The 57671-nt window shown below is 38.5% G+C and carries 48 protein-coding genes (1 of these 48 running past the window's edge); 33 read left to right on the top strand and 15 right to left on the bottom strand.

Features of this window, described 5'->3' with window-relative positions:
• Nucleotides 1-153 precede the first annotated feature (153 nt).
• On the top strand, nucleotides 154-1479 hold the full coding sequence (locus CN326_RS08635; protein ID WP_098308309.1) for a 6-phospho-beta-glucosidase: 1326 nt from the start codon (nucleotides 154-156) through the stop codon (nucleotides 1477-1479).
• Nucleotides 1480-1533: 54 nt separating this feature from the next.
• Nucleotides 1534-2238, top strand: coding sequence for a chitin disaccharide deacetylase (chbG, locus tag CN326_RS08640; RefSeq protein ID WP_098308311.1), 705 nt, complete (start codon nucleotides 1534-1536; stop codon nucleotides 2236-2238).
• A gap of 41 nt (nucleotides 2239-2279) precedes the next feature.
• Here chbG and CN326_RS08645 read toward each other — a convergent pair whose 3' ends face one another.
• The gene (locus tag CN326_RS08645; protein WP_255258108.1) at nucleotides 2280-3470 is read right to left on the bottom strand and encodes a chromate transporter; all 1191 of its coding nucleotides are present in this window, start codon (nucleotides 3468-3470) and stop codon (nucleotides 2280-2282) included.
• Between the two features lie 544 nt (nucleotides 3471-4014).
• Here CN326_RS08645 and CN326_RS25395 point away from each other — a divergent pair.
• The gene (locus CN326_RS25395) at nucleotides 4015-4074 is read left to right on the top strand and encodes a CHRD domain-containing protein (protein WP_309247659.1); all 60 of its coding nucleotides are present in this window, start codon (nucleotides 4015-4017) and stop codon (nucleotides 4072-4074) included.
• Nucleotides 4075-4246: 172 nt separating this feature from the next.
• Here the strand turns inward: CN326_RS25395 and CN326_RS08655 are convergent, their stop codons facing one another.
• Nucleotides 4247-5011, bottom strand: coding sequence for a polysaccharide deacetylase family protein (locus tag CN326_RS08655; protein WP_098308313.1), 765 nt, complete (start codon nucleotides 5009-5011; stop codon nucleotides 4247-4249).
• A 152-nt stretch (nucleotides 5012-5163) separates the two neighbouring features.
• Nucleotides 5164-6240 carry a glycosyltransferase family 4 protein gene (locus tag CN326_RS08660; RefSeq protein WP_098308315.1) on the bottom strand — a complete coding sequence of 359 codons (1077 nt, stop codon included), beginning with the start codon at nucleotides 6238-6240 and terminating at the stop codon, nucleotides 5164-5166.
• A gap of 478 nt (nucleotides 6241-6718) precedes the next feature.
• Between CN326_RS08660 and galE the strand changes: the two genes are divergently transcribed.
• The 3 genes from galE to wecB all read left to right on the top strand — a co-directional run bounded on the left by galE (nucleotide 6719) and on the right by wecB (nucleotide 10538).
• Nucleotides 6719-7705 carry a UDP-glucose 4-epimerase GalE gene (gene galE / locus CN326_RS08665; RefSeq protein ID WP_098308317.1) on the top strand — a complete coding sequence of 329 codons (987 nt, stop codon included), beginning with the start codon at nucleotides 6719-6721 and terminating at the stop codon, nucleotides 7703-7705.
• Between the two features lie 295 nt (nucleotides 7706-8000).
• Nucleotides 8001-9326 (top strand): UDP-glucose dehydrogenase family protein, encoded by a 1326-nt coding sequence (locus tag CN326_RS08670; protein WP_098308319.1) that lies wholly within the window; start codon nucleotides 8001-8003, stop codon nucleotides 9324-9326.
• A gap of 96 nt (nucleotides 9327-9422) precedes the next feature.
• On the top strand, nucleotides 9423-10538 hold the full coding sequence (gene wecB / locus CN326_RS08675; RefSeq protein ID WP_098308321.1) for a non-hydrolyzing UDP-N-acetylglucosamine 2-epimerase: 1116 nt from the start codon (nucleotides 9423-9425) through the stop codon (nucleotides 10536-10538).
• 283 nt (nucleotides 10539-10821) lie between these two features.
• On the opposite strand, the gene CN326_RS08680 is transcribed toward wecB, so the two are convergent.
• Both CN326_RS08680 and CN326_RS08685 read right to left on the bottom strand, forming a co-directional pair.
• The gene (locus CN326_RS08680; protein WP_098308323.1) at nucleotides 10822-11976 is read right to left on the bottom strand and encodes an LCP family protein; all 1155 of its coding nucleotides are present in this window, start codon (nucleotides 11974-11976) and stop codon (nucleotides 10822-10824) included.
• A 23-nt stretch (nucleotides 11977-11999) separates the two neighbouring features.
• Entirely contained in the window at nucleotides 12000-12641 is a 642-nt protein-coding gene (locus CN326_RS08685; RefSeq protein WP_098308325.1) for a YigZ family protein, read from the bottom strand.
• A gap of 382 nt (nucleotides 12642-13023) precedes the next feature.
• On the opposite strand from CN326_RS08685, the gene CN326_RS08690 reads away from it, so the two are divergent.
• The 16 genes from CN326_RS08690 (at nucleotide 13024) to CN326_RS08765 (ending at nucleotide 31627) form a co-directional block, all read left to right on the top strand.
• Nucleotides 13024-13866 (top strand): DegV family protein, encoded by an 843-nt coding sequence (locus CN326_RS08690; RefSeq protein WP_098308327.1) that lies wholly within the window; start codon nucleotides 13024-13026, stop codon nucleotides 13864-13866.
• 114 nt (nucleotides 13867-13980) lie between these two features.
• Complete coding sequence (locus CN326_RS08695; RefSeq protein WP_098308329.1) at nucleotides 13981-14295, top strand: winged helix-turn-helix transcriptional regulator; 315 nt, start codon at nucleotides 13981-13983, stop codon at nucleotides 14293-14295.
• Nucleotides 14296-14552: 257 nt separating this feature from the next.
• Nucleotides 14553-14639, top strand: a complete 87-nt coding sequence (locus tag CN326_RS08700) for a hypothetical protein (RefSeq protein WP_255258109.1) — start codon at nucleotides 14553-14555, stop codon at nucleotides 14637-14639.
• 338 nt (nucleotides 14640-14977) lie between these two features.
• The gene (locus CN326_RS08705; protein WP_098308333.1) at nucleotides 14978-16201 is read left to right on the top strand and encodes a C40 family peptidase; all 1224 of its coding nucleotides are present in this window, start codon (nucleotides 14978-14980) and stop codon (nucleotides 16199-16201) included.
• A 129-nt stretch (nucleotides 16202-16330) separates the two neighbouring features.
• Complete coding sequence (locus CN326_RS08710; RefSeq protein WP_098308335.1) at nucleotides 16331-17677, top strand: ATP-dependent helicase ComFA; 1347 nt, start codon at nucleotides 16331-16333, stop codon at nucleotides 17675-17677.
• Nucleotides 17677-18384: a ComFC family protein gene (locus tag CN326_RS08715; RefSeq protein ID WP_098308337.1), complete on the top strand. Its 708-nt coding sequence runs from the start codon at nucleotides 17677-17679 to the stop codon at nucleotides 18382-18384. The genes CN326_RS08710 and CN326_RS08715 overlap by 1 nt, the downstream gene beginning before the upstream one ends.
• 512 nt (nucleotides 18385-18896) lie before the next feature.
• Nucleotides 18897-20426: an esterase/lipase family protein gene (locus CN326_RS08720; RefSeq protein WP_483295639.1), complete on the top strand. Its 1530-nt coding sequence runs from the start codon at nucleotides 18897-18899 to the stop codon at nucleotides 20424-20426.
• Between the two features lie 122 nt (nucleotides 20427-20548).
• Entirely contained in the window at nucleotides 20549-20746 is a 198-nt protein-coding gene (cspD, locus tag CN326_RS08725) for a cold-shock protein CspD (protein ID WP_098308341.1), read from the top strand.
• Between the two features lie 391 nt (nucleotides 20747-21137).
• A complete protein-coding gene (gene hpf / locus CN326_RS08730) occupies nucleotides 21138-21680 on the top strand; it encodes a ribosome hibernation-promoting factor, HPF/YfiA family (RefSeq protein WP_098308343.1) in 543 nt (180 codons plus the stop codon).
• Nucleotides 21681-22058: 378 nt separating this feature from the next.
• On the top strand, nucleotides 22059-24575 hold the full coding sequence (secA, locus tag CN326_RS08735) for a preprotein translocase subunit SecA (RefSeq protein WP_098308345.1): 2517 nt from the start codon (nucleotides 22059-22061) through the stop codon (nucleotides 24573-24575).
• A gap of 208 nt (nucleotides 24576-24783) precedes the next feature.
• Nucleotides 24784-25885, top strand: a protein-coding gene (prfB, locus tag CN326_RS08740; RefSeq protein WP_098308348.1) for a peptide chain release factor 2 whose coding sequence is annotated in 2 segments (ribosomal slippage) — nucleotides 24784-24855 and nucleotides 24857-25885 — 1101 coding nt in all. Because the reading frame shifts where the segments join, the coding sequence is not laid out codon by codon here.
• A 427-nt stretch (nucleotides 25886-26312) separates the two neighbouring features.
• Entirely contained in the window at nucleotides 26313-26642 is a 330-nt protein-coding gene (cccB, locus tag CN326_RS08745; RefSeq protein ID WP_098308350.1) for a cytochrome c551, read from the top strand.
• 407 nt (nucleotides 26643-27049) lie between these two features.
• The gene (gene ftsE, locus CN326_RS08750) at nucleotides 27050-27736 is read left to right on the top strand and encodes a cell division ATP-binding protein FtsE (RefSeq protein WP_098308352.1); all 687 of its coding nucleotides are present in this window, start codon (nucleotides 27050-27052) and stop codon (nucleotides 27734-27736) included.
• A complete protein-coding gene (gene ftsX / locus CN326_RS08755) occupies nucleotides 27726-28619 on the top strand; it encodes a permease-like cell division protein FtsX (protein WP_098308354.1) in 894 nt (297 codons plus the stop codon). The genes ftsE and ftsX overlap by 11 nt, the downstream gene beginning before the upstream one ends.
• Before the next feature lie 122 nt (nucleotides 28620-28741).
• Entirely contained in the window at nucleotides 28742-30175 is a 1434-nt protein-coding gene (locus CN326_RS08760; RefSeq protein ID WP_098308356.1) for a S41 family peptidase, read from the top strand.
• A 249-nt stretch (nucleotides 30176-30424) separates the two neighbouring features.
• Nucleotides 30425-31627 (top strand): PDZ domain-containing protein, encoded by a 1203-nt coding sequence (locus CN326_RS08765; protein ID WP_098308358.1) that lies wholly within the window; start codon nucleotides 30425-30427, stop codon nucleotides 31625-31627.
• A 190-nt stretch (nucleotides 31628-31817) separates the two neighbouring features.
• Here the strand turns inward: CN326_RS08765 and CN326_RS08770 are convergent, their stop codons facing one another.
• The gene (locus CN326_RS08770) at nucleotides 31818-32711 is read right to left on the bottom strand and encodes a LysR family transcriptional regulator (protein WP_098308360.1); all 894 of its coding nucleotides are present in this window, start codon (nucleotides 32709-32711) and stop codon (nucleotides 31818-31820) included.
• Between the two features lie 121 nt (nucleotides 32712-32832).
• On the opposite strand from CN326_RS08770, the gene CN326_RS08775 reads away from it, so the two are divergent.
• The 3 genes from CN326_RS08775 (at nucleotide 32833) to gndA (ending at nucleotide 38885) form a co-directional block, all read left to right on the top strand.
• Nucleotides 32833-33579 carry an SDR family NAD(P)-dependent oxidoreductase gene (locus CN326_RS08775; RefSeq protein ID WP_098308362.1) on the top strand — a complete coding sequence of 249 codons (747 nt, stop codon included), beginning with the start codon at nucleotides 32833-32835 and terminating at the stop codon, nucleotides 33577-33579.
• A 388-nt stretch (nucleotides 33580-33967) separates the two neighbouring features.
• Entirely contained in the window at nucleotides 33968-37147 is a 3180-nt protein-coding gene (locus CN326_RS08780; RefSeq protein ID WP_098308364.1) for a bifunctional cytochrome P450/NADPH--P450 reductase, read from the top strand.
• A gap of 328 nt (nucleotides 37148-37475) precedes the next feature.
• Nucleotides 37476-38885 (top strand): NADP-dependent phosphogluconate dehydrogenase, encoded by a 1410-nt coding sequence (gndA, locus tag CN326_RS08785; protein ID WP_098308366.1) that lies wholly within the window; start codon nucleotides 37476-37478, stop codon nucleotides 38883-38885.
• Nucleotides 38886-39103: 218 nt separating this feature from the next.
• On the opposite strand, the gene CN326_RS08790 is transcribed toward gndA, so the two are convergent.
• Entirely contained in the window at nucleotides 39104-39715 is a 612-nt protein-coding gene (locus CN326_RS08790) for a cyclase family protein (protein ID WP_098308368.1), read from the bottom strand.
• 28 nt (nucleotides 39716-39743) lie between these two features.
• Nucleotides 39744-41219, bottom strand: a complete 1476-nt coding sequence (gene zwf / locus CN326_RS08795; protein WP_098308495.1) for a glucose-6-phosphate dehydrogenase — start codon at nucleotides 41217-41219, stop codon at nucleotides 39744-39746.
• 401 nt (nucleotides 41220-41620) lie between these two features.
• Here zwf and CN326_RS08800 point away from each other — a divergent pair, with 401 nt between their 5' ends.
• The 3 genes from CN326_RS08800 (at nucleotide 41621) to CN326_RS08810 (ending at nucleotide 42739) form a co-directional block, all read left to right on the top strand.
• Nucleotides 41621-41953, top strand: a complete 333-nt coding sequence (locus CN326_RS08800) for a DUF1904 family protein (RefSeq protein WP_098308497.1) — start codon at nucleotides 41621-41623, stop codon at nucleotides 41951-41953.
• A gap of 95 nt (nucleotides 41954-42048) precedes the next feature.
• Complete coding sequence (locus CN326_RS08805; RefSeq protein ID WP_098308370.1) at nucleotides 42049-42363, top strand: heavy metal-binding domain-containing protein; 315 nt, start codon at nucleotides 42049-42051, stop codon at nucleotides 42361-42363.
• A gap of 97 nt (nucleotides 42364-42460) precedes the next feature.
• Nucleotides 42461-42739, top strand: coding sequence for a nitroreductase family protein (locus CN326_RS08810; protein ID WP_098308372.1), 279 nt, complete (start codon nucleotides 42461-42463; stop codon nucleotides 42737-42739).
• 58 nt (nucleotides 42740-42797) lie between these two features.
• Here the strand turns inward: CN326_RS08810 and abc-f are convergent, their stop codons facing one another.
• The 4 genes from abc-f to CN326_RS08830 form a co-directional block, all read right to left on the bottom strand.
• Entirely contained in the window at nucleotides 42798-44435 is a 1638-nt protein-coding gene (gene abc-f / locus CN326_RS08815) for a ribosomal protection-like ABC-F family protein (RefSeq protein ID WP_098308374.1), read from the bottom strand.
• Between the two features lie 285 nt (nucleotides 44436-44720).
• On the bottom strand, nucleotides 44721-45257 hold the full coding sequence (locus CN326_RS08820; RefSeq protein WP_098308376.1) for a flavodoxin family protein: 537 nt from the start codon (nucleotides 45255-45257) through the stop codon (nucleotides 44721-44723).
• Nucleotides 45258-45262: 5 nt separating this feature from the next.
• Entirely contained in the window at nucleotides 45263-45631 is a 369-nt protein-coding gene (locus CN326_RS08825) for a MerR family transcriptional regulator (RefSeq protein WP_098308499.1), read from the bottom strand.
• A gap of 50 nt (nucleotides 45632-45681) precedes the next feature.
• Entirely contained in the window at nucleotides 45682-46575 is an 894-nt protein-coding gene (locus tag CN326_RS08830; RefSeq protein ID WP_098308501.1) for a LysR family transcriptional regulator, read from the bottom strand.
• 444 nt (nucleotides 46576-47019) lie between these two features.
• On the opposite strand from CN326_RS08830, the gene CN326_RS08835 reads away from it, so the two are divergent.
• Entirely contained in the window at nucleotides 47020-48042 is a 1023-nt protein-coding gene (locus CN326_RS08835; RefSeq protein WP_098308378.1) for a YeiH family protein, read from the top strand.
• A 310-nt stretch (nucleotides 48043-48352) separates the two neighbouring features.
• On the opposite strand, the gene CN326_RS08840 is transcribed toward CN326_RS08835, so the two are convergent.
• Entirely contained in the window at nucleotides 48353-48793 is a 441-nt protein-coding gene (locus tag CN326_RS08840; protein WP_098308380.1) for a MerR family transcriptional regulator, read from the bottom strand.
• A gap of 328 nt (nucleotides 48794-49121) precedes the next feature.
• Here CN326_RS08840 and CN326_RS08845 point away from each other — a divergent pair, with 328 nt between their 5' ends.
• A complete protein-coding gene (locus CN326_RS08845) occupies nucleotides 49122-50324 on the top strand; it encodes an MFS transporter (RefSeq protein ID WP_098308382.1) in 1203 nt (400 codons plus the stop codon).
• A 489-nt stretch (nucleotides 50325-50813) separates the two neighbouring features.
• On the opposite strand, the gene CN326_RS08855 is transcribed toward CN326_RS08845, so the two are convergent.
• Both CN326_RS08855 and bcaP read right to left on the bottom strand, forming a co-directional pair.
• On the bottom strand, nucleotides 50814-51215 hold the full coding sequence (locus CN326_RS08855; RefSeq protein ID WP_098308387.1) for an exosporium protein D: 402 nt from the start codon (nucleotides 51213-51215) through the stop codon (nucleotides 50814-50816).
• Between the two features lie 472 nt (nucleotides 51216-51687).
• A complete protein-coding gene (bcaP, locus tag CN326_RS08860; RefSeq protein ID WP_098308389.1) occupies nucleotides 51688-53097 on the bottom strand; it encodes a branched-chain amino acid transporter BcaP in 1410 nt (469 codons plus the stop codon).
• Between the two features lie 259 nt (nucleotides 53098-53356).
• Between bcaP and CN326_RS08865 the strand changes: the two genes are divergently transcribed.
• From CN326_RS08865 to uvrA, 3 genes are all read left to right on the top strand, one after another.
• Nucleotides 53357-53545: a DUF4362 domain-containing protein gene (locus tag CN326_RS08865; protein WP_098308391.1), complete on the top strand. Its 189-nt coding sequence runs from the start codon at nucleotides 53357-53359 to the stop codon at nucleotides 53543-53545.
• A 240-nt stretch (nucleotides 53546-53785) separates the two neighbouring features.
• Nucleotides 53786-55768, top strand: coding sequence for an excinuclease ABC subunit UvrB (uvrB, locus tag CN326_RS08870; protein ID WP_098308393.1), 1983 nt, complete (start codon nucleotides 53786-53788; stop codon nucleotides 55766-55768).
• 5 nt (nucleotides 55769-55773) lie between these two features.
• Nucleotides 55774-57671, top strand: the 5' portion of a protein-coding gene (gene uvrA / locus CN326_RS08875; protein ID WP_098308395.1) for an excinuclease ABC subunit UvrA. The gene runs 973 nt beyond the window's last position; 1898 of the gene's 2871 nt are visible here — the first part of the coding sequence; the start codon lies at nucleotides 55774-55776; the stop codon falls past the right edge of the window.

The raw sequence follows: 57671 nt of genomic DNA on the forward strand, positions 1-57671 counted from the left end.
CTCGAAAGGTATGATAGAATTCTCCGACGACGCCAAAAGAAGCAATTGAATGAAGCGCATCATTTTCAAACCGAGCTCATACAATCAGAAGCAGGAGGAGAAAAAAACAGAGATTACAGTACTGTTAATTCATGCGAAAGGGGAACATGCAGCATGCGTGGAATAAAAATTACAACAATTGGCGGCGGCTCTAGTTATACGCCAGAATTAATTGAAGGTTTTATTAAGCGCTATCATGAAATTCCTGTTCGTGAAATTTGGTTAGTTGATATAGAAGAAGGAAAAGAAAAGTTAGAGATCGTTGGTAACTTAGCAAAGCGTATGGTAAAAAAGGCAGGAGTACCAATTGATATTCATCTTACGCTTGATCGCCGCGAAGCGTTAAAAGGGGCAGATTTTGTTACAACGCAGTTTCGCGTGGGATTATTAGCAGCGCGCAGTAAAGATGAAGCAATTCCATTAAAATATGATGTGATCGGTCAAGAGACAAATGGTCCTGGTGGTTTATTTAAGGCTTTGAGAACGATTCCTGTTATTTTAGATATTTGTAAAGACATAGAGGAGATTTGTCCAAATGCATGGTTAGTCAACTTTACAAATCCAGCAGGTATGGTAACAGAAGCTATCCTTCGCTATACAAACATTCAAAAAGTTGTTGGGTTATGTAACGTTCCGATTGGGATTCGTATGGGATTAGCGAAGATTCTCGATGTAGATCCAAGCCGTGTACACGTTGATTTTGCAGGTTTAAACCATATGGTGTACGGATTGGATGTGTATTTAGATGGTGTGAGCGTCATGGATCGTTTGCTGGAATTAGTGACAGACCCAGAAAAACAAATTACAGTGCAGAATATTGTAGCGCTTGATTGGGAGCCTGATTTCATTCGTGCACTTCGTGCGATTCCGTGTCCATATCATCGCTACTACTACAAAACACGCGAAATGTTAGAAGAAGAAAAACAAGCATCCATGGAAAAGGGTACACGTGCAGAAGTCGTAAAAAAATTGGAAGCTGATTTATTTGAGCTTTATAAAGATCCCAATCTAGACATTAAACCACCGCAATTAGAAAAACGCGGCGGAGCATATTATAGTGATGCAGCGTGTAGCTTAATTACCTCTATTTATAACAATAAAGGTGACATCCAGCCTGTAAATACAAGAAATAATGGTACAATTGCAAGTCTGCCAGCTGATTCTGCTGTTGAAGTGAACTGTGTCATTACAAAGGATGGTCCAAAGCCAATTGCAGTTGGGGACTTACCGGTAGCGGTTCGCGGTTTAGTACAGCAAATTAAATCGTTTGAACGTGTAACAATTGAAGCTGCTGTAACAGGTGATTATCATAAGGCGCTGCTTGCGATGACGATTAACCCACTTGTACCATCCGATAAAGTGGCAAGGCAAATTTTAGATGAAATGCTAGAAGCTCATAAAGAGTATCTTCCGCAATTCTTCAAAAAGGTGGAGAACTAAAGGCAGCGCTATATAAGCCTGCTTTTTTTTTGTTACGTAATGGGAGGGGATAGAATGATTCGATTAATCGTAAACGCAGATGACTTTGGCTTAACGCGAGGTGTAAACTACGGTGTTATTGACGCGCATGTTAATGGACTTGTCAATTCTACAACGATGATGATGAATATGCCGGGAGTAGAACATGCAGTGCAATTAGCGAAGGAATATAAGACGTTAGGAGTTGGCGTGCACCTCGTATTAACCGCAGGAAAACCATTGCTTTCTGATGTGCCTTCTCTTATAAAACAAGATGGTTCGTTTCATTCGCAACATACGATTCGGAAAGGAAATATAGATCCGCATGACGTCGAGCGAGAGTGGACCGCCCAAATTGACAAGTTTCTATCCTATGGTTTAACACCGACGCATTTTGATAGCCATCATCACGTACATGCACTGCCGATTTTACATGGTGTATTAAAAAGATTAACAGAGAAGTATAAAATCCCAGTACGCCGCCTTAAACAAGGCCGTGCAGTAAGTCCATTTTCTGATGTATTTCTCCGTAATTTTTACGGAGTTGGTGTAACGGATGATTATTTTACAAATTTACAAGAGCGTGTACGGGACGGGGCAACAGTTGAAATTATGGTGCATCCAGGCTATGTCGATGCGGAGTTGATGAAATGTTCATCTTATGTCATGAAGCGTGTTGAAGAATTACGGATTTTAACAGAGAGTAAGCTTCCAAGTGGAGTGGAGCTTGTAAAGTTTTAATATATAAGAAAGACGGCTATTTCTCGGAATAGCCGTCTTTCTTATAATACTGACAAAATGATTCCACTTATCGCGCCAACTATCACAATTACCCACGGCGGCAGCTTCCAAAAGGCAAGCATTGCAAATAAGAGTAATGCGACAACGAAATCAGCAGGCTTCTCAACCGAGCTCGTCCAAATCGGTTGATAGAAGGCGGCAAGTAAAATACCGACAACAGCTGCATTTATACCAAGCAGAGCACCCTGTACGTACGGTTTACGGCGCAGTGCATCCCAAAAAGGTAACACGCCTACTACGAGTAAGAAAGCTGGAAGGAAAATTGCAATCGTCGCAATTGTTGCTCCGAGGGCTCCGTTCATAATCGCACCGATATAAGCGGCAAATGTAAATAATGGTCCAGGGACAGCTTGCGTCATTCCATAGCCAGCGAGAAACTGCTCTTTCGTTATACTGCCGTTTGACACAAACTCATTTTCTAAAAGCGGAAGAACGACATGACCACCGCCAAAGACGAGAGAGCCTGATCGGTAGAAGCTATCAAACATGGCAATCCAGTGCGAGAGAGGGCGTAATATTGGTAATAGTATCAATAAGAGAAAGAACAGAGATAAGCATAGCACTGCGACTTTGCGTGAAATCGGAATGGATATTTTTGTTTCAGTTGCTATTGTATGCTCTCTGTATAAGAGCCACCCAATTACACCGGCGAATAAAATAACGATGATTTGTATCCAAGCTGCTTGGAATAATAGAACAGCAGCTGTAGCGATGACTGCGATCGTTGCGCGGCCACGGTCTGGTGTTAACTTCTGTGCCATTCCCCATAATGCGTGAGCGACAATTGCTACGGCCACAAGTTTTAAGCCGTGAATCCATCCGGCATGGGCAATGTCTATTTGCTGTAATACGGAAGCAAACAATATGAGCACAAGAACGGAAGGTAACGTAAATCCAAGCCAAGAAACAATCGCCCCAAGTATGCCGCCTCGAGATAAGCCAATGCCCATGCCGACTTGGCTACTAGCAGGGCCGGGAAGAAATTGACAAAGCGCTACTAAATCAGCGTAGCTTTTTTCATCTATCCACTTTCGTTTTTGAACGTATTCGTGATGAAAATAGCCAAGATGTGCAACAGGCCCCCCAAAGGAAGTGAGCCCAAGTTTCGTGGAAACGAGAAAGATTTCTATTAATATTTGTAAGTAGTTTGTGATGGTTTGTTTTGTTTTCAAAATGAAGTAAATTCTCCTTCTTTTTTGATGAACGTTTTCTTCTATCATATCGAATATATGTAAATAAGAACATCGATAGAATGTAATAAATATGTAAATTTGCATACACTGCGAGTATCGTTTTATGGAAGTTTCACTCTATTGGAAATTTGGGTGAGGTAGTCAAAGAAACAAGCATATTTAGAACGGAATGAGTATCGTATCAGCTTTATATAAGGAGGTGGTTAGAAGAGTGACAAAAGTTTTTTTGCTAGATTAAAAGGACGTAATGAAGTCCCTCCTGTAGAAACTGATGCTTGTAGTAAGGTGAAATTCATGTTTAATGAAGACTTTACAAAGCTATATTATAAATTAACTAGAAGATGACTGTCGCTCACATTCATTTAGGGAAGGAAGGACAAAATGGACCAGTGAATCCTGGGATTAGTATTGATAAAGGCGTTGTAAAGGGTGTATTGACAAAAGATAATCTTGTTGGGCCACTCCAAGGAAAGACTTTAGCAGATCTTATGAAAGAAATACAGGGAGAAATGCGTATGTCAATGTGCATACAGAGCAATATCCTCAAGATGAAATTCGCGGACAAATTCAAGAGGTATGCTAACAAGGAAAAGGAGCTGACCTAACTTAGTCAACTCCTTTTTGTATTGTTTTATAAAGTGAAACTTCAATAAGTGGGGGGCTTCATTCCCCTCGGCTATTGATCACTATTTTAAAGTTTACACAAAAATAGGAATTGGGGAAAGAGTGGACAGATTTAGCGGAGGCTAAAGTTGTTACAATCTCGTATCCTTCCAAAAATTAACTTCTAAATGAGAAGAAGGGTTGTAAGGAAGAAGTGTATACCCTTGTGAACGAAGATAGTCAATTATGTTTGGTAAAACTTGCACGGTGACACTTGAGTCATGCATTAAAATGACTTCAACTGGTTTATTACTTTGATTCATTATCCGTTCCAATACAGCAGAAGGATTATGATCACTTTTCCAATCATATGTATCGACTGTCCAATCCCACATTTTATAGTGAGCTACAACAAGAGCATCACGATAGTTTTTCTTTAAATGGGGCATGCTGCCATAAGGAACGCGAACGAGATGCGTATCGAGTCCGGTGATAGTTTGAACGATTGCCCGAGCTTGTTCCATTTCAGAAACTAAAATAGAGGGATCACCGTTATAAAGGTATTTTGCATTATGAGACATACTATGTAATCCTAGGTAATGACCTTCTTGAATCAATCGCTTTGTTGTTTGAGGATAACGAGAGACACGTCCGCCAATAACGAAGAAGGTTGCTTTTTCATTTTTTTGCTTTAAGATATTTAAAATTTGTGATGTATATTTGTTTGGTCCATCATCGAATGTTAAATAAGCCACTTTTCCTTGCGGGGTAGCTGTATGCTGATGAGGCAGTTGTGTTTCAAGATGAGCGATAGAGCGATTCTCATGTGAAGATACAACTGCAGCCTGCTTAGATGATAGAAAACATGAGATGATAGTATAAAACAAACAAATCAGTAGAAGCGTTCGCTTAATCATGATGCTCACCCTAATTTGAAAATTGTACCGTTATTTTGCTCCAATAGTGGTATTCTCAAACGAACTATATTTTGGAAAACAAAAAACCGGATGATTTCTTTAAAGAACTCATCCGGTTTGTATATTTTTATATTGAATTGGTTATACTATTGTTATTCTTCACGTTTTTTTACTTTTTTATAGACTGAAATAATTGGTTTATAGCGATCGTGTTCGTGTACAAGACCAATAATCTCTGCGACAATTTCAGTAACTAAAATAAGAACGAATAGAAGAAAAATGGATAACCATAATGTTGCGCTTGAAAAAATAATCGCGTTGACACTAAAGAAAATCCCGAAGGCATAAATGATAAGCACCGTTGTTCGATGAGAGAATCCTAGTGCAAGTAAGCGGTGATGTAAATGTGATTTATCTGGTGCCGAAATTGGTTTTTTATTTACAATACGGCGAATGATCGCAAATGTTGTATCAAATATTGGTACTCCTAAAATAATGACTGGAACGATAAAGCTAAACAGTGTTACGCTTTTGTACAGTCCAAGTAGTGATAGTACAGCAATACAATATCCTAAGAACAGTGCCCCTGTATCCCCCATAAAGATTTTCGCAGGATGGAAGTTATAGAATAGAAATCCAATTGTACTTGCCAGTGCAATTAACGCAAGCGGCAAAATGATAGCACTCCCAGCGCCAGTAACGCTAGTAGCAGCCATATAAGCTAACGTTGCAAGAACAATGGACGAAATTCCGGCCGATAATCCGTCAAGGCCGTCAATTAAATTAATGGCATTTGTAATACCGACAATCCAAAATACTGTAATCGGATAAGATAACCATCCAAGTTCAGTTTCTCCTAAAATTGGAATATAAAGCACCGATATTTGTAAATTTTTCACGATTAGCAATGCGACTGCAAGTTGTCCGCCGAATTTTACTTTTGCAGATAGTTCATACACATCATCTAATATACCAATGATGATGATTATGACAGCACCTACACTAATCGATAGGATACGCTGTTCATACAAGCCGCTAACGAAGCAACCTACAGCAACTCCGATGAAAATTGCCAGTCCGCCAAGACGAGGCATAATCTGCTGATGTACTTTACGAGCATTTGGCTTGTCTGTTGCCCCGATCTTAAAAGCTAACTTAATCACGAAAGGGGTAGCAATTAGTACGGTAATGAAAGATGCCAATACTGCATAAATAGTTCGTGAGTCCATTAATACCCCACCCTTTATATTTTAACGTATGCAAATCTTTCTTTTGCTTAAAAGTTCGATAAGTGTTTTTGGCTCATAACATATGGTATCATAAAAAGAATAGAATTCAATCTTTTTTTCCCTTGACTTTGATGAATAATGGCCAAAATATGTGACATTTTTTAGTGAATTATAGATGCAAATTAATCTTAATATGGATGTTTCACAGGAAAATATGTATGATTCCTACTTCAGGAGTATATGGTAAATTGCGGGTGTGAATCATAATATAATCGTGTTGTTTAAATATACATATATAATGAGATGGGATTTTTAATTATTTTTCGTCATAGTGTGTCATGCATAAATGTTGAGGAAAATGTATAATAAAGGAAAACTTCTATTTGTGGAGAATGAAAGCCTCTCAACTGATGGCAGTTTCACTTTATAATATGGAGCAAAGGTATCTGATGATAAATTTTTTTCAGGGGGAGAACGCATGATTTTAGTAGTTGGCGGTGCAGGATATATTGGAAGTCATACAGTAAAACAATTGTTAGACAAAAATTTTGAAGTGGTCGTATTAGATAACTTATCGACTGGTCATCGTGAGAGCGTTGATAAAAGAGCACTTCTAGAAATAGGAGATTTAAGCAATGCAGCGGATTTAGATCGTGTATTTGGCAGATATTCTATTGATGCTGTTATGCATTTTGCAGCAAATAGCCTTGTTGGTGAATCTGTTTCGAATCCATTGAAATATTATAAAAACAATGTGACAGCAACGATTACTTTGCTTGAGAAAATGATGGAGCATGGTGTAACATCATTTATTTTCTCTTCAACAGCAGCAACGTATGGAATTCCGGATACAGATATCATTACAGAAAAGAATACAACAAACCCAATCAATCCATATGGACGTTCTAAATTAATGATTGAACATATTTTACAAGATTTTCATGCGGCTTATGGCATGAAATATGTTGCACTGCGTTATTTTAACGCAGCAGGTGCTCACGTATCAGGAACAATTGGAGAAGATCATACACCAGAGACACATTTAATTCCGCTTGTGTTGCAGCACTTATTAGGAAAACGTGAAACAATTTCTGTATTTGGCACAGATTATGAAACAAATGATGGTACTTGTATTCGTGATTATATCCATGTAACAGACTTAGCAGAGGCGCACATCTTAGCACTGCAAAGCTTACAAAATGAACAAAAAACAAATGAAGTGTATAACTTAGGAAATGGCAAAGGTTTTTCTGTAAAAGAAGTGATTGAAACGTGTGAGCGTGTAACTGAGAAGAAGGCGAATGTCGTTTACACGGAACGCCGCGCTGGAGATCCAGCACAACTGATCGCTTCTTCAGCAAAGATCTATGACGAATTAGGCTGGAAGGCAAAATATTCACTTGAAGAAATGATTCACACGGCTTGGGAATGGCATACAGCTCATCCGAACGGATATAGTAAGTAAAAACAAGTCAGCTGCCGATAAAGCAGCTGACTTGTTTCTTTACAAGATATTTTGGTAGTAGGACTCCCACCTCAAGATTGTGAGAAATGAAAGAAGATAGGTGGGGGCTAGCTGCTGGCATGTGCCTGATTAATTCAACTAATAATCAGTGGGAGATGAAGAAAACTTACACTGATTAAAGTTTCACTTTCGAGAATTTCAGCGCTTTTCTTTACAAAAGCTTAAAAAATGAGGCTAAAGATGTCTCATATAATAAAAGTAAAGTGAAACGAACCATAAGTAGGAGGTGTTGTTTATGAAAATTACAGTAGTAGGTACTGGATATGTCGGGTTAGTGACAGGGGTTGGATTAGCGACACTTGGGCACTCTGTGATTTGTTTTGATATTGATGAACAAAAAATACGGTTGTTAGAGAAAAATGAATTGCCGATATATGAACCGGGCCTACATGAATTATTGGAAGAGGCTGTTTTGAAACGGAGATTATCGTTTACTTCAAAGCGAGAAGAAGCTTACGAGGCAGCTGATTTTATTTTTGTGGGGGTTGGTACACCGTCCTACTCAGACGGATCTGCAAACTTAACACATATTGTAAATGTGTGCCGTGACATTGGCATGTACGCAAAGCGTGATGTGACTGTAGTGACGAAAAGTACGGTTCCAGTTGGGACAAATGATGCTATGAGAGAATGGATTCGAGAGTCAGTGCGAACAGATATAAGTATACATCTTGTATCAAACCCGGAGTTTTTGCGAGAAGGTTCTGGTGTGCATGATTTCTTTCATGGTGATCGAATTATAATTGGAGCAGAAACAACAGAGATTGCAAAGAGAGTTGGTGAGCTGTATAAATCGCTCCCAATTGAAATATTTACAACAGATGTGCGCAGTGCAGAGATGATTAAGTATGCATCGAATGCTTTTTTAGCGACGAAAATTAGCTTTATCAATGAAATTTCAAATATATGCGAAAAAGTACAGGCTGATGTGACGGAAGTGGCAGCTGGTATGGGAATCGATAAAAGAATTGGCCCGCATTTTCTGCAGGCGGGTATTGGATACGGCGGCTCGTGTTTTCCGAAAGATACAAACGCACTTGTGCAAATTGCTGGGAATGTGGCGCATGATTTCAGGTTATTAAAAGCAGTCATCGAAGTAAATAATAAGCAACAAGCTTCACTCGTGGAGAAGGCAGAAAAGGTGATGAATTTACGAGGGAAACGAGTTGCTGTTCTCGGTCTTTCGTTTAAGCCCAATACAGATGATATAAGGGAAGCGCCGTCCCTTATGATTATTGAACAGTTACTGGCTTTAGGAGCTAATATTATCGTGTACGATCCAAAGGCAATTTTACATGCGAAGCGTATATTGGCAAATCAAGTACAATATACAACAGATATAGATGCAGCCATTATGAAAGCAGATGCAGCCTTTATTGTAACGGAGTGGGAAAGTATTCGAACGTATCCCATTGTGAAGTATGTACAGCTTATGAATGAACCGATTATATTTGATGGAAGAAATTGTTATGCCTTAGAAAAGATAGAGAAGTATGCTGTTGATTACTATTCCATTGGTAGAAGAGCAGTTCGAAAGCGTGATGTTTCACACCTTTTTTAGTAAATATTTCCTTCTATTGTTTAGAATTCTCATATATAATAACAAGTGTTATCTCGTATGATAAATTGAAACACTGAAAGAAAAGAGGAACTCAATATGACAGAACGCATGAAAGTAATGACGATTTTTGGAACGCGTCCCGAAGCTATTAAAATGGCCCCTCTTGTGTTAGAGCTACAAAAACATTCAGAACAAATCGAGTCGATTGTGACAGTAACAGCGCAACACCGTCAAATGCTAGATCAAGTGTTAGATATTTTCGGTATTACACCGAATTATGATTTGAATATTATGAAAGACCGCCAAACGTTAATTGATATTACAACGCGCGGTTTAGAAGGTCTAGATAAGATCATGAAAGAAGCAAAGCCAGATATCGTTCTTGTACATGGTGATACAACGACGACATTTATTGCAAGCCTTGCTGCATTTTATAATCAAATTCCAATCGGTCATGTAGAAGCTGGTCTTCGTACGTGGGATAAATATTCTCCATACCCAGAAGAAATGAACCGTCAATTAACAGGCGTCATGGCAGATCTTCATTTCGCACCGACGGCAAAATCTGCAACAAACCTGCAGCAAGAAAACAAAAAAGAGGCAAATATTTTTATTACAGGAAATACAGCAATTGATGCGTTAAAAACAACAGTAAAAGAATCATATACGCATCCTGTTTTAGAGAAGGTTGGAGATGACCGTCTTATCCTTATGACAGCACATCGCCGTGAAAATTTAGGTGAACCGATGCGCAATATGTTCCGTGCAATTAAGCGTCTTGTCGAAACACATGAAGATGTGCAAGTTGTATATCCAGTACATATGAATCCTGTTGTTCGTGAAATTGCAGGAGAAATTTTAGGAGATCATAATCGCATTCATTTAATTGAGCCGCTTGATGTAATTGATTTCCATAACTTTGCATCACGTTCATACTTAATGCTAACGGATTCTGGCGGTGTACAAGAAGAAGCGCCATCACTTGGTGTGCCAGTTCTTGTTCTTCGTGATACAACAGAGCGTCCAGAAGGTATTGAAGCTGGTACATTAAAGCTTGCTGGTACAGATGAAGAAACAATCTTTACTTTAGCAAATGAGCTATTATCAGATAAAGAAGCACACAGTGCAATGGCAAAAGCATCGAATCCATATGGTGACGGGCATGCGTCAGAGCGTATTGTAAAAGCAATTGTGGAGTATTTTAATAAATAATAAAGTGAAACTTCCAGCAGTGAATAATTTTTTCACTGCTGGAAAGCTCTCACCAATCGGGCTCTTATAGGCAGTTTGATTTTGCAGCAATGAATAGCATCTTACTGCCTGTTAGAGCGGGATAAAGCGAAACTTCCATTAGTAAACGATTTTTTTACTGCTGGAAAGCTCTCACCAATCGGGCTCATACGGGCAGTTTGATTTTGCAACAATGAATAACATTCTACTGCCCGTTAGAGCGGGATAAAAAAACAGCTATCTCCATTTACGGAGATAGCTGTTTTTAATGTGCAGACATTTGCCATTCTGTATTTGATTCATGAGTGTCTGAATTTGTCTTTTGTTCATGCGATTTAGACGATGGTGTAGATTGTTCCTGTTTTCCAGGTTGATGTTGTATATTCGAGCCATGAGACGGTTTAGCCGGTTCTTGTGTTTCAGGCTGCTCTTGTGTATCCGACGCAGGAGCTGAATCTTCAAGTTCTAAGTTTTGCATAAAGGTATGGTGAATTTCTTGGATATTTGATTCGTCTGGAACGAAATAGTAAATTCCATCTATTTTTGCATCTTTGCCTTCCATTTTTACTGTTTGAATGGTAGATGTATCAAAGCCAGAGAATTCTTTATAGAGTGCAAGACCATCTGATACAGGTATATCTGTTTTTATATACTTTCCGACTACTTTTGCAATGTCATTGATTTTAAATACAGTAGAAGGTGAGTTTAATTCCTGTAACACCGCCTCAAGTACTTGACGTTGACGTGCAGCACGGCCAAAGTCCCCATTCGGATCTTGCTTTCTCATCCGAACATAAGCCAAGGCTTCTTCGCCATTTAAATGCTGTGGTCCTTTTTTAAACTCAATCTTTTTGTAATAGTCAACATCAGAGCGTTCCCAGAAATCGAATGGAACATCGACTGTAACACCGCCAACTGCATCGACTATGCCTTTAAATCCTTTAAAATCTAATTTAATATAATGATCGACAGGTACTTTTAAAAGGTTTTCCACTGTATCCATGGCCATTTTTTCTCCGCCATAGGCATGAGCTGCATTTATCTTATCTTTTTTGTCACGCCCAGCGATTGTTACGCGTGAATCACGCGGGATACTCATTAAAGATACTTGCTTGGTTTTTGGATTAATAGTTGCAAACATTAAGGAATCCGTTCGTCCGTTTTGGCCGCCTGTGGCATAATCTTCAATTCCCATGATTAAAAGACTAAATGGTTTTTTCGTAATTTCTACATCCTCTGTGCGGAGTTTAGATTTATCATGCTTCGAGCCGCTGTAAATTCCCATTAAAGAAGAGTAAGAATTATACGCATAAAATGCTCCGCCTCCGATAAGGAGAGCAAAAATAAGGAATATAAGCGATTTGCGTCTTCTTTTCTTTTTCGTCCTTCTATTCTGGAGATGATGATAACGATCTTCCATAAATAATCTCCTTTAAGTATAAATTAGTGTTGTACTATATCTTGTTCTAGATATAGCATCTCATCTTCATTAATTGTACATTTCCCATTTGTGATTTCAATCATCCATTCTGTGAATGATTGTTTTTGGCTTTCCTCCACATATGTGTCAAACGTGACATGATCTAAGTAGTGTATATCTTTAATCGCATATATAGAGTTGCGTAGTTCATTTTCAATTTTTCCGAGTAATGTATAATCAATTTCAGTTTTCATGACGCGCATTAGCTTTCGTTCAACGACGCCGACATGATTTAGACCTTCACTTGTACATTTCCCGTATGCACGAATTAAACCGCCTGCTCCTAGTTTAATGCCACCGAAATAACGCGTTACAACAACGACAGTATCTTTTAAGTGACGCTTCTTTAACACTTCTAGGATTGGGACACCAGCTGTACCACTAGGTTCTCCGTCATCGTTTGCTTTTTGAATTTGGTCATGTTCGCCAATTAAGTAGGCTGAGCAGTTATGGGTTGCATTCCAATGTTGTTTTTTAATCTTTTGGATAAATTCTTGCGCTTCTTCTTCTGTTGTTGCGCGGCTTACATGACAAATAAAGCGAGATTTTTGAATCACTATTTCATGTTCGCCGCACCCTTTTACGGTGAAATATTGTAGTAGCACTAATTTTTACGCCCCTATCTGTATAAATTACAGCTTTTATCAGTGGGCAGTTCTATCCCAAGCTGATGGTTAGCTTTATGAAATTGGGTTCTTGTGAAACAGGGTTCTACCTTCAGTTTCTTTCGTTTCTCAGAAGGTGAAGAACGTATTACTCGTTAGATAGATAAATTATCAATACTTTTTATTCTAAAAGGGCTAGTGTGGAGTTTCAAATCTTTTTTTGCAGAAATTTAGCCATTTCTATTATAATTTGAATTTTTTTGTTGTAAATTGTTGAAATAGCACTTATAATCTTAACCTCTCGTTTTTTCAGCAGTTAATGCACCTTTTCCCATTTTCATGTACAATTAATAATAAATTTGTTTATAAGGTAGGTACGAAAATGAAAACAGCTATTGTAACTGATAGTACGGCATATTTACCAAAACATGTTCGTGAAGAATTAAATATACATATAATCCCGTTGAATGTCATTTTTGGGAATGATTCTTATCAAGAAGAGGTTGAAATTACAGCTGCAGATTTTTATGTGAAAGTTCGTGAACAAGAAGAGTTGCCGAAGACATCTCAACCAGCTATCGGAAAGTTTATTGAGTTATTTGAAGAGCTAGGGAAAGAATATGATGCAGTGATTAGCGTTCATCTTTCTAGCGGTATTAGTGGTACATATCAGACGGCGACGACAGCTGGTCAAATGGTAGACGGAGTAAAGGTATATACATACGACTCAGAAATTAGCTGTGAAGTTCAAGGTTTTTATGCACGTGAAGGCGCAAAAATGGCGAGTGAAGGGAAAACGCCGGAAGAGATTATCGCTCGTTATGATGAAATGAAGAAAACAGTGGATGCGTATTTCGTTGTAGATGATTTGCATCATTTGCAGCGCGGCGGTCGTTTAAATAGTGCTCAGGCATTTATTGGAAGCTTATTGCAAGTGAAGCCGGTACTATATTTCCGTGATAAAGTTATTATTCCGTTTGAAAAAATTCGTACGCGTAAAAAAGCATTAAAACGTATTGTTGAAATTTTTGATGAACAAGCAAGTAAAGGTATGCCAATGGAAGCAGTTATCATTCATGCTAATCGGGAAGAAGAAGCAAAAGAATGGAAGCAAGAATTGGAAGAAAAATACCCGCATGTGGAAATTCGAATCGGTTATTTCGGAGCGGTAATTGGTACACACTTAGGAGAAGGTGCTCTTGGCTTAGGATGGTACATGAAATAAAAAAAGCTCTCTTTCATGTAGAGAGCTTTTTTGGTAAAAATATAACAAACAAAATAAGTTTAATTACTTACTTTTTATAAGAAACTATTTTATAATAGAGAAGAGGTGAAACATATGGAACATAATCCTTGTTTATGTCCGAAGTTCGAGTCTGCTTTTACACTTCTGAGTAAAAAGTGGACAGGATTAATTATTAAATCACTGTTAGAAGAACCGAAACGATTTCGAGAAATTGCTGATATCATTCCAAATATGAGCGATCGTATGCTATCAGAGCGCTTAAAGGAATTAGAAAGTGAAGGAATTGTTGTGCGTGCCGTTTATCCGGAAGTGCCAGTTCGTATTGAATATGGTTTGACAGATAAAGGAAAAGCATTAGAGAGTGTAATGGATGAAGTACAAAAATGGGCAGAGAAATGGGTTCATTAATTGGGATTTTACTACCAAAAAGTAGTGGGATAAAAAAGTGCAGGGAGATATTCCTGCACTTTTTTGCTTTACAAATAAAGGAAAATGCAGCAAAAAATATTTCCTTTCGATTAAAAATATTACATTGATATAACAAAAGGGTTACATGTGTATTTTGAGTGTAATATAACCCTTCTTGTGGAGCTGGAAATTTAATTGTTAATTTGGAAGATATGTAAAAAGAAGGTAGTATATGGTCTTACTATGGCCAACATGGTGTGAAGAAGACGAGTTGGTTATATGATGGTGGAAAATGGTATTATTTCAATTCAGATGGTAAAAGGAAATTATCAAATCAATGGTAAATAGAATAAGTTCAATGAAAATGGTGTTTGGTTAGAGGAAGTAAAAGCTTAATAGATTAGTAAACTCTCTTGCGTGATAGCAAGAGAGTTTTTTGTTATACATCACATAACCATAAAGTAAATAAAATCGTGCGACAAAAGAGAAAAAAGTATCGTCCTCATTCTTCATTTCTCTACAAAAAGGCACAATATTAGAACATAAATGTCAAGAAATTACAAACGTAATATTACATTTCTTTTACAAAAGCGTAACATTGCTAAAAAACATTGGTAATTATGGTATAAATTTTATTAGACAAATTCGGAAAACCAAGAAAAAGAAAGCGGTGTAAAACAAAATGAAAAAATTTAAAATCGCATCTTGCGCATTAGCAGCAGGATTTATGATGTTTTCAGTAGTAACACCAAATGCATTTGCTGAAAAAAATGACGACGTAAAAACACAAATTCAACAACAAAATGACACTTTACATAAACAACAACAAGAACGTGATGATCTTCAAAAACAAATGGACGAATTAAAGAATACAATTCAAGGATTGGACAAATCTGTTCAAGAGAACGAAGCTAAACTTGCTGAAACAACGAAGCAAGTAGAAGAAACACAAAAATTAATTGAACAAAAAGATAAAGAGATTGCAGATTTACAAACGAAAATTGCACAGCGTGAAGAACTGTTGAAGAAGCGTTTAGTTGCTCTTCAAGAGAAACCAAACACGAATGTTGTAACGGAAGTAGTTGTAAATTCTAAAAGTCTTGCAGATTTAATTGATCGTTTAACTTCTGTTTCACAAATTCTTGAGTCTGACCAAGACATTATGAAAATGCAACAACAAGATCAAGATAAAGTGAAAAAAGATGTGGAACTTATAAAATCAAAACAACAAGAATTAAAAGATGCACAAGCAAAAATTGAAACTGCGAAACAAGAACTTGATGCTGAAAAAGCGAAAAAACAAGCAGCGATAGATGATTTAAGTGCAAAAATGCAAACAGTTGTAAACGGAATGTCTAGCACAGAGTCGCAATTGAAAGATTTAGAAAAACAAGCTCTATACTTACAAAGCTTAGCTGAACAACAAGAAAAACAAGCACAACAAGCACAACAAGCACAACAAACGCAACAACCAGCAAATAATGGCGGCGGACAAGCTAAAAATGCTTCTAATTCGAAACCAGCTCCTGCAGCACCGCCACAAGAAGTAAGCGGCGGCGGGGATTCAAGTGTAATTGCAAAGGCACAAAAATACCTTGGTATGCCATATGTTTGGGGTAGTGCATCTCCATCTAACGGTGGATTTGACTGCAGTGGTTTCATTTCTTACATTTACGGCGTAGGTCGTCAAGATGTAGCTGGATACTGGAATTCTGTTCAGCATATTAGCAGTCCACAACCTGGTGATTTAGTATTCTTCCAAGGTACGTATAAAGCAGGTCCATCTCATATCGGTATTTATGTTGGCAACGGACAAATGATTCACGCTGGTGATGACGGAATTGCATATTCTAACATTAACAGTAGTTACAACCAAAAACATTTCTTAGGTTACGGTAGATTCTAGAATTTTAATTATATAAAATACGTGTATAAAGTCGATAGCTTACTATTTTAAGAGTAGGTTATCGACTTTTTTTATTTTTTACAAACTCTTTCAATCTTTTTATAGTGAAAATAGAAAGGGGGAGGGAGGATGCTAGAAGGCCGACAGTTATTACTAGAGGAAGTATCCGTATCAAAGGAAGAACTTTATAAGCTGGAACGAGATGGCTATATTTGTTATGAGCAAGGCGTTATAAAGAAAAGCTCTCGTTATATGTGTCACCGCTGCGGAAATGAAAAACGGCGATTATTTTTTTCGTTTTTATGCTATTGCTGCAATAAAATGTGTACATATTGCCGGAAGTGCATCTTGATGAGAAGAGTGAGTGAATGTACGCAGCTCGTTCGTTGGATTGGTCCTATACAAAATCAAATCATAGTGAATTGTCTTGAGTGGAACGGTCAGTTATCAGAAGGACAACAAAAGGCTGCAGATAGAATTGTAAGGGCAGTGCAAAGAAAAGAATCCTTTTTCGTCTGGGCCGTATGCGGTGCAGGGAAAACAGAGATGTTATTTCATGGTATACAAGAAGCCCTAAGTAAAGGAGAACGTGTTTGTATTGCGACGCCGCGGACGGATGTTGTCCTCGAACTTTATCCCCGTTTGCGGGAAGTATTCCCATCTGTTTCAATTTGTGCATTATATGGTGGAAGTGACGACTTATATACAAATGCGCAGCTTGTTGTTTCGACAACTCATCAACTCCTACGCTATTATAGAGCATTTGATGTCATGATCGTGGATGAGATTGATGCCTTCCCTTATTCAATGGATGAAACGCTGCAATACGCAGTTAACTCTGCTAGTAAGGAAAATGCAGCGTTTATTTATTTAACAGCCACTCCATCTAAAGACTGGCAGCGAAAGCTTCGTAATGGAAAACAAAAAGGAGTGATTATTCCTGCACGCTACCATCGTTATCCCCTACCTGTCCCTATTTTTCGCTGGTGCGGGAATTGGCGAAAATCCATCCAAAAGAAAACCTTACCTTCAATTATTTTGCGGTGGCTTCATGTATATCTCGAAAAGCAATATTCTATTTTTTTATTTGTTCCTCATGTTTGTTATGTAGAAGAAATTGTTTCTATTTTAAAATGTATTGATAATCGTATAGAAGGCGTGCATGCGGAAGATCTGAAGCGAAAAGAAAAGGTGGCTTCATTCCGAAAGGGAGAGATTCCGTTATTAGTGACGACGACGATTTTAGAAAGAGGCGTTACCGTTTCGAATTTGCAAGTGGCGGTGTTAGGGGCAGAAGAGCATGTTTTTTCAGAAAGTGCGCTCGTTCAAATTGCAGGACGAGCGGGGCGTAGTAGTCATGCTCCTTATGGCGATGTCATCTATTTTCATTATGGAAAGACAGAGGCGATGGTTACGGCAAAAAAACAAATTCAATCAATGAACAAAAGAGCAAAGCAAGAAGGGCTGGTAGACTAATGCATTGCCTTCTTTGTGATGATGTTATCTCTGTTTTGCCGAGCTGGTTTTCTTTTTTTGTTGAACAAGAAAAGGGATACGTATGCGCATACTGTGAACAAAAATTTTCTTATATTATAGGAGATATTTGTGCAGATTGCGGAAGACCCTTTCAGTATCTATCAGATGAATATAAGCAAGGTGAATATTGTAAGGACTGCTTACGCTGGAAGCAAGATCCGTATTTTCAGCATGTATATGTAAAAAATCGATCTGTCTATATATATAATGATTGGATGAAAGAAGTATTAGCCCGTTTTAAGTTTCGTGGCGACGCCGCCCTTGTTCAAGTGTTTGCTTCTTCTTTTTCCAACGTTTTTCAGCAGTATTTTCCCCATTGTGATTGTATTGTTCCTATTCCCCTTAGTCTGTCTCGTAAATATGAACGAGGATTTAATCAAGCAGAATTGTTAGCGGCATGCTTATCTATTCCAATTGTGAAAACATCACTCATGCGAAGCGATGCAGAGAAGCAAAGTAAGAAAACAAGAACAGAGCGTTTGCAGCGTCCGCGGCCCTTTTATTTTGCAGAGGAAGAATCCTTTCACGGAAAAGATATTCTTTTAATTGATGACGTATACACAACTGGGATTACGGTGCGTCAAGCGGCGCAATGCTTCTATGAACGAGGAGCACGGAATGTTTCATCATTGACGCTTTGCCGCTGAATTCTTGTTTGGTGTCCTCTTTGCTAATACAGTGCAGCTCAAATATTCTGGAATTTTGTTCACTTTTGGATACACACAGAATCCTTTTGGCCACTCTAACTACAATAAAGTGAAACTTCCATCAGTGGGGGCTTCCTCCCCCACTGATGGAAAGCCCTCACCAATCGGGCTTTTACGGGATAAATCTTAAGTACATTTTCTCAACGTGGATTGTAAATTTTTTAGAAGGTTTTTAAGAAATTAAGAAAGAATACGTTCATCACCATTAAGTGCAATGGAGGTAGAAAAATAAAAAGTAAATGAGTCAGAAAATTCAAACTAAAGTTAAGGAGACATTTTCTATTACACGCTTATCATTCCATCAACTATAAATTATAGGATGAATTGAAGAACAACGTATTTGCATGAAGATGGGAACTGCAAATTAAATAAGGGGGACTGCTGTGTTGCATAAGTGCAAACGTTTTTTCGCAGTATTGACTATTTTTATTTTTGCTTTTTGTTCTTTTCATATTTCATCCGTTTCCGCTAGTTCTACGCAAATGTCTGGTGGGATTTTTCCGCCATCAGAATCGTTTACTCCTGGAAGTTGGTTTTTAGGGGCAACTCCTGAGAATGATGCGAATAAACCACCTATCGTTTTCGTTCAAGGTAAGAATGGAAATGCTAAGGACTGGTACGGTGAAACCGTTTATCACGGTATGAACGATATGTATAATTATGCTTATAATGCAGGGTATCAAACTGTCTTCGTTCAGCTGTATGATGCGGCCGGAAAGGGCTCAGCAAGTGAGTGGGATAATGGGCGTTTGCTCGCTTCTATGCTGGAGCAAATCTATAATCATTTTGGTAAGAAGGTCAATATTATCGCACACAGCAAAGGCGGACCTGACACGCAAGCAGCGCTCGTTCACTACGGCGCAAGTCGCTTTGTTGGAAACGTAGTGACGCTCGCTTCTCCTCACTATGGCTCTAACTTAGCAGATTTGGCGTACAGTTGGTGGGCAGGTTGGCTCGCTTCCTTGTTAGGACAACGGGATGACGGCACGTACTCTTTGCAGACAGGGGAAATGGCGCAGTTTCGTAATATAACGGATAACAATCCAAACGCTAAGTTGAACCGTTATTATACAGCTGCGGGTACAAGCTGGGGACCTGCCTTCTCTGCGCTGTCTATGGGAGGATTTTACCTTTCCTGGTATGGTTCTAATGATGGGTTAGTCAATGAATGGAGCACGAAACTTCCTTATGGAACACATCTGTTTACAGATGCTAGCCTGGATCATGACAGCATTCGAAAAGGATCAGCTGTATTTTCACGGATTGAGCCTTATTTGCGCAATACTTCTTCGTTTGCCTCTATTGCAAACGAAAATATATTTGAAGAATCACAAAAAAATCTAGCTGTGAATGCTAATCAAACGGTGTTAGGAGGACCGTTCACACCAAACAGTTGGGTGGAACAAACCTTTGCGGTGGATACTGTAACAGATGGAAATATTTCTGTGTTGACTGCATCTCCAGACGTACAGATGCAGCTTATCGCTCCATCTGGCAAGGTGTACACCAATCAAAACAGCAAAGCAGTGACGGGAGAAGAATATGCGTATTTTAGCGGAGCGACAATCCGAACATTCCAGGTTGATCAAATGGAAGTAGGTGAGTGGCGCTTAAAAATGATGTCACAAGCACAAAAAGATGCATATCTTATGCTAGCTAATTATAAACAGGTTGCACCGTTTACGTTAGAAATGCCGGGTAAAGTCAAGAAAAATAAAGCGGAATTTAAGTTAAAGCAATCTACAAAACGTTCCCTACAGCAGGGGGATCTTTCTTTTGATATACGCGTTGTAGATCGGGATGGGAATTTAATATCGCACTCCAATAAGCTGCAAAAGACAGATACAGTCACATTCACCGGAAATTTGCCAGATGTCGCAAAATCAGGTGTGTATAACGTAACGATTGATATTAAAGGAAAGAATAAAGAGGGAAAAGCATATAATCGGACGGTTGTGCGTTCTGTGTATATTGAGAAATAAGACATGTCGAAAGGTACAATAAAAAGGCGACAAGTCTTCTTTGACTTTGCACTTTTCCATTCGTTATATTCAAAGTATGGGGCAGATACCCTTATTTTACGATTGAAGGGAATGGAAAGAACATGCAAGGAAAAGTAAAATGGTTTAATGCGGAAAAAGGTTTTGGGTTTATTGAGCGCGATGGCGGTGACGATGTTTTTGTTCATTTTTCTGCCATTCAGCATGACGGATATAAAACGTTAGAAGAAGGACAAAAAGTTGAATTTGATATTGTAGAAGGTGCGCGTGGTCCGCAGGCAGCAAATGTTGTGAAGTTATAGTTGAAACATGGTGAGGCTTCAAAGACCAGCGTTTCACATAGGGGAGCCTCCGTTACATAGGTAACGGAGGCTTTATCATAATCAGTTATCCACTACCTATCTTCTTCGGATTCCTCACAATCTTGAGGTAGGGGTCTTACTGCCCGTTAATGCGGGATAAACAAAGAGTTGTCAAAAAGTTGTAGTATTTTTGTAACGGATTTTTCACACTTATATATGATAACTACGATATAAATAGGATAAAATAATAATAGAAAAGGAATTACATTTCTTTTTCTACAAAATTCGATAAAAAAATATCGATTTTGTCAAAAAATTTAAAAATGAAAGAAGGGTTTTTGATACCTTTGTCGAAAACCTATACATAGGCTTGAAAGGAGGAGTTCATCTTATGAAATTTAACATTCGCGGTGAAAATATTGAAGTAACTCCAGCATTAAAGGAATATGTAGAGAAAAAGCTAGGTAAGTTAGAGCGCTATTTCGAGACTTTTCCAGAAATTAAGGTAAACTTAAAAGTGTACTCTGACAAGCAACGAGTGGAAGTAACAATTCCGTTTCCGGATTTATTACTTCGCGCTGAAGAAACAAATAGCGATATGTATGCTGCTATTGATTTAGTCGTAGATAAACTTGAACGACAAATCCGTAAACATAAAACAAAGGTAAATCGTAAGTTACGTGAAAATGGCATTACAAAAACAATGTTGATTCTTCCAGAGCAACCAACTGTGCAAGAAGAGGTTGCTGAAGATGAATTAGAACTTGTTCGTACAAAACGATTTGACTTAAAACCAATGGATGTAGAAGAAGCAATTTTACAAATGGACATGTTAGGCCATAACTTCTTCGTCTTTACAAATTCAGAAACAAATGAAACAAATGTTGTATATGGACGTAAGGATGGAAAATACGGTTTAATTGAAACTAAATAATAATATAAGGAAAACGCAGCTGTAATGGCTGCGTTTTTTTAGGTTATCAGGAACTTCCTGATAGCCGTTTTTTGTAAACTCGCCAATAAATTGATGTGATCCCGCTATTCGTGGACAGTAAGACCCCCCACCTCAAGGTTCAGCGAAAAGCAAAGAAGATGAGTGGGGGCGTTTTCATGAGTACGCGTTTGGCCGATTGTTGTCATAGATATAAAACAAGTGTTACAATTGTCAGTAGGTTTATCCTTTTTTAAGGAAAAGAATCCTATTTTTTAGCAAAGAAATGAGATTGAGTGTTATAGCGACCAATCAGTGAAAAGAGCAATAACAAATCGCACTGATGGAAGTTTTATTTTAATAAAAGAGGAGCGTATTCCCATGATCGGTATTTTAAAAAAGGTGTTTGATGTAAATGAACGTCAGATAAAACGTATGCAGAAAACCGTGGATCAAATCGAAGCATTAGCACCTCAAATGTCACCACTGACAGATGAACAATTAAAAGGAAAAACAGTAGAGTTTAAAGAACGATTAACAAAAGGTGAAACAGTGGATGATTTATTGCCAGAAGCTTTTGCAGTTGTACGTGAAGCGGCAACACGTGTACTTGGCATGCGTCCATATCCTGTTCAGTTAGTGGGTGGTATTGCCCTGCATGAAGGGAATATCTCTGAGATGAAGACAGGGGAAGGTAAAACGTTAACTTCTACATTACCAGTATATTTAAATGCCCTTACAGGAAAAGGTGTTCACGTTGTTACAGTGAATGAATACTTAGCGCAGCGTGACGCAAGTGAGATGGGACAATTACATGAGTTTCTTGGTTTAACAGTTGGTATCAATTTAAATCATATGTCACGAGAAGAGAAGCAAGCTGCGTATGCTGCTGATATTACGTACAGTACGAATAATGAGCTTGGATTCGACTATTTACGTGATAACATGGTGCTTTATAAAGAACAACGCGTACAGCGTCCATTACATTTTGCCATCATCGATGAAGTAGACTCGATTTTAATTGATGAAGCACGTACACCGCTTATTATTTCTGGACAAGCGCAAAAGTCTACGGAATTATATTTATTTGCGAATGCATTTGTTCGTACATTAACGAATGAAAAAGAATATACATTCGATGTGAAAACGAAAAATGTTATGTTGACGGAAGAAGGAATCAACAAAGCAGAAAAATCATTCCACATTGAAAATTTATTTGATTTAAAACATGTAGCGCTTCTTCACCATATTAACCAAGCGTTGCGTGCTCATGTTGTGATGCAGCGTGATACAGATTATGTTGTGCAAGAAGGCGAAATCGTAATTGTTGACCAATTTACAGGTCGTCTTATGAAAGGGCGCCGTTACAGCGAAGGATTGCACCAAGCGATTGAGGCAAAAGAGGGCGTTGAAATTCAAAATGAAAGTATGACGCTTGCGACGATTACATTCCAAAACTACTTCCGTATGTATGCGAAGCTTTCTGGGATGACAGGAACAGCGAAAACAGAAGAAGAAGAATTCCGTAACATCTATAATATGCAGGTTATTGTTATTCCGACGAATAAACCAATTGTTCGTGATGACCGTGCAGATTTAATTTTCAAAACGATGGAAGGAAAATTTAATGCGGTTGTAAATGATATTGTTGCTCGTCATAAAAAAGGGCAACCAGTTCTTGTTGGTACAGTAGCAATTGAAACGTCTGAGTTAATTTCGAAGATGTTAACGAGAAAAGGTGTGCGCCATAATGTCTTAAATGCGAAAAACCATGCACGCGAAGCAGAAATTATCGCTGAAGCAGGTCATCCAGGTACGGTGACAATTGCAACGAACATGGCTGGACGTGGTACAGATATTAAACTTGCAGAAGGCGTACGTGAAAACGGTGGTTTATCTGTTATCGGTACAGAGCGTCATGAAAGCCGACGCATTGATAATCAGCTGCGCGGTCGTTCAGGACGTCAAGGAGATCCTGGTGTGACGCAGTTCTACTTATCAATGGAAGATGAACTGATGCGCCGTTTCGGTTCTGATAATATGAAAGCGATGATGGATCGTCTCGGTATGGATGATTCTCAGCCAATCGAAAGTAAAATGGTATCTCGCGCTGTTGAATCTGCACAAAAACGAGTAGAAGGTAATAACTACGATGCTCGTAAGCAGCTTCTTCAATACGACGATGTACTTCGTCAGCAGCGTGAAGTTATTTACAAGCAGCGTCAAGATGTAATGGAATCAGATAATCTGCGCGGCATTATTGAAGGAATGATGCATTCTACAGTAGAACGTGTTGTAGCTCTTCATACGCAAGAGGAATTAGAAGAAGAATGGAACATTGCTGGTCTTGTTGAATACTTAAATACAACTCTTCTACAAGACGGTGATGTGAAAGAAGAAGAATTACGCCGCTTAGCGCCAGAAGAAATGATCGATAGCATTTTTGCGAAAGTGAAAGAGCGTTACGACGAGAAGGAAGCACAAATGCCAGAAGCACAAATACGTGAATTTGAAAAAGTAGTTGTATTCCGCGTTGTAGACTCGAAATGGATGGATCATATCGATGCGATGGATCACTTACGTGAAGGTATTCATTTACGTGCATATGGTCAAATTGATCCGCTTCGTGAATATCAAATGGAAGGCTTTGCGATGTTTGAAGCAATGATTGCTTCTATTGAAGAAGATATTTCTCGTTATATTATGAGAGCGGAAATCGAACAAAACTTAGAGCGTCAAGAAGTAGCGCAAGGAGAAGCGGTTCATCCAAAAGACGGAGATGGAGCTGGAGTTTCAAAAAAGAAACCAGTCGTAAAAGGTGAGCAAACAGGCCGTAACGATTTATGCACATGTGGCAGCGGGAAAAAATACAAAAACTGCTGTGGAATTGGGAAATAAAGAAAAGCGGAAGCGGCTCGTTTAGGATGTTTTACCTCATGGATGGAAAATTTCCGTGAACATTCATATAATAACAAGAGATGAACTCTCTCTCGCAAAAGCAGGGAGAGTTTGCCTTGTTGTTCGTATAAAGTGAAGTAGGGTCTTACTGCACGTAAGCAGCTTGATAAATGAGGAAAGTAATAGTAATTACATAGAGGTGACCAAAATGGAATTAGTAGAAATTAGACAAGAACTAGAGAAAATGGCTAAGAGATTAGCGGCTTTTAGGGGGTCTCTTTGACCTCGCTGGAAAAGAAAAGCGAATCGCAGAATTAGAAGAAATTATGATGGGTGCAGGCTTTTGGGATGATCAAAAAAGTGCACAAACAGTCATCAATGAAGCAAATGCTTTAAAAGACATGGTTGGTAAGTTTAATACGCTTAACGAAACGTTTGAAAATCTAGAAGTAACGCATGAACTTGTGAAAGAAGAATACGATGAAGAATTGCATGCGGAGCTTGAAGCGGAAGTAAAAACTTTATCTGCAGATATGAACGAATACGAACTTCAATTATTACTAAGTGAAGAACACGACAAGAATAATGCTATTTTAGAGTTGCATCCAGGTGCAGGTGGAACAGAATCACAAGATTGGGGTTCTATGCTGCTTCGTATGTATACGCGCTGGGCGGAAAAACGCGGTTTTAAAGTAGAAACGTTAGATTATCTTCCTGGTGATGAAGCGGGGATTAAAAGCGTTACGTTATTAATTAAAGGGCATAATGCCTACGGTTATTTAAAAGCAGAAAAAGGCGTACATCGTCTTGTACGTATTTCGCCATTCGATTCATCTGGCCGTCGTCATACATCTTTCGTATCTTGTGAAGTTGTACCAGAGTTTAACGATGATATTGAAATTGAAATACGTACAGAGGATTTAAAAATAGATACGTACCGTGCAAGTGGTGCAGGTGGACAGCATATTAATACGACTGACTCCGCTGTACGTATTACACATATCCCAACAAATGTCGTGGTAACATGTCAATCTGAGCGTTCACAAATTAAAAACCGTGAACATGCAATGAAAATGTTGAAAGCGAAACTGTACCAACAAAAATTAGAAGAACAACAAGCAGAACTTGATGAAATTCGCGGTGAGCAAAAAGAAATCGGATGGGGAAGCCAAATTCGTTCATACGTATTCCATCCATATTCCCTTGTGAAAGATCACCGTACAAATACAGAGGTCGGGAATGTTCAAGCGGTTATGGACGGAGAGATTGATGCATTTATTGATGCATATTTACGTTCTCGTATTTCATAAGCTGAAACTTCTATAGATATAAAAAAATGCCAACAGGTCGTTGGCACATGCGTGAGGCAATGAGGAGTATACCTTCTGTCTAGAGGGAGAGAAAGAGGAGAGAAGTTGCGAGGCAACTTCTCTTTTTGGTGGATGTAGTTGTAGCATACAAGCTTGTATATTGTTTTGTAAAAAGTAGAAAATAACAAAATGTTGGAAGTAATTGATCAGAAGAATGGGATGATTTTCGTATTCTATATGCTAGGAAAATTCGTTGTTTTGCATCATATCATTCGTTCACAAAATTGATACAATTACTGAAAAGCATTACGCCTGTAAGTGTCCTTTCTCGTTTAGGGTAATATTGGTTATGCAGGTAAGTTTTGAAATTGCAGGAAAATCATTATAATGCTATTGAGGGATTAATTAACAGCAGGGAGCGATATAGATGAAAAAGAAATTGTTGATGATTGTAGCAGGTACATCATTAGCTCTTGCATTAGGAGCATGCGGGAAAACGGAAGAAAGTAAACCTTCTAGTCCTAGTCAACAGGCAAGCACAGATAGCGCTGAAAAAATATTCCAAAAAAGCTGTGCAGGATGCCATGGTAATGATCTAAAAGGATTATCTGGACCATCGTTAGAAAAAGTGGGCGGAAAATATTCAGAAGAAGATATTGAAGGTATTATCGCTAAAGGCCGCGGCATTATGCCAGCTGGTGTAATCCAAGGCGACGATGCGAAAAAAGTTGCAGAATGGCTAGCTGAGAAGAAGTAAGAAAGAAAAGTGGAGCTGACTGTTCAAGCAAGGATGCTAATTTTCTTTTGTATAGAAGAAAATTAGCATTCTTATGCGGTAGTCTTCAGCCATCGCTGTATGAAATTCAAACAAATAAGACCTTTTTACTTGATGACAGAAGGTCTTATTTGTTTGTGTCATGTCATATATTCTGCGCTATGTAACACAACTGTAACAAAGTTGTATCCGAATTGGAAACCGAATAATGGTACAATGTAGGGCGTAGTATCTTTTGTAGAATTTTGAAGAAAAAGTTTTACATACATGAGAAGCTGAAATAGCGATTGTTTAGAGACACAACGAAAGATTGAATATTGCGATCGCTATGGCTAAACAACGAAGAGTATAAAGTGTCGAAAAAAATCATTAATATTGGGTGATAAATAATGATAACAATGACGAATGTTTATAAGGAGTATCCAAACGGCATGAAAGCTGCTAATGGACTCACAGTTAAAATTAAGCAAGGTGAATTTGTATATGTAGTAGGACCGAGTGGAGCCGGGAAGTCTACATTTATTAAAATGATGTATCGTGAAGAGAAACCGACTACAGGTTCTATTAATGTAAATGGTTTAGTAATTGAATCTTTAGCAGAGCGCGATGTACCGTATTTCCGTCGCCAGCTAGGCGTGATTTTCCAAGATTTCAAGTTGCTTCCGAGGTTAACTGTATATGAAAATGTTGCATTTGCTTTAGAAGTAATTGAAGAAGAGCCAGACGCGATTCGTGAGCGTGTTATGGAAGTATTAAATCTTGTAGGTCTTGACGATCGTGCTGATGCATTGCCAAGTGAACTTTCTGGTGGTGAACAACAACGTGTTGCAATTGCAAGAGCGATTGTGAATCGTCCGAAAGTTGTAATTGCCGATGAACCAACAGGTAACCTTGATATGGATACAGCGATGGATATTATGAATATTTTCAAACGCATTAACGAGCGTAATACAACAATTATTATGGCAACGCATAATGCGGATATTGTAAATACAATTCGTCACCGTGTAATTGCGATAGAAGACGGAAAGATTGCTCGAGACGAGATTGAGGGAGGATATGGATATGAAGACTAAAACCCTTAGTCGACATTTACGAGAGGGTGTCAAAAATTTATCCCGTAACGGATGGATGACATTTGCTTCTGTAAGTGCAGTAACAGTTACATTACTGCTTGTAGGTGTCTTTTTAACAGCAATTATGAATATGAACCATTTTGCAACGAACGTAGAGCAAGATGTAGAGATTCGTGTACACATTGATCCAGCGGCTAAGAAAGAAGATCAACAAAAATTAAAAGAAGATATTTCAAAGATTTCGCAAGTCGATTCTATTAAATATTCTTCTAAAGATGAAGAGCTAAAAAGATTGATTAAAAGTTTAGGAGATAGTGGGAAATCCTTTGAGCTATTTGAGCAAGATAACCCATTAAAAGACGTATATATTGTAAAAGCAAAAGAACCAACTGATACAGCAAGTATTGCAAAGAAAATTGAGAAAATGCAATTTGTAAATCAAGTACAATACGGACAAGGTGAAGTAGAAAAACTATTTGATACAGTAAAAGCTGGTCGTAATATTGGTATTGTATTAATTGCTGGTCTTTTATTTACAGCAATGTTCTTAATCTCTAATACAATTAAAATTACAATTTATGCACGAAGCACAGAAATCGAAATTATGAAACTTGTTGGAGCGACAAACTGGTTTATTCGTTGGCCATTCTTATTAGAAGGGTTATTCCTAGGTATACTAGGGTCGATCATTCCAATTGTTGTAATCTTAACTTCGTATAATTCGCTTCAAGCTATGTTTAATGAGAAATTTAGCGGAACAATTTTTGAATTGCTTTCATATAGCCCATTCGTTTTCGAGCTATCTGCGTTATTAATGCTAATCGGTGGATTAATCGGTATGTGGGGAAGCGTTATGTCTATCCGTCGTTTCTTAAAAATATAAGTGTAAAAAGTTGCAAACATATTTCGTACAAGCTTATCATATAGTAGAAATAGATAAAGGCATCGCACAGAGTGTGATGCCTTTTCATACACCATTGTGTGTTCGGAAAGGGGAATTCCGCATTGAAACGTAGAGTTGCGATTATTGGAATGATTGTTGCGTTTTTAATTGGCGCTGGCGGAATGTTCGCAGGTATGCATTGGCTTGAAAATGGCTCTTACACAGTGCAATCAATTACAGGGAAAAATGCCAATGTAAGACAAGCGGATTTGGATAAAATCCGCGAAGCGTATGCACTAATTGATTCACGTTATGTTGAGGATGTGAACGACGACAAGCTTGTTGAAGGAGCTATTCAAGGGATGCTTGCAACGCTGAAAGATCCATACTCTACATACATGGATAAGAAAACAGCAGCGCAATTTGAGCAATCGCTTGATCCAGAGTTAGAAGGAATTGGTGCTGAAGTAAATAAAACGGATGATAAGTTAATGATTGTTTCGCCGATTAAAGATTCTCCAGCAGAAAAGGCTGGTCTTAAACCGAACGATCAAATTTTAACAGTTAATGGAAACAGTGTGAAAGATTTATCCCGTGAAGAAGCAGTTATGAAAATTCGCGGAAAGAAAGGAACAACGGTTACGCTTGAGGTAAAACGTTCCGGAGTTAGTGAGCCGTTAACATTTAAAATTAAGCGTGATAAAATTCCGATTTTGACTGTATTTAGCTCTGTGAAACAAGAGAATGGGAAAGATATTGGGTATATGCAAATCACATCATTCTCTGAAAAAACAGCAACAGAGTTTAAAGATCAATTGAAAGATCTTGAAAAGAAAAATATACAAGGACTTGTTATTGATGTGCGTGGAAATCCAGGTGGTTATTTAACGAGTGTTGAAGATATTTTAAAAGTGCTGATGACAGACCAAAAGCCAATGGTTCAAATAGAACAACGTAATGGTGAAAAGCAAAAGTTCTACACATCATTAAAAGAGAAGAAACCATATCCGATTTCTGTATTGGTCGATAAGGGCAGCGCATCTGCTTCTGAAATTTTAGCAGGAGCTTTACATGAAGGAGAAGGTTATCCTCTTATTGGTGAGAAAACGTTTGGTAAAGGTACTGTTCAGCAAGCTGTACCATTTACGGATGGTAGTAACATTAAACTGACAATGTTTAAATGGTTAACACCGGACGGCAATTGGATTCATAAAAAAGGAATTGAACCGACGGTTGAAGTGAAGCAGCCTGATTACTACTATGCAACGCCAATTCAAATTGAAAAAACGTTGTCTTACAATGATAACGATGAGCAAGTGAAGCATGCGCAAGAGATGTTGAAGAGTCTTGGATATGAGCCGGGGCGTGAAGATGGCTATTTTAGTAAAGAAACAGAAGCAGCTGTGAAAGCATTCCAAAATGCAAACGATATGAATGCAACGGGTCAGCTTGATAAAAAGACAGCAGAAGCAATCCAAAACAAAATTGTCGAAAAAATTCGTTCTGGTGAAAACGATCTGCAGCTACAAACAGCTTTAAAATTAATGGCGAAATAAGGTTCAACTAACCGTTTGGAGATGTTTTTTCTCCAAATGGGAGTTTCACTTTATTTCACTGGTGAAAGATAAAAAATATACAGGCTTACGTAGCCTGTATATTTTTTTTATGTGTTAAACAAACGTTTGATTAATTGTGATAAGATAAAATAAAACTTCCATATCCTACATAATGGCAATTAAGTTCTTGTAGGCAGGAAATCTTACTGCCCATTAAGTGTGGCAGAAATGAAATATATTATATTATAAATGGTGGTGAATCGTTTCGTGGAGGTTTGGTCGTCAGAAATTGTGAAGGCAATTGTGCGTTTCTTTGCACATCCTGCTTTGTATGTTTTCTTTATAAGTAGCTTTTTTGTTGGATATTTACGAGTACTACGAGAACGGAAAGATTTTTCCTTTAAAGTGTATGATATTTTGTATGAATTACGTACATCTGCATTCGCAGGAATTGGTTTTGGACTCATTCTATCATTGATTACAGTTGGAATGGGGCTTGTTATCTCACAAGCAAGTGTGTTTATGATAGCAATTTGGACGGTGTTATTTGCCCTTATTGCTCAATATAGATACTTATCTCCTGCATACACATTCGGAATTGCGATTGCAGCGACGTTATTATCTTCAAAACTTCCAGTCTCTTTCTTACAGCTTCGTGAGGGAGAAGAGAGCAGTGTTGTGTCGTTAGCGATTTTACTTGGACTTATGTTAGTTGTGGAAGGTTTTCTTATTTCTAATAACGCAGCGAACTATTCGACGCCGAAATTACGAAAAGGAAAACGTGGTTTAAATATTGGACTGCATGAATCAAAAAGATTATGGTTAGTACCGATATTTGTTCTTGTACCAGGTGACGCCATAACGCAGTTTGCGTCTTGGTGGCCGGTTGTATCTGTCGGATCGCAAAAGTTTTCTTTATTTTTAATTCCATTTTTAATTGGGTTTACGAGAACAATTAAAAGTTCTGAGCCAAAAGGAGCATTGTTATTTACAGGTCGTCGTGTGTTTGGATTAGCTGCAATTGTTCTTCTATTAGGAATAGCAAGTTACTGGTGGCATACACTAGCAATTGTAGCTATGGGAGTAGCAATGCTTGGCCGTTTAACGATTACTGTGCAAGAACGTTTAGAGGATGAAAAGCGCCCTGCATATTTTTCCTCTCGTGATCATGGCTTAGTTGTATTAGACACAATTCCAGGGACAGCTGGAATAACGATGGACTTAAAACCAGGGGAAATGATTGTGAAAGTGAATGGAATCAGTCCGACCAATGTGGACGAGTTTTACAATGCCCTGCAATCAAAAACAACAGGCGCTTTTTGTAAAATGGAAGTTATTGATACGAATGGTGAACTTCGTCTTGTACAACATGCGATTTATGAAGGAGAGCATCACGAACTGGGAATTGTTTTTGTAGAACAAGAGCATCAGTGGGATACGGAAGTTGTGTGATGTGATTTTGGACAGACTTTTCATTTTGAAAGGTCTGTCCTTTTTTTATCTTTCTCATCGTTTCGCTGTTTGAAGCGATTTCAATTTTAATTTAATGGATTTTCGTACCAGAACTAAGAGGTATGGTATCAAAAATAATTGTTAGATTCATAATGTATCAATTTCTGCATTGGTCCCATCTAATTCTACGTTAAAGTTCATGTTTCAATCTAGTAATGAAGTTCTTACAAATTTGAGGATAATGTTTTCCTTCTGAACGTGCCCATGCAAAATAGACATCTTGCTGTTGAGGACTTTCAAGTTCAATCATTACCACGTCTTTTTCTAGTAAAGTAGACTCACTAGGAAAAGAATAATCTGGACCAATAGTGATAGCTAATCCGTCTCCAATAGCTTTTTGGATAGCATCTGTATTGTTAGTGGTAAAAAGAATATCAGCAGGGCCATATGTAGCTGTAAATTGGTTCATAAACCATTCCATGTAATCATCTTTGTATAAAACTAAAGAATGGGTTAACAGTTCTTCTGGAGTAATTGATTTGTTAAATGCTAAAGGTGAATTACGGTTGACCGCAATAACCATTTTTCCTTTTAATAATGGTTCAAACAATAATCCATTACTTTTATGAATAATGTTTTCAAATAGAATAATTAGGCCCATGTCAATCTTATGTTGGCGAATATCATCTAGTATTTCCTGTGAACCTTTTTCAAATATCTCTATTTTTACATTTGGATAATCCTTTTTAAAATTTGTTACTGTATGAACCAATAACGGCATAGGGCCAGGAATTGTTGCAATTCTTAATTCGCCACGTACGGTATTTGCGAATCCGTGAGCTTCATCCTTTAACTCTTGGATTTTCTCTAGTGCTTCAGCCGCCTTTTTAATGATAATTCTTCCTTCAGCGGTAGGGATTGTACCTAATCGAGAACGTGTAAACAATGATATTCCTAGTTCTGCTTCTAATGCTGAGATAGATTGACTGATAGCAGATAATGTGACATGCATATTTTGTGCTGCAATGGTTAAAGAACCTGCATTTGTAACCTCAACTATGTATTCTAATTGTTCAATGTTCATATAAACACGACCTCTTTTATTAAGTCTTACTTAAGTGATGATAAGTATGTTTTAATAATATTTAATGTACAGAAGTGTTACAATTATTGCAAGAAATCTAATCGCGTATAGGAGGGCTAGTATGATGACAAGAAGAGTTGCTGTAATTACAGGTGGAGGAAGTGGAATTGGTCGACAAACATGTATCAAGTTTGCAAGAAAAGGAGATCAAGTGGTAGTCGCTGATGTGAATGAAACAGGCGGAAAAGAAACTGTAGAACTCATTAAAGCTGAAGGTGGAACAGCTATTTTTGTTAAGACAGATGTTTCACAGTATGAGCAAGTAGAAAATCTAGTTCATATCGCAGTAGAAACGTATGGCCGAATTGATATTATGTGTAACAATGCTGGAATTGGCGGGGCAGGTCCAGTGCTGAATCAAAATATGGATCGCTATGAAAAAGTAATTGGGGTTAATCAACATGGTGTTGCCTATGGAATTATAGCAGCAGGAAAGAAAATGAAAGAATTAAATATAAAAGGTGTAATTATAAATACAGCTTCTGTTTTTGGCTTCTTAGCTTCTCCAGGTACATTTGCATATCACGCAACAAAAGGTGCTGTTATTATGATGACAAAATCTGCAGCGCTTGAATTAGCTGAATACGGAATTCGTGTAGTAGCGGTAGCACCAGGAGTTGTCGATACACCTATTCTTCATGGATATGACAATAGTATGATTGAATCTCTGAAAACGAAAGCTATGGGTAATGAGTTAACGAATCCAGAAGCACTTGCTGATGTAATCTACCTTCTTTCATTAGAAGAAGCAGATGCCATTAATGGGAGTGTAGTAATGGCTGACCACGGATATGTTTCATTTAAATAATGAAATATAAATGTAATTTTTCTAGTTTCTAAATATACGTAATATTTTTGGAATCTTCCGTTAACTTGTTTTGTTTATAATTGAAACGCCCACGATAGAACGTATAAATTTGTGGGGGTAACTGCTGGCATGTGCCTGATTAGGTGAAACTTCCATCAGTGGGGAATGAAAGACCCTCCACTGATGGAAGTTTCACTTTATCCCGCATTAACGGGCAGTAAGACCTAACCTTAAGATTCAGAGAAAACCAAAGAAGATAGGTGGGGGATAACTGCCCGTAAAAGCCCGATTGGTTCAACTAACCATTCGAAGGAAAAACACCTTCGAATGGAAGTTTCACTTTATAAAAATGAATATGAATGAATTTACTTAGGAAAGGATTTTTTATATGAAAGGGACTAGCACTATTCCGCAGCCTAAAACTTTCGGGCCGCTTCGCAATTTACCCTTGTTAAAGGGAGAGGAACCTATACAATCAATTTTAAAGCTTTCGTATGAGTATGGACCAATTTTTCAACTTGAATTGCCTGGAAGGACGCGCACCATTGTTTCTAATCATGAATTAACGGCAGAAGTATGTGATGAATCTCGCTTTGAAAAGAGTATTGGAACCGCTTTACAAAATGTTAGTGCCTTTACTGGCGACGGGTTATTTACGAGCGGGACAAACGAACCAAATTGGCATAAGGCACATAACATTCTGCTTCCTAGTTTTAGTCAGCAAGCTATGAAGGGATATCACTCTATGATGGTTGACCTTGCTATGCAATTAGTTCAAAAGTGGGCACGTCTCAACCCTAATGAAAGTATTGATGTACCAGAAGACATGACACGACTTACGCTAGATACTATCGGGTTATGTGGATTTAATTACCGTTTTAATAGCTTTTATCGTGATACTTCACATCCTTTTATTACTACCATGGTTCGTTCGCTTGAAGAGGCAATGAACCAATCTCAACGCTTAGGTATACAAGACAAATTAATGGTTATGAAGAAACGTCAGTTTAAGCAAGATATTCAATCTATGTTTGATTTGGTAGACAATATTATTGCAGAGCGTAAAGAAAGTGATAATCAAGATGGGGATGACTTATTAGCTCATATGCTGAAGGGGAAAGATCCGCAAACAGGTGAGATGTTAGACGATGAAAATATTCGTTTTCAAATTATTACTTTTTTAATAGCTGGACATGAGACGACTAGTGGTCTATTGTCATTTGCACTATATTTCCTTTTGAAAAATCCTGATAAGCTTAAGAAGGCATATGAAGAAGTAGATCGAGTTTTAACAGAGCCGATTCCTACATATGGGCAGGTTCAAAAACTTAAATACGTTCGTATGATTCTCAATGAGACGTTACGTTTATGGCCAACAGCACCAGCCATTTCACTTTGTGCGAAAGAAGATACACTTCTTGGTGGAAAGTACCATATAGAAAAGGGAAGAGAGGTTACAGTTCTCATACCAAAGCTTCACCGTGATACGAGTGTGTGGGGGGATAATGTTGAAGATTTCCAACCTGAGAGATTTGAAAATATTGAACAAATCGCCACGCATGCATATAAGCCATTTGGGAATGGGCAAAGAGCTTGTATTGGACAACAATTTGCACTTCAGGAAGCTACTTTAGTATTAGGTATGATTCTTCAACATTTTGAAATTCTCAATCATACAGATTATCAATTAAAAGTTAAGGAAACATTAACTTTGAAACCAGATGGATTTACTATGTGCGTCAAACCGCGTAATAAAAAAGTTACCTTCGCTGCTTCTGATTCAAAAGTTACAGTACCAACAGAGCAGGAAGTAAAACATAGCTTTAAAACTGTTGTCGATTCGCATCATACACCGCTATTCGCACTTTATGGATCTAACCTTGGAACAGCGGAAGGGCTCGCACGAAAACTTGCTGACACTGCTCGTTTCCAAGGATTTGAGAGTAAAGTGGCGCCACTTGATGAGTATACTGAAAAACTTCCTAGAGATGGAGTCGTGTGCATTGTTACTGCCTCATACAATGGTAATCCACCTGATAACGCAAAGGAATTTGTGCATTGGATAAGCGAGTTAGAGGATGAAACGCTTAAAGGAGTGAAGTATGCTGTTTTTGGATGCGGTGACCGTAATTGGGCTAGCACATATCAACGTATTCCAAGATTTATTGACGAACAATTGGCCTTAAAGGGTGCTACTCGTCTGACTATGCATGGCGAGGGTGACGTGAATGAAGACTTTGAGTTCCAATTTGATGAGTGGCAAAATCAGCTATGGGAAGATGTGGCAAAAGCCTTGGGTTTAGAAGTTAATAAAAATGAAAAATGTTCGGAAAATAAACTGAAATTACAATTTGTTAGCGAATTGACAAGTACGCCTCTAGCGAAAACGTATGATGCACTTTCGGCGCATGTTATAGAAAATCGTGAGCTTCAAACAAAGGAAAGTGTACACAGTACGCGCCATATTGAAATTACTTTGCCTGAAGGTGTTCAATACCGAGAGGGTGATCATCTAGGAGTCTTACCACAGAATAGAAAAGATCTTGTAGAACGTGTTTTACAACGATATGGATTAAATGGGAAAGATGTTCTTCTTCTAAGCGGAAATGATCACAGTATTGCGCATCTTCCTTTAGAGCAGAGTGTATGTGTGTATGAACTGCTTGCAAATTATGTTGAATTACAAGAGCCGGTGACACGGATGCAACTTCGTGAATTAGCGGCATATACTGTTTGTCCGCCTCATAAGCGAGAGTTAGAAGCTCTTTTAGAGGAAGAGGCATACAAAATAAATATTCTTCAAAAACGTACAACTATGCTTGATTTACTTGAGAAATATCCAGCTTGTGAATTGCCATTTGAAAGGTTTGTAGAACTTCTTCCACCGCTAAAAGTTCGATACTATTCAATTTCTAGTTCACCGCAAATTGTTTCGAATCGTACGAGTATCACAGTCGGTGTCGTAAGAGGGCCATCATGGAGCGGGCGTGGTGAATACTTGGGCGTTGCTTCAAACTATTTGGCCGAGCGACAAGTAGGAGATGCTATCGCATGTTTTATTCGTAATCCACAATCAGGGTTTCACTTGCCGGAAAATCCTGAGAAACCAATTATTATGGTTGGACCTGGAACAGGAGTTGCTCCATTCTTAGGATTTTTGCAAGCGCGTCGTGTTCAAAAGCAAGAGGGGCATAAATTGGGAGAGGCACATTTGTATTTTGGCTGTCGTCATCCTGAACAGGATTATCTGTACCGTGAAGAGCTAGAACGTGCTGGGGAGGATGGATTAGTCATGCTTCATACAGCGTTCTCTCGTTTAGAGGGACAACCTAAAACATACGTACAGCATCTTATGAAACAGGATGCCAACGAATTAATTCGTTTGCTTGATGAAGGTGGTCAACTTTATGTATGTGGAGATGGAAGTCGAATGGCTCCAGATGTAGAGAGAACTTTATGTGAAAGCTATCAAATTTATCATGGTGTTGATGAGCAGAAAGCAAAAGACTGGCTTGATCATTTGCAATCTGAAGGAAGATATGCAAAGGATGTTTGGGCAGGTATATAATTTTTATTTTTTAATTTGATGGTGATGTGGCGGTATCTCATTAATTGAAGTAAGGTAAATATCGTAAAAAACCTAGTTATTCATTTATATGTTCTTCATATTGGATAGCTAGGTTTTTATTTATGGGGGGGAAGCTTAGTTCGTTAGCTTGATAGCGATGCTCCAAAAAGAAAAAATCGCTGCTATGTCCCTATGATTTGGTTTTGCACACATCTCTGCTGAACGCCATGTTAAAATTAACAATGTGGATTACTTGATTAAAGTTTTACTTTAGGTTTATATACTATAGTATAGACAAAGTAACATACATAGAAAGGAACGATGAAATATGCCAAAGCAACAAATTGGAGTTGTTGGTGTGGGCGTTATGGGAAAAAGCCTTGCACTTAACTTTGAGAGTAAAGGGTATTCTGTTGCCCTATATGATATTTCAAAGGAAAAAGTAAATGAAATCATTGAGGAGAACAGTGGTAAAAACTTAGTTGGTACTCATATGGTTGAAGAGTTTGTTAACTCACTTGAATCACCTAGAAAGATTTTATTAATGGTTAATGCAGGGGAAATTACAGATAAGGCGATTGATTCGCTACTTCCTCACCTCGATAAAGGTGATATTTTAATTGACGGCGGCAATACATACTTTGGTGATACAATTCGCCGAAACAAACGTCTTGCCGAAGAAGGAATCAATTTCATTGGTGCAGGTGTGTCAGGCGGAGAAGAGGGCGCATTGAAAGGGCCGTCCATTATGCCGGGTGGACAGAAAGATGCATATGAAAAAGTGAAAGATATGCTTGAAAATATCTCTGCGAAAGTAAATGGCGAGCCTTGCTGTTCTTATATCGGGCCTAATGGTGCAGGTCATTATGTAAAGATGGTTCACAACGGTATTGAGTATGGAGATATGCAGTTAATTTGTGAAGCATATTTCTTCTTGAAACAAACACTTGATCTGACTGCAGAAGAGTTTCACGAAATCTTTGCTGAATGGAATAAGGGCGAACTGAACAGCTACCTAATCGAGATTACAGCAGATATTTTCACGAAGAAAGATGAAGAAACTGGAAAGCCATTAGTGGATGTTATTCTTGATACTGCGGGACAAAAGGGTACAGGGAAGTGGACAAGCCAAAGCGCGCTTGATTTAGGTATCTCCCTTCCTATTATCACGGAATCTGTATTCGCACGTTGTATTTCTGCTTTAAAAGAAGAGCGTGTGAACGCAAGCAAAGTATTATCTGGCCCTAAAGACAAACCAGCACTTGGAATTGAAAAAGCAGAATTAATTGAAGCAGTGCGTCAAGCTCTGTATATGAGTAAAATTTGTTCTTATGCGCAAGGGTTTACGCAATTAAAGGCAGCTTCTGAGGAATATGACTGGAACCTTGATTTCGGCAGCATTTCTATGCTTTGGAGAGGCGGATGTATTATTCGTGCAGCCTTCTTACAAAACATTAAAGAGGCTTATGAGAATAACACTGACTTACCGAACCTTTTACTTGATCCATACTTTAAAGAAATTGTGGAATCATATCAAGGCGGATTACGCAAAATCATTTCATTGGCTGTACAACAAGGTATAGCGGTACCTGCGTTTTCAGCAGCGATTTCTTACTATGACAGCTATCGTACTGCAACATTGCCTGCAAACCTGTTACAAGCGCAGCGCGATTATTTCGGAGCACATACGTATAAGCGAGTGGATAAAGAAGGTACATTCCATACAAAATGGATATAAAGTGAAACTTTAATCATTGGGGGGGCTTCATCCCCCAATGATTAAAGTTGAACCAATCGGGCTTTTACGGGCAGTTTATCTCCCGCCTAACTTCTGTGCTTTCACTGAGTTTTAATGTGGGAGTATTACTGCCCGTTAATGCGGGATAAAATAAAAGGTGGACCAAGATTGAAATCTTGGTCCACTTTTTTATCCCGCTATTTGCGGGCAGTTTCATTTTATTGAAATAATAACACACGTGCTGGTGCTGCATCTGTACCCATTAGTTTTAATGGAGCTGCGACCATAAAGTATGTTCCTGCTTCTACTTCTTTAAATGTTAATCCTTCGATTACAATAATATCGTGCGCAAATAGTGTTTTATGGGTTGGATGCCCTTCTTGTGCACGTTCAACACCTAACGCATCAATACCGACACCGCGAATGCCCTTTTCAGCAAGCAGCTTCGCACCGCTTTCAGCTAAATAAATAAAGTCAAAGTTAAATCCTTCATCAAAGGAATTCTTTGTTTTAAATAAGACAAAATCACCTTTTTGAATATCGAAATCTTTCAGGTCTTCAGCAGTAATGCCGCCCTCAACATTTGTCAGGTCAAAAACCTTTGCTTCGCCTACTAATTTCTCAATATCAAGCGTTTCAAATGTATCTCCGTCATTTATCATGTGCAAAGGCGCATCAATATGCGTTCCTGTATGAGCATCCATTTTTAATGTGGATTCTGTTACATGACCGTTTGTAACTTTGGAAAGTTGAGGCTGTTTTTCCGGTTTATTTTTATATACCGGCATTCCTTCGTAAATAGGTACTGTAATGTCATATACTTTTTTCATAAAAATTCTCCTTCCGCCTTTGCTATGATTAGATTGAGTAGTCGCCATCATCTGAAATAGGCCACCAATGGAAGCCATTTTCCGCAAGTAGATCATCAGAAGCTTGAGGTCCCATTGATCCTGATTCGTAAGTAAGTAAATCGGTTGATACATCCTGTTTCCATGCTTTAGAAATAACATCAACAAATTTCCATGATAACGCTACTTCATCCCAGTGAGTAAAGTTTGTTGCATCGCCTTGAATTGCATCATATAGCAGCTTCTCGTAAGCCTCTGGTGTATTTACTCCGTCTACGCAGTCATTGCAGTAATCAAGTTTAAATGGTGTCGTCTTTTCAGAAGTACCGATTTTCTTACCATTTAAAACAAGAGAAATTCCCTCATCCGGCTGAATATGAATAATAAGCAGGTTCGGATGAACGCTGTTTTCTGATTTAGAATATAAATTCATTGGCAATTCTTTAAACTGAATAACGATTTTTGTTGATTTTTCTTGCATGCGTTTACCTGTACGAATGTAGATCGGTACACCAGCCCAGCGGAAATTGTCTATTAATAATTTACCCGCCACAAATGTTTCCGTTCTTGAGTTTGGATCCACTTTATTTTCGCTTCTGTACCCAGGAACTTCTTTTCCGTTGATTGCTCCTGAACCATACTGACTTCGCACAAAATATTCATCCACTTCTTCTACTGTTATTGGTCGAAGTGCACGTAATGCTTTAATTTTTTCGCTTCGGATTTCTTCTGTTGTTAAACGAATTGGCGGTTCCATTGCCAATAAAGCAACCATTTGTAATATATGGTTTTGTACCATGTCTCTTAAGGCACCGGAATGGTCATAGTACCCTCCGCGATCCTCTACACCTAAAGATTCACTGGATGTAATTTGAATATTAGAGATGTATCTATTATTCCACAATGATTCAAATATTGCGTTTGCAAAACGAATGACACCAATATTTTGAACCATTTCTTTTCCTAGATAATGGTCAATACGATAAATTTCATCTTCCGCAAATGCGTGACGAAGTTCCTCATTTAATTTTTGTGCGGATGGGAAGTCATGCCCGAAAGGCTTTTCAATAATCAATCGATTCCAGCCGCTTGCGTTTGTCACACCTTCTGATTTCAAGTAAGAAGCGATTGTTCCAAAAAATTCAGGGGCCATTGCCATATAGAACATTCTGTTTCCTGGAATATTGAATTGTTCTTCTAGGTTAGTAAGTAATGCATTCAAATCTTGGTATGAAGCAGTATTCGTAACATCAAACGCTAAGTATCGGAAATGAGTTAAAAATTCATCTAAATCATCGCCTGGTTTAATTTTTGACTCTTGAATAGAGGAAAGTACATTTTCACGAAATACATCATCACTCCATTCACGTCTTGCCACACCAACAACAGCAAAATTTTTAGAGAGCTGCCCTTTTTTATATAGGCTATAGATAGAAGGGAATAATTTTCTCTTCGCTAAATCTCCTGTTGCTCCAAATATAACCATAGTGCAATATGCATTGTCGTTCTTGTTCACTGGGTACCCTCACCTTTATTAATGAATATTGAATAGCATCTCAGAAGATTTTAACACAATTTGAAAGAAGTCTCCTACTTTTAAGTATGTGTAGGAAAGTAGGAATAAATCTTGTAAATTATTTTAAGGCCAAGGTTATAGAAAATCAAAAGAAAAGCACGAAACCATCACTACAATGTAATTTATTTATTTTGAAGTCAGAAGAAGAGGGAAAATACGGCGCAATTAGGAACAAACAAAAACCTGCAGTTGTAAGAGTTAAGACGGAAAAGAGGGTCAATTGGGGATGCCGATCGATTCTGGTGCAGCGAAATAAATTGTGCTATGATGTGGATAAATATAGAATAAAGCCATTTAACGGAGGGATTCACTTGCCGCATATTGTATTTCGTGGAATTACTACTGAACAATTAAAGAGTATAAGTAAACCATTAGTAGAAGAGCTCGCAGAGATTTGCGAATGTGGTACAGATAATTTTACATTAGAACTACCAAATTCTACATTTGTATATAATGGAGAAGAAATAGAGGCTTTTCCTCTTATTGAGGTTAAATGGTTCGAACGTGGACAGGAAATTCGTGATCGATTTGCCGGGGCACTTACCACATATATAATGGATTTTGATCTTCCTGAAGTAGAGGTTGTATTTACGGTCTTCTCAGAACCAGCATATTATATTAACGGAAAACATTGTGCAGAATAAGGTTACTTAGGTTTTGGTGTGAATCTTAAAATTTATTCCGCTATTCGTGGGAACTGATTGAAACTTCACTTTATATACATAGGAGGACATATATTATGATCGTTACAACAACTTCTACTATTCAAGGAAAAGAAATTGAAGAGTATATTGATATCGTAAACGGAGAAGCAATTATGGGAGCTAATATTGTTCGTGATTTATTCGCTTCTGTTCGTGATGTTGTTGGTGGCCGTTCCGGTGCGTATGAAAGTAAGTTAAAAGAAGCACGTGATATTGCGATGGGCGAAATGAAAAATCTTGCAAAGCAAAAAGGCGCAAATGCAATTGTTGGTATCGATGTTGATTATGAAGTAGTTCGTGAAGGTATGTTAATGGTAGCTGTAAGCGGAACAGCGGTTAGAGTTCGATAAGGGAAGCAGCTGTGCGTACCCTATAATAATATGTGAACCCTTTTCTCTATCAAGAGTAAGGGTTCTTTTTATGTAAATAAATTAAGATTGTTATCATATGGATCCGTTCATTGGAAAATTCTCTAACGAGCAAGCTACTCGTGTGGCGATGATTGATGGTGGTTTAGTAGCGATGCAGCTTATGTTAGCAGCAAAAGCAAAAGGCTTTGATACTGTGCCGATTGGCGGTTTTCATCCGCAGAAGTTTGTAGAAGCTTTTAACGTTCCAGAAAACCTTGAACCTGTCATGTTAATTTGTGTAGGTAAAGCAGTTAAGGCTGGTTTTGAAAAAGTTCGTCTTCCGCTTGATGATGTGTTAACGTGGAATAAATTTTAATCATGTTTGATTTCAGATGAAAGAAAAAGGCAGTGTGATCTGCCTTTTTCTTTCATTTTTAGAGTAGGCGTGTTCTGCATTCTTGAATTTGACGTAGCAATTGCTCATATTCATTTTCAAGAAGAATAACATTATCATGACGTCCTGGCATTGAAATGCGCCCGATTACTTCTGTTAACTTTGTTTGTAAGCGCAACAGTTCCTGCTCTGCTGGATTGATAGAAGCTTGTTCTGTCCGCTTTGTATACTGTTCATAATTCCCTTGAAAGAGTCGTGGTGCTTCTTCATCTAGGTGTAAAATGTGATCAGCAATTTTATGAACAAAGGTGCGGTCGTGACTAATGAATAAAACAGTACCAGGATAATCTTGTAGCATTTGCTCTAGTTCTTCTTGAGTGGCGAGATCTAGATAGTTTGTCGGTTCATCAAGAAGGAGCATATTGTAGTCTCCTAAGAAAATTTTGACCAGCGCTACTTTCACGCGTTCGCCGCCGCTTAATACGTTCACTTGTTTATGAACATCCTCTCTTCGAAAGAGAAGACGTGCAAGAATCGTTCGTACAAATGATTCGTCATAACGTGTTTCTTCTATAACGTTTTGTAAAATGGTTTTGTCACTTTGCAGAATTGCTAATGTTTGTTCAAAGTAACCAATTTTACAGCTTTTCGAAAGTTGAATTCCTCGTTCATTTGCTTCAATCATATGAAATAGTGTTGTTTTTCCGCTCCCGTTTTTTCCGAGAATAGCAAGCTTTGCGCCCGGAGCCATACTTCCATTTATATTGTGAAAGAGGCTGCGGTTTCCAATCTTTTTCGTAACCTTATTAAACTGCACAACCGTTTTACTGTGAATCGGTGCGTGGTACTGTGCATCAAACTTTGCATGCGCAATTTCCCTTGGCTTTTCTTTCTTTTCTAATTGCTCTAATCTCGTTTCTAATGCTTTGGCGACTTTTTGGACGTTCCCTTGGCTGTAAGCGGCTCCTGATTTATATAGCTTAGATTCAGAAGAACTATAGCGAGTTGGGATTTTTGTCATACCGGCAGCTCGCTGTTGCCTGCTGGTGATTGCTGTTTCTAAGCGCTGTTTTTCTTTCGTATACTGTTCATATTCTGATTGTTGGCGCTGCCTTTGCTGTTCTTTTTGCTCGCGATAGTTTGTGTAATTTCCTTTATATTCACGAACAGAGCCATCTTCAATTTCGATAATCTTTGTGCAAATGGCGTCTAACAAGGAACGGTCATGGGAAATTAGAAGGATTGCTCCTTTATAAGATTGTAATGCTTTCTCTAGTTGTTCTGTGCCATACATATCGAGATGACTCGTTGGTTCATCAGCGAATAAGATAGATGCTTCTTGTTCAAGAGCATGAGCAATTTTTAAACGTTCGCGTTCGCCGCCGCTCATATTCGTTGTGACATGAGAAATTCCCCATTGTCCTTTTGAAAGAGAAGAAGCTGTTTCTAATGTCTCTTCATGGAACTGCGGAATGATAGCGATGGAACCGTAGTGGTCGATTGTTCCGCAATCAGGTTCTATTTCTTTACTTAATATTTGTAATAGCGTTGATTTCCCTGCACCGTTTACACCGACGATTCCAATACGGTCATGCGCCTGAATATCAAGTGCTTGTAATGTAAATAAAGTACGATCACCATAGCTTTTTTCAATGTTTCGTGCTGTTAAAATGGTCATAAAAAAACCTCCCTAGTTTCACTAGAGAGGATATACGTCACCCATAGTATGTAAAAAGGTATGCACAAAAAAACAGTACACGTATTTTTTACATGTTCATGTCAAAAGAAAGTTATCGACAAAAGGGCATACTAATCCTCTTCTAGTTTTCATCATTTCGTTTCACTATTTGTGATGGATGAATAAAAAAGAGAATTAGAACTTCATTGGCCGATGTACCTTCCTTTCATAAATTTACATTTATTGTATGTGTATGGAGGTGTATTTGTCAAATCATTCTGTTAATTATTTTTGCTTGAAAGTACGATTATATACTTTTACTTTTTCTATTGTTTCTTTATCATTCACGATTTCGCCTGGTGCGTTGGCAACCCCAATCATATAACCCTCAAAAGAAGCTCCTACAAAGTCAAAAATATATTGAAACTGTGCAATAAGCGGGAGTGCCTTTAATTTTGGATTGTCACCGCCGACAATGACAACATACATTTTTTTCCCTTGCATACGTTCTTTGAAATGAAGTGATGCATCCCGCAAGCTTTGCGACCAGCGATCCACAAAGTTTTTCATATATCCGCTCATACCGTACCAATAAAGTGGCGTTGCAAACACAATTGTATCATGCTCAAGCATACGCTGAATGATATCTTCGTAATCATCGTCGATAGGTTGAAAGCCTTCTGCATCATGACGCTGGTCTGTAATTGGTTGGATTGTATGATTGCGTAAATATACTTCTTCAGCATGTACGCCTTCTAGCATCATATGCGTTAATTGTTCTGTATTCCCATTTGAACGTGAACTTCCGTGTAAAACGAACATATTTATCAATTCCTTTCTTTCCTTTGTTTCAACAGCGTAACGTGTTTTTGTAAGTTCGTTTGGATATGAGAAAGTAACGAAATCTGCTTTGTTACTTCAGCGAGCTTTTCTTCGTAAAGCGTAATGATACTGCTGCATGGATTATCATAAAAGTGTGGCTCTATTTCTAAACAGCGCAGCATTCGCGCGGTTTCTTCTAAGTTTAAACCTAACTGTAAATACATTTGAATGAGCTCTACTTTTTCAATCATCGCTTCATCAAAATCACGATAGCCATTTGTGAGCCGTTTTGAAATAAGCAAGCCTTTTTCCTCATAATACCGTAGGGAGCGTTCACTTACGCCTGTATGTTTAGATAATTCTCCGATGCGCAAAACCATCACTCCTTCTCTCCTTATTCTAAACCTTCACATTAGTGTAAAGGTCAACTATGTTTATCCGCAAAGTTTTGCACATGATCTAAGAATACTTGAATCGCTTTGGAAGGAATGAAATATTTTCCTCGTACAATAGAAAAAGGGCGCATGAGCTTTTCGTTTGGGACAGGTATATGACATACTTCGCCAGCTTGCAGTTCTTTACGTACCGTCCAATCTGATAAAATCGCAATTCCGAGTCCGGCAGCAACGGCTTCCTTTACACTTTGAATGCTGCTAAATGTGAAGTAACGCTTCATTTTTAGATGATGGTCATGGATGAAGCGGTCGCTGTAAGCTCGCGTTCCTGAACCGGTTTCGCGGAGCACCCATATTTGATCTTGCAGTATGTTTGTATCAATCGGACTTGTCATTGTAAGAGGATGATTTGGTGGAACGACAAGCTTCATTTCATCCTCCATAAATGATTCTACGTCTACATCTGTGTATATCACTTGCCCTTCTACTAAGCCAATATCTAGTTGATTCGAGCGAACTCCCTGTAAGACCTCTTCTGTATTCGAGATAAAGGTATGAACTTCAACGCGCGGATGTTCCTTCGCGTAGTTTGCTAATATCTTGGGAAGAAGATATTCTCCGATTGTAAAACTGGCGCCAATGCGCAGTGTACCCGTAACAATATTATGCAGGTCATGAATTTCTTGTTTTGCTTCTTCATATAGAGTGAGCATTTGTTTTGCATGTATGTATAAAATGTTCCCAGCTTCTGTGACTTGCACATGTTTTGGTGAGCGTTGAATGAGCGTTGTACCAAATTCATTTTCTAAATTGCGAATGTGCATGCTTACCCCGGGCTGTGAAAGATTCAACATTTCGGCAGCTCTTGAAAAGTGTTTTTGCTCTACGACTGTTACAAAAATTTTTAAAATGTCGGTGTTTATGAGACTCATTCCTTTCGGTGAATAAAATAGTCGGCTCCGCTTTTCTTATTGTCCAGCTCTAGCGGCAAGAGTGGTCGGTGGCTTTGCTTCTTCCGCCGAGGTAAAGAGCACCTCTTTGTCAGAAACCCCATCCCTCTCCCATTCTGAACGAGCCGCTTCCGTTTATCGTTATATCCCGCATTAACGGGCAGTAAAACCCACACCTCAAGATTCAGAGAGAAGCGAGGAAGATAGGTGTGGGTTTTACTGCCCGTAAAAGCCCGATTGGTTCAACTAACCATCAGTGAAAAAAATCGTTCACTGATGGAAGTTTCACTTTATTTTATCATAAGTTTTCTTGATGATTGAGATATCATATTAGTATTAAACTTATGATTAAAATACTCTTATAATGAAAGTAGAACGAACATGCATGTTATAAGATGATTATTGGAGTGGTATAAAATGGAACAAATGTTAGAGTTACAAAAGGAGAAGCGTTTTGGATTTGCGCAAGGTATTGGGATTACGTTACTTATTGCTATTGTTGCAAGATATTTGGCGCAGCTTCCATTTTTAAGTATTATGGGCCAATTAGTGATTGCTATTCTAATTGGAATGGTATGGAGAGCGGCAATTGGTGTACCAAGTCAAGCGATCGCAGGAACGAATTTTGCGAGTAAAAAACTACTGCGTCTAGGGATTATATTACTCGGTATGCGGTTAAATTTAGTTGATATTGTGAAGGCGGGCCCGAAGGTATTGGTTATGGCGGCAATTGTCATTACGTTTACACTTATTGTTGTATATGCATTAACACGTGTTTATAAAGTGGAGAAGAAGCTTGGCATGTTAACAGCATGCGGAACAGCGATTTGCGGAGCAGCAGCAGTTATTGCGATTGGACCACAAGTAAAAGCAAAGGACGAAGAAGTAGCGGTTAGTGCAGCGATCGTTGCGATTTTAGGAACTATTTTCACATTAGCATATACGCTACTATATCCTGTACTTCATTTGTCTCCGTATGAATATGGTGTTTTTTCAGGTGCAACATTGCATGAAATTGCTCATGTAATTGCAGCGGCAGCACCTGGTGGAAGCGAGTCGGTGGATATTGCGGTAATTATGAAGTTAACGCGCGTTGCCTTTCTTGTACCTGTGGCAATTTTAATTGGCATATGGTTTCAGCGCGGAGAAGAATCGGGGGAAAAGAAATCTTGGCGTGATGTTCCGATTCCGTGGTTTATTTTTGGCTTCTTAGCAGTTAGTGCGTTTCATTCATTAGGAATTGTACCTGAAAAAATTGCAAGCGATATTGTTGTTGTTTCTTACATGCTTATGGCTATGGCAATGGCTGGGCTTGGTTTAAATGTAGAATTTAAGACATTTCGTAAACTAGGAACAAAAGCATTTGTTGCAGGATTGATTGGATCGGTATTGCTTTCTGTTCTTGGATATATACTCGTAAAGGTATTACATTTTGCGTAGAAGACCGAGGATTATGATACGATCAAATGGAGTTTGGAATAGATAAAAAAAACTGCTGAACGTTATGGTTCGGCAGTTTTTTTATAAATCCGTATTCTTAGAATATGTATCTAGCAATCAAATAGGCTTGATAGGGCTTTTTCCCATCGCCATCAAGTTAAGAAATTCATTGTTCCCCAAAACGAAGAAAATGAGCTGAATTCTCGTAGACAACTGTGGAGGGATAAAATTTTTGTTTTGGAGGTACTTCAAAATATTAGCTTGGTGGGCAGGGGTATTTAATTACTTTACCTTGATGGAGATGTGTTTCCTATTGCCCAGATTCTTCTTCCTCAAATCGAACCAACGCTGCTTTCGCACGGTCCCTAAGTGAGACTAAATCTTCTTCGACCTTTAAGAGGTTTTTCTTTTTTTGTTCGATGAAGTTCAGCTGCTCTTCGATAGTATTTACTACTTTTCTTAACTTTTCTGTTTGTTCACTTGTGCCTTTTACTTGCCTGTAATCCGCTTTGTGAAGCTCTAACGTGTCGCTGAGCGCGATGAATTGCTGAAGCTCTTGAAGGGAAAAGCCCATTACTTCTTTGGCATTTGTGATTTTTTTCAGGAAGTCAATATGTTCCTGGGAATATAATCTTATGCCTCCTTCACTTCGCGGGGGAGCAGGCAGCAGTCCGATTTGTTCGTAATATCTGATGGTTCGTTTCGTTAAACCGCTTTGTTTCGCTACGTCATCTATTTTTATTCCGTCCATCATTCCGCTCCTATGTTTCTTTATTTTTACTATTACACTAACAGGATGGAGCTTTTTAGCTCAAGAATATTATACTACAACCAAAGCTTTTCAGAAAAAACAAGCAGTTTACGCTAACGAAGAAGAGGAAGTTATTAATAAAATCATTCTTTTGTCCACTTTAATTAACGTTGACGTCAAGGTTAGAAAGTTTTATACTAATATTTGTAACGAAATTGCAATCATAGCTTTTTCAATATAAAGGGGATGGATAAGAGATATCAATCAGAGACCCGTAAACGGTAGGTTGAACTCGCCCCAAAACTATATATAAAGGAGTTTGGAATGGATGAATTCAAATCAATCATATTCACTTAGTGCCCAAAACCAATCGGCCAAACAGCCGCTTGTCGTTTGGGTTATCTTTTTTGCCTCAATCATTTCTTTCATGGGCTTAGGACTTGTCGATCCTATTTTACCTGCGATTGCAGAACAACTTCATGCAACCCCAAGCCAGGTTTCCTTACTATTTTCAAGTTATAACTTGATTACTGGGATTGCGATGCTGATCACCGGCGTTGTCTCCAGCAGGATTGGCATTAAATGGACTTTATTGACCGGTATTCTATTTATCATCGTCTTTTCGGCACTGGCGGGTTCTTCAGACGGCATATGGCAAATTGTCGCTTTCCGCGGTGGATGGGGACTTGGTAACTCATTGTTTATTGCCACAGCGTTGTCTGCGATAGTAAGTTTATCTGTAGGCGGAACCACCAAAGCAATCATTTTGTATGAAGCAGCCATCGGGCTTGGTATTTCCGTAGGCCCGCTGCTTGGCGGAGAATTAGGCTCTATTTCTTGGCGCGGCCCGTTCTACGGGGTAAGCGTGCTAATGATCATCGCTTTTTTTGCTCTTTTATTAAAAATGCCTCAGGTTGCAAAGCCGAAAGTAAAAAGCTCTATCCTTGATCCGATCAAAGCATTGAAATTCCCTGGATTATTAAGACTTGGGATTACAGCATTCCTTTATAACATCGGATTTTTCACGTTAATGGCATATGCTCCATTCGTCATGGGATTGGATGAGCATGGATTGGGATATGTGTTCCTTGGATGGGGAATTTGTCTCGCTATCACATCCGTCTTTGTTGCTCCGAAGCTTCAAGCCAGATTTGGAACGATTAAATCAATGTGCGCGATGTTAACCTTGTTTGCATTAACTCTTTTGGCAATGGGAATTTGGACAGAATCAAGAACAGTTATTATTGTTTCTGTTATCATCGCAGGCCTATTCTTGGGAACGAATAATACTTTGATCACTACAGCGGTTATGCAAGTTGCGCCAGTAGAGCGCGCTACGGCCTCCGCAGCATACAGCTTCGTCCGTTTCATCGGCGGAGCGATCGGACCTTGGCTGGCAAATAAGCTTGCTGAAACGTATACTCCACATGTTCCTTTCGTAATTGGCGCTGTATTTGTATTCTTGGCCATGCTGGTCGTTGCTTTTGGACGGAAACACATTGCACATGTAGATCAAGTTAGCGGCCACTAAAAAAGCACGTGCTCTCAAGCCATGCACAGCCGCGGATCAGTGTACACAGGCAACTATATATGAGAGGACGCAACGAATAGTTGGATTAATGGGTATTATGTAGACGGAAATGGTGTTTGAAGCAATAAATAATTAGTTATTGAAAAACTGCTGAGGCTTTGTGCTTTAGCGGTTTTTTTATTTTGAATGAGATGTTAAAAATTTCTTGAAGCTATTTCATTGGGGGATTCACTTTGTTTTATTTGCTGGTACGCACATTGTATTTTTTTTTTGTATGGATTGGTGTCGCTTGAAAATATAGCTAGTTTTGATGCAGATGTATTTTTAAATGAAATCGCGAATCGTGTGAGTAAAGTGTGGAGAATTGTTTTTTTTGTAGATACGCTTATTACTCTCTCTTATGTTATTTTCCCAAAAAAGAAAAAGAAAGAGAAAGAGATGTTGCCGCGCTAGGATAACATCTCTTTCTCTTTCCGTGCCCTTTATTTCTCACGGCAGATACAGATCAATTTTTTTGATGAATACATGTAATCCACCTTGAGTAGAGTCAAGATTTGAGACACTCAAGCTCTTAAAGTTTTCTACTTGAAATATTCTTGTACTTTCTGTAATTATAGCGGTAATAGGATTACAGGGGCTTTTTAATATAATGGTTACCGTCAAAGGTAAAGGATCTCCACCTTTTAATGAGACAGAATTCAACTGAAGTAATGTTTTATTCTGATTATCAGTAAAATCTTGAAAAACAGGTTGATGGCTAGTGCCTCCTGGTATGAGAACTAGTACTGGGGAATTTGTTGATCCAATTGTATGATTTCCAAAAAAACAGTTATGAGTATTTGATTTATCTTTAAGACATTCCTCATCAGATTTGTCATGATGATCAGGCATATTGATGTTAAACCTCTTTTCTTTATTTTTGATACATTGTATTCCATAAGTAGAAAACACGTGTGGACAATGCGTGACGAGCTAGCTGTTCATTCAAGTTGAAAACATCTTGTTTGAGCTACGTGAATTTGGTGTATGTCAATATATAAAAAAGCTGCTGCCCTTAATGGACAACAGCTTTTTTGTTACCTCGTATTATCGGATAGTAAAACCCCTGAGGGAAGTTTCACTTTATCCCGCTCTAACAAGCAGTAAGAAAAGATGGGAGTGCAAGAAGAGGAACTGCTTGTAAGAGCCCGATTGGTTCAACTAACCTTCTGGGAAAAAAACGCTCCTAGAAGGAAGTTTCACTTTATCCCGCCCAAACAGCCGGTAAGAAGTTAGGCAAGGAAGAGAAGCAAACCGTCTGTAAGGGCCCGATTGGTTCAACTAACCATTCGGAGGAAAAGCATCTCCGAATGAAAGTTTCACTTTATGCGGCGTCGTCTTTTTGTTCGTTTCTCAAAGTACTGTTTTTATATCCGTAGCTGAAATATACAATTAAACCGATAACTAACCAAACGCCAAAGCCAATCCATGTTGTTACTGGAAGCTGTAATGTTAGGTATCCGCAGAATAGAATTGCTAATATTGGAACCCATGGTACGAATGGTACTTTAAAGGCACGCGGCAAGTCTGGCTGTTTTTTGCGTAAGATGATAACGCCAATTGATACAACGATGAATGCGAATAATGTACCGATGTTTGTTAGTTCTGCTAGCTTGCTTAATGGAACGAAGCCAGCAAAGAAAGCAACCATAGCTGCTGTAATCCAGCTATTCATAACAGGTGTTTGCGTTTTTGGGCTTACACGAGAAAGTGCTTTTGGCAGTAAGCCATCGCGGCTCATTGCATAAAATAAACGTGTTTGTCCATATAACATAACGAGTAGCACTGTTGTAATCCCAGCAATTGCTCCTAAAGAGACAAGGCCGGCAACCCAATCTTGATGAATATATTGCAGTGCAAATGCTACAGGGTTCTTTACATCTAACTGACTGTAGGGAACGATTCCTGTTAATATTAATGAAACAACGATATATAAGATTGTACAGATTGCTAAGGAAGCGATAATACCAATTGGCATGTTACGCTGTGGATTTTTTACTTCTTCAGCAGCTGTTGATACAGCATCAAATCCAATATAAGCAAAGAATACAGTTGCAGCTCCAGTTGTTACGCCAGAGAAGCCAAATGGCATAAATGGTGTCCAGTTTTCAGGTTTTACATAGAAAGCACCAACACCGATGAATAAAAGAACAACAAATAATTTGATAGCTACCATAATAGCGTTAAAACGAGCTGATTTTTTTGCGCCTCTTGTTAATAACAATGTCATGATGAAAATAATGCAAATTGCCGGTACGTCTACATATGTTCCAGCCGCAGGGTTGTAAGCACTTGTTAAAGCATGCGGCAGTTTAATGCCAAATCCAGCTAATAATCCTTGGAAATATCCTGACCAACCAGATGCAACGGCTGAAGATGCCAATCCGTATTCTAGAATTAAATCCCATCCTAAAATCCAAGCGATTATTTCTCCAAATGTTGCATAGCTGTAAGTGTATGCACTACCTGATACTGGTACAGTTGAAGCGAATTCGGAATAACATAGTGCCGCGAATACGCAGGCTAAACCTGATAAAATAAACGATAAAATAAGTGCTGGTCCTGCATGTTCGGCTGCGGCAACGCCGGTAAGAACGAAAATACCTGTTCCGATAATGGCGCCGACTCCTAACATTGTTAAATCAAATGCCCCTAAATCCTTTTTTAAAGAAGCTCCTTTCTGCTGCGATTGTGCTAACATTGCGGAAATCGATTTTTTTCGAAATAGATCCATATAAATCCCTCACCCTCATAGTTGTTATAATATTCTGAACATTAAGATCAAGTTGTCGTATAATGTCGAATCTTTAAACGTATTGTAATATGAAAAATGGGCATTGTAAATATAAAATTTTTAGAAAATTCTACCTATACAAAAAAACGATGGACTTCTTGTCGATATTTGTATAGGTGTTTTTATTGCTACGCTAAATTTCATTTTGGATGGTAGTATTAAGCGAAACTTCCATCAGTGGGGGTCTTATTGCCCGTTAATGCGGAATAAAGTGCGTATTGTGAATTATACAGATGAAGGAGATCCGATTTTTCAAACATTAGATTATGATGGAATCAATATAAACTATCTTTTTGATGATTCCAACGATAAATTTGGAGGAAGTCATAAAGGAAAAAAAGTGATGTGTGTAAAGGGATTATGGAAGAAAAAAGCGGTGAAGACGTAAGCTATAAACTAAGTAAATGTAAAGGAAATCATGAGTATATCAGTTATTTTTTGCTGAAGGTACCTCATGAATAACCATGGGCAGATGCTTAGTAAATAAGGCTCTTTTTTGTTATTACATATTAGATTTGTAGAAACGCTGTCGAATTGTTTATCGAATGCTTGTTCGTTTTTTTGGTTTTTTTATGAGTATTCGTGGTAAAATGAGAATACAGATTTTTTACGAGGAGGGCGGATTTATTTGGAACATCAATTTGAAATTGTCTCAGAATATTCTCCGCAAGGTGACCAGCCAAGAGCGATAGAGCAGCTGGTAGCTGGGATTAAAAATGGTAAGAAACATCAAGTGTTGCTTGGAGCGACAGGAACGGGTAAGACATTTACGATTTCAAATGTCATTAAAGAAGTGAAGAAGCCAACACTTGTAATGGCTCATAATAAAACGTTAGCAGGACAGCTATACAGTGAGTTGAAAGATTTCTTTCCGAACAATGCGGTTGAATATTTTGTTAGTTACTACGACTATTATCAACCGGAAGCGTATGTACCACAAACCGATACGTTTATTGAAAAAGACGCACAAATTAATGATGAGATTGATAAATTGCGTCACTCAGCGACATCGGCTTTATTTGAACGAGATGATGTCATTATTGTAGCGAGTGTGTCTTGTATTTACGGTTTAGGTTCTCCAGAAGAATATAGTGAGCTTGTTGTCTCTTTACGTGTTGGTATGGAGAAGGAACGCAATCAATTGCTTCGTGAACTTGTTGATGTGCAGTACGGCCGTAATGATATTGACTTCCAGCGTGGAACGTTTCGCGTGCGCGGGGATGTAGTTGAGATTTTTCCAGCATCCCTTGATGAACATTGTATTCGGATTGAGTTTTTTGGCGATGAGATTGATCGTATTCGAGAAGTGAATGCATTAACAGGTGAAGTATTAGCAGAACGTGAGCATGTGGCAATCTTCCCGGCATCTCACTTCGTCACACGCGAAGAAAAAATGAAAGTTGCCATTGAAAATATTGAAAAAGAATTAGAAGAACGTTTAAAGGAATTAAATGATAACGGTAAATTATTAGAAGCGCAGCGGATAGAGCAGCGGACACGTTACGATTTAGAAATGATGCGTGAGATGGGCTTTTGTTCAGGGATTGAGAACTACTCCCGTCATTTGACGCTCCGTCCAGCTGGTTCAACACCATATACATTATTAGATTATTTTCCTAAAGATTTTCTTATCGTGATGGATGAGTCGCATGTATCAGTGCCGCAAGTAAGAGCGATGTACAACGGAGATAAAGCGCGGAAACAAGTGCTTGTCGATCATGGATTCCGTCTGCCATCAGCGCTAGATAACAGACCGCTTATGTTTGAAGAGTTTGAAGAGAAAACGAATCAAGTTGTGTACGTATCAGCAACGCCGGGACCGTATGAATTAGAACATACACCGGAAGTTGTGGAGCAAATTATTCGTCCAACTGGGCTTTTAGATCCGCAAATTGATGTGCGTCCAATCGAAGGACAAATTGATGATTTATTAGGAGAAATTCACGATCGAATTGCAAAAAATGAGCGCGTTTTAATTACAACATTAACAAAGAAAATGTCAGAGGATTTAACTGATTACTTGAAGGATGTTGGTATTAAAGTAAATTATTTGCATTCTGAAATTAAAACATTAGAACGGATTGAGATTATTCGCGATCTTCGTCTAGGAAAGTTTGATGTGCTTATTGGTATTAACTTACTTCGTGAAGGACTCGATATTCCAGAAGTGTCGCTTGTAGCAATATTAGATGCAGATAAAGAAGGATTCCTTCGTTCAGAGCGCTCGCTTATTCAAACGATTGGTCGGGCAGCGCGTAATGCAAATGGTCATGTTGTGATGTATGCAGACCGAATTACAAAATCGATGGAAATCGCAATCAATGAAACGAAGCGTCGTCGTCAAATTCAAGAAGCATACAATGAAAAACATGGGATTACACCAAAAACAATTCAAAAAGAGGTGCGCGATGTTATTCGTGCAACGATGGCTGCGGAAGATACAGAAACGTATGAGACAGCACCACTAACTTCTAAGAAAATGACGAAAAAAGAACGAGAAAATGTTATTGCAAAAATGGAAGCGGAAATGAAAGAAGCTGCAAAAGCGCTTGATTTTGAACGGGCAGCTGAGCTTCGTGATTTATTACTAGAACTAAAAGCAGAAGGGTGAAGGCGATGAGTAAAGATTTTATCGTTGTAAAGGGTGCGAGAGCCCACAATTTAAAAAATATTGATGTCACCATTCCGAGAAATCAACTTGTTGTTGTAACAGGGTTATCTGGTTCAGGGAAATCGTCGTTAGCATTTGATACGATTTATGCGGAAGGACAGCGCCGTTATGTAGAATCACTATCGGCGTATGCACGTCAATTTTTAGGGCAAATGGATAAACCAGATGTGGATGCAATTGAAGGATTGTCTCCGGCTATTTCAATTGATCAAAAAACGACGAGCCGCAATCCGCGTTCAACAGTTGGAACGGTGACAGAGATTTACGATTATTTACGTTTATTATTTGCGCGTATCGGAACACCGATTTGTCCAAATCACGGCATTGAGATTACATCGCAAACAGTTGAGCAAATGGTAGATCGTATTTTAGAATATCCAGAGCGTACGAAGCTGCAAGTGCTTGCACCGATTGTATCAGGCCGTAAAGGTGCACATGTAAAGGTGTTAGAAGATATTAAAAAGCAGGGGTACGTCCGCGTTCGCGTTGACGGGGAAATGCTTGATGTATCGGAAGAAATTACGTTAGATAAAAATAAAAAGCATTCGATTGAAGTTGTAATTGACCGTATTGTTGTGAAAGAAGGAATTGCAAGCCGTCTTGCTGATTCATTAGAAACGGCTTTGAAGCTTGGTGAAGGTCGCGTTTTAATTGATGTAATCGGAGAAGAAGAGTTGCTGTTTAGCGAGCATCATGCTTGTCCGCATTGCGGATTTTCTATTGGTGAACTTGAGCCGCGCATGTTTTCTTTTAACAGTCCGTTCGGTGCCTGTCCGTCTTGTGACGGTCTTGGTGCGAAGTTAGAGGTAGATCTTGATTTAGTGATTCCCAACTGGGATTTATCATTAAACGATCATGCGATTGCACCTTGGGAACCGACAAGTTCACAATATTATCCGCAATTGTTGCAGTCTGTTTGTAACCATTACGGCATTGATATGGATGTACCGGTAAAAGATATTCCGAAACATTTATTTGAGAAGGTGTTATACGGAAGCGGAGATGAAAAAGTATATTTCCGCTATGTGAACGACTTTGGCCAAGTAAAGGAAAGCGATATTATTTTTGAAGGTGTAATTCCTAACATTGAGCGCCGTTACCGAGAAACAAGCTCCGATTATATTCGTGAGCAAATGGAAAAATACATGGCAGAGCAAGCTTGTCCAAAATGTAAAGGCGGTCGTTTAAAACCAGAAAGTTTAGCTGTTTTTGTAGGTGAGAAAACGATTGCGGAAGTAACGCAGTTTTCTGTTAAGGAAGCACATGATTTCTTTACCGATATTGAATTAACAGAAAAGCAACAAAGTATTGCCAATCTTATTTTGCGTGAAATTAAAGAGCGTCTTAGCTTCTTAGTTAACGTAGGACTCGATTATTTAACACTTAGCCGTGCAGCTGGAACATTATCAGGCGGAGAAGCGCAGCGTATTCGCTTAGCGACGCAAATTGGATCGCGGTTAACGGGTGTATTATATATTCTTGATGAACCTTCTATCGGTTTGCATCAACGTGACAATGACCGCTTAATTCAAACGCTGCAAAATATGCGTGATTTAGGAAATACGCTTATTGTTGTTGAACACGATGAAGATACGATGATGGCTGCAGACTATTTATTAGATATTGGTCCTGGTGCAGGTATTCACGGCGGGCAAGTCGTTTCAGCCGGTACGCCGCAAGAAGTGATGCATGATGACAATTCCTTAACAGGACAATATTTATCAGGCAAAAAGTTCATTCCAGTTCCGCTAGAGCGCCGCAAAGGTGATGGCCGTAAAATTGAGGTCATTGGAGCGAAGGAAAATAATTTAAAAAATGCGAAGATGTCATTCCCGCTTGGTAC

Source organism: Bacillus sp. AFS018417 (assembly GCF_002560985.1).
GTDB classification, from domain to species: domain Bacteria; phylum Bacillota; class Bacilli; order Bacillales; family Bacillaceae_G; genus Bacillus_A; species Bacillus_A rhizoplanae.

Bases quoted from the DNA above. Each gene is read 5' to 3' on its own strand.
- CN326_RS08635 (WP_098308309.1), top strand. From the start codon at position 154: ATGCGTGGAATAAAAATTACAACAATTGGCGGCGGCTCTAGTTATACG.
- chbG (WP_098308311.1), top strand. From the start codon at position 1,534: ATGATTCGATTAATCGTAAACGCAGATGACTTTGGCTTAACGCGAGGT.
- CN326_RS08655 (WP_098308313.1), bottom strand. From the start codon at position 5,011: ATGATTAAGCGAACGCTTCTACTGATTTGTTTGTTTTATACTATCATC.
- CN326_RS08660 (WP_098308315.1), bottom strand. From the start codon at position 6,240: ATGGACTCACGAACTATTTATGCAGTATTGGCATCTTTCATTACCGTA.
- galE (WP_098308317.1), top strand. From the start codon at position 6,719: ATGATTTTAGTAGTTGGCGGTGCAGGATATATTGGAAGTCATACAGTA.
- CN326_RS08670 (WP_098308319.1), top strand. From the start codon at position 8,001: ATGAAAATTACAGTAGTAGGTACTGGATATGTCGGGTTAGTGACAGGG.
- wecB (WP_098308321.1), top strand. From the start codon at position 9,423: ATGACAGAACGCATGAAAGTAATGACGATTTTTGGAACGCGTCCCGAA.
- CN326_RS08680 (WP_098308323.1), bottom strand. From the start codon at position 11,976: ATGGAAGATCGTTATCATCATCTCCAGAATAGAAGGACGAAAAAGAAA.
- CN326_RS08690 (WP_098308327.1), top strand. From the start codon at position 13,024: ATGAAAACAGCTATTGTAACTGATAGTACGGCATATTTACCAAAACAT.
- CN326_RS08695 (WP_098308329.1), top strand. From the start codon at position 13,981: ATGGAACATAATCCTTGTTTATGTCCGAAGTTCGAGTCTGCTTTTACA.
- CN326_RS08705 (WP_098308333.1), top strand. From the start codon at position 14,978: ATGAAAAAATTTAAAATCGCATCTTGCGCATTAGCAGCAGGATTTATG.
- CN326_RS08710 (WP_098308335.1), top strand. From the start codon at position 16,331: ATGCTAGAAGGCCGACAGTTATTACTAGAGGAAGTATCCGTATCAAAG.
- CN326_RS08715 (WP_098308337.1), top strand. From the start codon at position 17,677: ATGCATTGCCTTCTTTGTGATGATGTTATCTCTGTTTTGCCGAGCTGG.
- cspD (WP_098308341.1), top strand. From the start codon at position 20,549: ATGCAAGGAAAAGTAAAATGGTTTAATGCGGAAAAAGGTTTTGGGTTT.
- hpf (WP_098308343.1), top strand. From the start codon at position 21,138: ATGAAATTTAACATTCGCGGTGAAAATATTGAAGTAACTCCAGCATTA.
- secA (WP_098308345.1), top strand. From the start codon at position 22,059: ATGATCGGTATTTTAAAAAAGGTGTTTGATGTAAATGAACGTCAGATA.
- cccB (WP_098308350.1), top strand. From the start codon at position 26,313: ATGAAAAAGAAATTGTTGATGATTGTAGCAGGTACATCATTAGCTCTT.
- ftsE (WP_098308352.1), top strand. From the start codon at position 27,050: ATGATAACAATGACGAATGTTTATAAGGAGTATCCAAACGGCATGAAA.
- ftsX (WP_098308354.1), top strand. From the start codon at position 27,726: ATGAAGACTAAAACCCTTAGTCGACATTTACGAGAGGGTGTCAAAAAT.
- CN326_RS08765 (WP_098308358.1), top strand. From the start codon at position 30,425: ATGGTGGTGAATCGTTTCGTGGAGGTTTGGTCGTCAGAAATTGTGAAG.
- CN326_RS08770 (WP_098308360.1), bottom strand. From the start codon at position 32,711: ATGAACATTGAACAATTAGAATACATAGTTGAGGTTACAAATGCAGGT.
- CN326_RS08775 (WP_098308362.1), top strand. From the start codon at position 32,833: ATGATGACAAGAAGAGTTGCTGTAATTACAGGTGGAGGAAGTGGAATT.
- CN326_RS08780 (WP_098308364.1), top strand. From the start codon at position 33,968: ATGAAAGGGACTAGCACTATTCCGCAGCCTAAAACTTTCGGGCCGCTT.
- gndA (WP_098308366.1), top strand. From the start codon at position 37,476: ATGCCAAAGCAACAAATTGGAGTTGTTGGTGTGGGCGTTATGGGAAAA.
- CN326_RS08790 (WP_098308368.1), bottom strand. From the start codon at position 39,715: ATGAAAAAAGTATATGACATTACAGTACCTATTTACGAAGGAATGCCG.
- zwf (WP_098308495.1), bottom strand. From the start codon at position 41,219: ATGGTTATATTTGGAGCAACAGGAGATTTAGCGAAGAGAAAATTATTC.
- CN326_RS08805 (WP_098308370.1), top strand. From the start codon at position 42,049: ATGATCGTTACAACAACTTCTACTATTCAAGGAAAAGAAATTGAAGAG.
- CN326_RS08810 (WP_098308372.1), top strand. From the start codon at position 42,461: ATGGATCCGTTCATTGGAAAATTCTCTAACGAGCAAGCTACTCGTGTG.
- abc-f (WP_098308374.1), bottom strand. From the start codon at position 44,435: ATGACCATTTTAACAGCACGAAACATTGAAAAAAGCTATGGTGATCGT.
- CN326_RS08820 (WP_098308376.1), bottom strand. From the start codon at position 45,257: ATGTTCGTTTTACACGGAAGTTCACGTTCAAATGGGAATACAGAACAA.
- CN326_RS08835 (WP_098308378.1), top strand. From the start codon at position 47,020: ATGGAACAAATGTTAGAGTTACAAAAGGAGAAGCGTTTTGGATTTGCG.
- CN326_RS08840 (WP_098308380.1), bottom strand. From the start codon at position 48,793: ATGGACGGAATAAAAATAGATGACGTAGCGAAACAAAGCGGTTTAACG.
- CN326_RS08845 (WP_098308382.1), top strand. From the start codon at position 49,122: ATGAATTCAAATCAATCATATTCACTTAGTGCCCAAAACCAATCGGCC.
- CN326_RS08855 (WP_098308387.1), bottom strand. From the start codon at position 51,215: ATGCCTGATCATCATGACAAATCTGATGAGGAATGTCTTAAAGATAAA.
- bcaP (WP_098308389.1), bottom strand. From the start codon at position 53,097: ATGGATCTATTTCGAAAAAAATCGATTTCCGCAATGTTAGCACAATCG.
- CN326_RS08865 (WP_098308391.1), top strand. From the start codon at position 53,357: ATGCGGAATAAAGTGCGTATTGTGAATTATACAGATGAAGGAGATCCG.